Annotated in this window: 60 protein-coding genes, 1 tRNA gene and 4 pseudogenes (2 of these 65 only partly in view); 28 read left to right on the top strand and 37 right to left on the bottom strand. The window is 67.9% G+C overall.

What is annotated here, in order from left to right; translation table 11 throughout:
• A pseudogene (locus tag ACP99_RS05505) lies at window positions 1-1,408 on the top strand (excinuclease ABC subunit C); it begins 324 nt to the left of the window's first position.
• A gap of 215 nt (window positions 1,409-1,623) precedes the next feature.
• A complete protein-coding gene (locus ACP99_RS05500; protein ID WP_049985625.1) occupies window positions 1,624-2,022 on the top strand; it encodes a CBS domain-containing protein in 399 nt (132 codons plus the stop codon).
• A 32-nt stretch (window positions 2,023-2,054) separates the two neighbouring features.
• Here the strand turns inward: ACP99_RS05500 and mdh are convergent, their stop codons facing one another.
• Complete coding sequence (gene mdh / locus ACP99_RS05495) at window positions 2,055-2,969, bottom strand: malate dehydrogenase (protein WP_049985624.1); 915 nt, start codon at window positions 2,967-2,969, stop codon at window positions 2,055-2,057.
• Between the two features lie 141 nt (window positions 2,970-3,110).
• On the opposite strand from mdh, the gene ACP99_RS05490 reads away from it, so the two are divergent.
• On the top strand, window positions 3,111-3,425 hold the full coding sequence (locus ACP99_RS05490) for a hypothetical protein (RefSeq protein ID WP_049985623.1): 315 nt from the start codon (window positions 3,111-3,113) through the stop codon (window positions 3,423-3,425).
• A 3-nt stretch (window positions 3,426-3,428) separates the two neighbouring features.
• Here the strand turns inward: ACP99_RS05490 and ACP99_RS05485 are convergent, their stop codons facing one another.
• The 3 genes from ACP99_RS05485 to ACP99_RS05475 all read right to left on the bottom strand — a co-directional run bounded on the left by ACP99_RS05485 (window position 3,429) and on the right by ACP99_RS05475 (window position 5,350).
• Complete coding sequence (locus tag ACP99_RS05485) at window positions 3,429-4,559, bottom strand: amidohydrolase family protein (protein ID WP_081927151.1); 1,131 nt, start codon at window positions 4,557-4,559, stop codon at window positions 3,429-3,431.
• 98 nt (window positions 4,560-4,657) lie between these two features.
• Window positions 4,658-5,023 carry a Rieske (2Fe-2S) protein gene (locus ACP99_RS05480; RefSeq protein ID WP_049985621.1) on the bottom strand — a complete coding sequence of 122 codons (366 nt, stop codon included), beginning with the start codon at window positions 5,021-5,023 and terminating at the stop codon, window positions 4,658-4,660.
• A 253-nt stretch (window positions 5,024-5,276) separates the two neighbouring features.
• A tRNA-Arg gene (locus ACP99_RS05475) sits at window positions 5,277-5,350 on the bottom strand.
• A 146-nt stretch (window positions 5,351-5,496) separates the two neighbouring features.
• Here ACP99_RS05475 and ACP99_RS05470 point away from each other — a divergent pair.
• Window positions 5,497-6,153, top strand: coding sequence for an AAA family ATPase (locus tag ACP99_RS05470; protein WP_156105601.1), 657 nt, complete (start codon window positions 5,497-5,499; stop codon window positions 6,151-6,153).
• Window positions 6,150-6,569 carry an RNA-binding domain-containing protein gene (locus tag ACP99_RS05465; protein WP_049985619.1) on the top strand — a complete coding sequence of 140 codons (420 nt, stop codon included), beginning with the start codon at window positions 6,150-6,152 and terminating at the stop codon, window positions 6,567-6,569. Before ACP99_RS05470 ends, ACP99_RS05465 begins: the two co-directional genes overlap by 4 nt.
• Before the next feature lie 18 nt (window positions 6,570-6,587).
• Here ACP99_RS05465 and ACP99_RS05460 read toward each other — a convergent pair whose 3' ends face one another.
• The 4 genes from ACP99_RS05460 to ACP99_RS05445 form a co-directional block, all read right to left on the bottom strand.
• The gene (locus ACP99_RS05460; RefSeq protein ID WP_049985618.1) at window positions 6,588-7,661 is read right to left on the bottom strand and encodes a nucleoside recognition protein; all 1,074 of its coding nucleotides are present in this window, start codon (window positions 7,659-7,661) and stop codon (window positions 6,588-6,590) included.
• Window positions 7,662-7,760: 99 nt separating this feature from the next.
• A complete protein-coding gene (locus tag ACP99_RS05455; protein ID WP_049985617.1) occupies window positions 7,761-8,318 on the bottom strand; it encodes a magnesium transporter in 558 nt (185 codons plus the stop codon).
• Window positions 8,319-8,900 carry a magnesium transporter gene (locus ACP99_RS05450; RefSeq protein ID WP_049985616.1) on the bottom strand — a complete coding sequence of 194 codons (582 nt, stop codon included), beginning with the start codon at window positions 8,898-8,900 and terminating at the stop codon, window positions 8,319-8,321.
• A 65-nt stretch (window positions 8,901-8,965) separates the two neighbouring features.
• Complete coding sequence (locus ACP99_RS05445) at window positions 8,966-10,372, bottom strand: signal recognition particle protein Srp54 (protein ID WP_049985615.1); 1,407 nt, start codon at window positions 10,370-10,372, stop codon at window positions 8,966-8,968.
• Between the two features lie 61 nt (window positions 10,373-10,433).
• On the opposite strand from ACP99_RS05445, the gene ACP99_RS05440 reads away from it, so the two are divergent.
• Window positions 10,434-11,081: a LysE family translocator gene (locus tag ACP99_RS05440; protein WP_049985614.1), complete on the top strand. Its 648-nt coding sequence runs from the start codon at window positions 10,434-10,436 to the stop codon at window positions 11,079-11,081.
• 25 nt (window positions 11,082-11,106) lie between these two features.
• On the opposite strand, the pseudogene ftsY reads toward ACP99_RS05440, so the two are convergent.
• The 6 genes and pseudogenes from ftsY to ACP99_RS05410 all read right to left on the bottom strand — a co-directional run bounded on the left by ftsY (window position 11,107) and on the right by ACP99_RS05410 (window position 14,309).
• Window positions 11,107-12,374: pseudogene (gene ftsY, locus ACP99_RS05435) on the bottom strand (signal recognition particle-docking protein FtsY).
• Window positions 12,375-12,410: 36 nt separating this feature from the next.
• Window positions 12,411-12,878: a prefoldin subunit alpha gene (gene pfdA / locus ACP99_RS05430; protein WP_197052364.1), complete on the bottom strand. Its 468-nt coding sequence runs from the start codon at window positions 12,876-12,878 to the stop codon at window positions 12,411-12,413.
• Complete coding sequence (gene rpl18a, locus ACP99_RS05425; protein ID WP_049985612.1) at window positions 12,878-13,063, bottom strand: 50S ribosomal protein L18Ae; 186 nt, start codon at window positions 13,061-13,063, stop codon at window positions 12,878-12,880. The genes pfdA and rpl18a overlap by 1 nt, the downstream gene beginning before the upstream one ends.
• Before the next feature lie 145 nt (window positions 13,064-13,208).
• Window positions 13,209-13,874, bottom strand: coding sequence for a translation initiation factor IF-6 (locus ACP99_RS05420; RefSeq protein WP_049985611.1), 666 nt, complete (start codon window positions 13,872-13,874; stop codon window positions 13,209-13,211).
• A 1-nt stretch (window position 13,875) separates the two neighbouring features.
• Window positions 13,876-14,154, bottom strand: coding sequence for a 50S ribosomal protein L31e (locus ACP99_RS05415; RefSeq protein WP_049985610.1), 279 nt, complete (start codon window positions 14,152-14,154; stop codon window positions 13,876-13,878).
• Between the two features lie 2 nt (window positions 14,155-14,156).
• Complete coding sequence (locus ACP99_RS05410; RefSeq protein WP_049985609.1) at window positions 14,157-14,309, bottom strand: 50S ribosomal protein L39e; 153 nt, start codon at window positions 14,307-14,309, stop codon at window positions 14,157-14,159.
• A 150-nt stretch (window positions 14,310-14,459) separates the two neighbouring features.
• Here ACP99_RS05410 and ACP99_RS05405 point away from each other — a divergent pair, with 150 nt between their 5' ends.
• The gene (locus ACP99_RS05405) at window positions 14,460-15,398 is read left to right on the top strand and encodes a DMT family transporter (RefSeq protein ID WP_049985608.1); all 939 of its coding nucleotides are present in this window, start codon (window positions 14,460-14,462) and stop codon (window positions 15,396-15,398) included.
• Window positions 15,399-15,426: 28 nt separating this feature from the next.
• Here the strand turns inward: ACP99_RS05405 and thpR are convergent, their stop codons facing one another.
• Window positions 15,427-15,987 (bottom strand): RNA 2',3'-cyclic phosphodiesterase, encoded by a 561-nt coding sequence (thpR, locus tag ACP99_RS05400; protein WP_049985607.1) that lies wholly within the window; start codon window positions 15,985-15,987, stop codon window positions 15,427-15,429.
• Between the two features lie 143 nt (window positions 15,988-16,130).
• Here thpR and ACP99_RS05395 point away from each other — a divergent pair, with 143 nt between their 5' ends.
• Both ACP99_RS05395 and ACP99_RS05390 read left to right on the top strand, forming a co-directional pair.
• Window positions 16,131-16,901, top strand: a complete 771-nt coding sequence (locus tag ACP99_RS05395; RefSeq protein ID WP_049985606.1) for a tetratricopeptide repeat protein — start codon at window positions 16,131-16,133, stop codon at window positions 16,899-16,901.
• A 5-nt stretch (window positions 16,902-16,906) separates the two neighbouring features.
• Entirely contained in the window at window positions 16,907-17,206 is a 300-nt protein-coding gene (locus tag ACP99_RS05390; protein ID WP_049985660.1) for a DUF424 domain-containing protein, read from the top strand.
• Window positions 17,207-17,488: 282 nt separating this feature from the next.
• Here ACP99_RS05390 and ACP99_RS19850 read toward each other — a convergent pair whose 3' ends face one another.
• Window positions 17,489-17,842: a hypothetical protein gene (locus ACP99_RS19850; protein WP_156105600.1), complete on the bottom strand. Its 354-nt coding sequence runs from the start codon at window positions 17,840-17,842 to the stop codon at window positions 17,489-17,491.
• A gap of 229 nt (window positions 17,843-18,071) precedes the next feature.
• On the opposite strand from ACP99_RS19850, the gene sufS reads away from it, so the two are divergent.
• The gene (gene sufS, locus ACP99_RS05385) at window positions 18,072-19,349 is read left to right on the top strand and encodes a bifunctional cysteine desulfurase/selenocysteine lyase SufS (protein WP_049985605.1); all 1,278 of its coding nucleotides are present in this window, start codon (window positions 18,072-18,074) and stop codon (window positions 19,347-19,349) included.
• 94 nt (window positions 19,350-19,443) lie between these two features.
• Complete coding sequence (locus ACP99_RS05380; RefSeq protein WP_049985604.1) at window positions 19,444-20,013, top strand: mechanosensitive ion channel family protein; 570 nt, start codon at window positions 19,444-19,446, stop codon at window positions 20,011-20,013.
• On the opposite strand, the gene ACP99_RS05375 is transcribed toward ACP99_RS05380, so the two are convergent.
• From ACP99_RS05375 to ACP99_RS05365, 3 genes and pseudogenes are all read right to left on the bottom strand, one after another.
• The gene (locus ACP99_RS05375) at window positions 19,997-20,302 is read right to left on the bottom strand and encodes an AzlD family protein (RefSeq protein WP_049985603.1); all 306 of its coding nucleotides are present in this window, start codon (window positions 20,300-20,302) and stop codon (window positions 19,997-19,999) included. The genes ACP99_RS05380 and ACP99_RS05375 overlap by 17 nt on opposite strands.
• A pseudogene (locus tag ACP99_RS05370) lies at window positions 20,295-21,028 on the bottom strand (AzlC family ABC transporter permease). Before ACP99_RS05370 ends, ACP99_RS05375 begins: the two are co-directional and overlap by 8 nt.
• A gap of 96 nt (window positions 21,029-21,124) precedes the next feature.
• Window positions 21,125-21,454, bottom strand: coding sequence for a winged helix-turn-helix transcriptional regulator (locus ACP99_RS05365; RefSeq protein ID WP_049985602.1), 330 nt, complete (start codon window positions 21,452-21,454; stop codon window positions 21,125-21,127).
• A gap of 106 nt (window positions 21,455-21,560) precedes the next feature.
• Between ACP99_RS05365 and sufU the strand changes: the two genes are divergently transcribed.
• Complete coding sequence (gene sufU / locus ACP99_RS05360) at window positions 21,561-21,980, top strand: Fe-S cluster assembly sulfur transfer protein SufU (RefSeq protein ID WP_049985601.1); 420 nt, start codon at window positions 21,561-21,563, stop codon at window positions 21,978-21,980.
• Window positions 21,981-21,992: 12 nt separating this feature from the next.
• Here the strand turns inward: sufU and ACP99_RS05355 are convergent, their stop codons facing one another.
• The 8 genes from ACP99_RS05355 to htpX form a co-directional block, all read right to left on the bottom strand.
• On the bottom strand, window positions 21,993-22,658 hold the full coding sequence (locus ACP99_RS05355) for a helix-turn-helix domain-containing protein (RefSeq protein WP_049985600.1): 666 nt from the start codon (window positions 22,656-22,658) through the stop codon (window positions 21,993-21,995).
• 171 nt (window positions 22,659-22,829) lie between these two features.
• Window positions 22,830-24,194: a glycine cleavage T C-terminal barrel domain-containing protein gene (locus ACP99_RS05350; RefSeq protein WP_197052358.1), complete on the bottom strand. Its 1,365-nt coding sequence runs from the start codon at window positions 24,192-24,194 to the stop codon at window positions 22,830-22,832.
• Window positions 24,195-24,201: 7 nt separating this feature from the next.
• The gene (locus ACP99_RS19845) at window positions 24,202-24,351 is read right to left on the bottom strand and encodes a hypothetical protein (RefSeq protein ID WP_156105599.1); all 150 of its coding nucleotides are present in this window, start codon (window positions 24,349-24,351) and stop codon (window positions 24,202-24,204) included.
• A gap of 249 nt (window positions 24,352-24,600) precedes the next feature.
• Window positions 24,601-25,632: a DNA repair and recombination protein RadA gene (gene radA / locus ACP99_RS05345; protein WP_049985658.1), complete on the bottom strand. Its 1,032-nt coding sequence runs from the start codon at window positions 25,630-25,632 to the stop codon at window positions 24,601-24,603.
• Between the two features lie 124 nt (window positions 25,633-25,756).
• On the bottom strand, window positions 25,757-27,115 hold the full coding sequence (locus ACP99_RS05340) for a hypothetical protein (RefSeq protein ID WP_049985599.1): 1,359 nt from the start codon (window positions 27,113-27,115) through the stop codon (window positions 25,757-25,759).
• Window positions 27,112-27,780, bottom strand: coding sequence for a hypothetical protein (locus ACP99_RS05335; protein ID WP_049985598.1), 669 nt, complete (start codon window positions 27,778-27,780; stop codon window positions 27,112-27,114). The genes ACP99_RS05340 and ACP99_RS05335 overlap by 4 nt, the downstream gene beginning before the upstream one ends.
• A 208-nt stretch (window positions 27,781-27,988) precedes the next feature.
• Window positions 27,989-28,618 (bottom strand): PspA-associated protein PspAB, encoded by a 630-nt coding sequence (gene pspAB, locus ACP99_RS05330; RefSeq protein WP_049985597.1) that lies wholly within the window; start codon window positions 28,616-28,618, stop codon window positions 27,989-27,991.
• Between the two features lie 2 nt (window positions 28,619-28,620).
• Window positions 28,621-29,490: a zinc metalloprotease HtpX gene (gene htpX / locus ACP99_RS05325; RefSeq protein WP_049985596.1), complete on the bottom strand. Its 870-nt coding sequence runs from the start codon at window positions 29,488-29,490 to the stop codon at window positions 28,621-28,623.
• Between the two features lie 109 nt (window positions 29,491-29,599).
• Between htpX and ACP99_RS05320 the strand changes: the two genes are divergently transcribed.
• On the top strand, window positions 29,600-30,727 hold the full coding sequence (locus ACP99_RS05320) for a 60S ribosomal export protein NMD3 (RefSeq protein ID WP_049985595.1): 1,128 nt from the start codon (window positions 29,600-29,602) through the stop codon (window positions 30,725-30,727).
• Window positions 30,728-30,806: 79 nt separating this feature from the next.
• Here ACP99_RS05320 and ACP99_RS05315 read toward each other — a convergent pair whose 3' ends face one another.
• Complete coding sequence (locus ACP99_RS05315) at window positions 30,807-30,995, bottom strand: DUF7317 family protein (RefSeq protein ID WP_049985594.1); 189 nt, start codon at window positions 30,993-30,995, stop codon at window positions 30,807-30,809.
• A gap of 364 nt (window positions 30,996-31,359) precedes the next feature.
• Window positions 31,360-33,215, bottom strand: a pseudogene (locus tag ACP99_RS05310) (helicase C-terminal domain-containing protein).
• Between the two features lie 257 nt (window positions 33,216-33,472).
• On the opposite strand from ACP99_RS05310, the gene ACP99_RS05305 reads away from it, so the two are divergent.
• Entirely contained in the window at window positions 33,473-34,504 is a 1,032-nt protein-coding gene (locus tag ACP99_RS05305; RefSeq protein WP_049985593.1) for an A24 family peptidase, read from the top strand.
• Between the two features lie 29 nt (window positions 34,505-34,533).
• Here ACP99_RS05305 and ACP99_RS05300 read toward each other — a convergent pair whose 3' ends face one another.
• Window positions 34,534-35,532, bottom strand: coding sequence for an arsenic resistance protein (locus ACP99_RS05300; RefSeq protein WP_049985592.1), 999 nt, complete (start codon window positions 35,530-35,532; stop codon window positions 34,534-34,536).
• Window positions 35,533-35,650: 118 nt separating this feature from the next.
• Between ACP99_RS05300 and hisI the strand changes: the two genes are divergently transcribed.
• From hisI to ACP99_RS05285, 3 genes are read left to right on the top strand one after another with little or no spacing between them, the layout of a single operon-like run.
• Window positions 35,651-36,016 (top strand): phosphoribosyl-AMP cyclohydrolase, encoded by a 366-nt coding sequence (gene hisI, locus ACP99_RS05295; protein WP_049985591.1) that lies wholly within the window; start codon window positions 35,651-35,653, stop codon window positions 36,014-36,016.
• A 2-nt stretch (window positions 36,017-36,018) separates the two neighbouring features.
• Window positions 36,019-37,239, top strand: coding sequence for a DUF7118 family protein (locus ACP99_RS05290; protein ID WP_049985590.1), 1,221 nt, complete (start codon window positions 36,019-36,021; stop codon window positions 37,237-37,239).
• Window positions 37,240-37,245: 6 nt separating this feature from the next.
• A complete protein-coding gene (locus ACP99_RS05285) occupies window positions 37,246-37,536 on the top strand; it encodes a hypothetical protein (RefSeq protein ID WP_049985589.1) in 291 nt (96 codons plus the stop codon).
• A gap of 19 nt (window positions 37,537-37,555) precedes the next feature.
• On the opposite strand, the gene glmM is transcribed toward ACP99_RS05285, so the two are convergent.
• Both glmM and ACP99_RS05275 read right to left on the bottom strand, forming a co-directional pair.
• Window positions 37,556-38,923, bottom strand: a complete 1,368-nt coding sequence (glmM, locus tag ACP99_RS05280) for a phosphoglucosamine mutase (protein ID WP_049985588.1) — start codon at window positions 38,921-38,923, stop codon at window positions 37,556-37,558.
• 78 nt (window positions 38,924-39,001) lie between these two features.
• The gene (locus ACP99_RS05275; RefSeq protein ID WP_049985587.1) at window positions 39,002-39,262 is read right to left on the bottom strand and encodes a hypothetical protein; all 261 of its coding nucleotides are present in this window, start codon (window positions 39,260-39,262) and stop codon (window positions 39,002-39,004) included.
• Window positions 39,263-39,420: 158 nt separating this feature from the next.
• Here ACP99_RS05275 and ACP99_RS05270 point away from each other — a divergent pair, with 158 nt between their 5' ends.
• Window positions 39,421-39,651 (top strand): DUF7860 family protein, encoded by a 231-nt coding sequence (locus tag ACP99_RS05270; RefSeq protein ID WP_049985586.1) that lies wholly within the window; start codon window positions 39,421-39,423, stop codon window positions 39,649-39,651.
• 77 nt (window positions 39,652-39,728) lie between these two features.
• Window positions 39,729-40,454, top strand: a complete 726-nt coding sequence (hisA, locus tag ACP99_RS05265; protein WP_049985585.1) for a 1-(5-phosphoribosyl)-5-[(5-phosphoribosylamino)methylideneamino]imidazole-4-carboxamide isomerase — start codon at window positions 39,729-39,731, stop codon at window positions 40,452-40,454.
• A 225-nt stretch (window positions 40,455-40,679) separates the two neighbouring features.
• On the opposite strand, the gene ACP99_RS05260 is transcribed toward hisA, so the two are convergent.
• The gene (locus ACP99_RS05260) at window positions 40,680-41,678 is read right to left on the bottom strand and encodes a tyrosine--tRNA ligase (RefSeq protein ID WP_049985584.1); all 999 of its coding nucleotides are present in this window, start codon (window positions 41,676-41,678) and stop codon (window positions 40,680-40,682) included.
• Window positions 41,679-41,901: 223 nt separating this feature from the next.
• On the opposite strand from ACP99_RS05260, the gene ACP99_RS05255 reads away from it, so the two are divergent.
• Both ACP99_RS05255 and ACP99_RS05250 read left to right on the top strand, forming a co-directional pair.
• Window positions 41,902-42,642: a hypothetical protein gene (locus ACP99_RS05255; protein ID WP_049985583.1), complete on the top strand. Its 741-nt coding sequence runs from the start codon at window positions 41,902-41,904 to the stop codon at window positions 42,640-42,642.
• A 158-nt stretch (window positions 42,643-42,800) separates the two neighbouring features.
• A complete protein-coding gene (locus tag ACP99_RS05250) occupies window positions 42,801-43,118 on the top strand; it encodes a PLDc N-terminal domain-containing protein (RefSeq protein ID WP_049985582.1) in 318 nt (105 codons plus the stop codon).
• 15 nt (window positions 43,119-43,133) lie between these two features.
• Here ACP99_RS05250 and ACP99_RS05245 read toward each other — a convergent pair whose 3' ends face one another.
• Window positions 43,134-45,116, bottom strand: a complete 1,983-nt coding sequence (locus ACP99_RS05245) for a DUF460 domain-containing protein (RefSeq protein ID WP_049985581.1) — start codon at window positions 45,114-45,116, stop codon at window positions 43,134-43,136.
• 191 nt (window positions 45,117-45,307) lie between these two features.
• On the opposite strand from ACP99_RS05245, the gene ACP99_RS05240 reads away from it, so the two are divergent.
• Window positions 45,308-46,360 (top strand): ATP-binding protein, encoded by a 1,053-nt coding sequence (locus tag ACP99_RS05240; protein ID WP_049985580.1) that lies wholly within the window; start codon window positions 45,308-45,310, stop codon window positions 46,358-46,360.
• Window positions 46,361-46,387: 27 nt separating this feature from the next.
• Here the strand turns inward: ACP99_RS05240 and rnz are convergent, their stop codons facing one another.
• On the bottom strand, window positions 46,388-47,323 hold the full coding sequence (gene rnz / locus ACP99_RS05235) for a ribonuclease Z (RefSeq protein WP_049985579.1): 936 nt from the start codon (window positions 47,321-47,323) through the stop codon (window positions 46,388-46,390).
• Window positions 47,324-47,417: 94 nt separating this feature from the next.
• Between rnz and ACP99_RS05230 the strand changes: the two genes are divergently transcribed.
• The 4 genes from ACP99_RS05230 to ACP99_RS05215 all read left to right on the top strand — a co-directional run bounded on the left by ACP99_RS05230 (window position 47,418) and on the right by ACP99_RS05215 (window position 50,204).
• A complete protein-coding gene (locus tag ACP99_RS05230) occupies window positions 47,418-47,951 on the top strand; it encodes an SHOCT domain-containing protein (RefSeq protein WP_049985578.1) in 534 nt (177 codons plus the stop codon).
• A gap of 50 nt (window positions 47,952-48,001) precedes the next feature.
• Window positions 48,002-49,096 (top strand): AAA family ATPase, encoded by a 1,095-nt coding sequence (locus ACP99_RS05225; RefSeq protein WP_049985577.1) that lies wholly within the window; start codon window positions 48,002-48,004, stop codon window positions 49,094-49,096.
• A 1-nt stretch (window position 49,097) separates the two neighbouring features.
• Window positions 49,098-49,703 carry a protein sorting system archaetidylserine decarboxylase gene (locus tag ACP99_RS05220; RefSeq protein ID WP_049985576.1) on the top strand — a complete coding sequence of 202 codons (606 nt, stop codon included), beginning with the start codon at window positions 49,098-49,100 and terminating at the stop codon, window positions 49,701-49,703.
• Window positions 49,704-49,778: 75 nt separating this feature from the next.
• Entirely contained in the window at window positions 49,779-50,204 is a 426-nt protein-coding gene (locus ACP99_RS05215; RefSeq protein ID WP_049985575.1) for a hypothetical protein, read from the top strand.
• 55 nt (window positions 50,205-50,259) lie between these two features.
• Here the strand turns inward: ACP99_RS05215 and ACP99_RS05210 are convergent, their stop codons facing one another.
• Window positions 50,260-51,249 carry a methyltransferase domain-containing protein gene (locus ACP99_RS05210; RefSeq protein WP_049985574.1) on the bottom strand — a complete coding sequence of 330 codons (990 nt, stop codon included), beginning with the start codon at window positions 51,247-51,249 and terminating at the stop codon, window positions 50,260-50,262.
• Window positions 51,250-51,398: 149 nt separating this feature from the next.
• On the opposite strand from ACP99_RS05210, the gene ACP99_RS05205 reads away from it, so the two are divergent.
• Window positions 51,399-51,962 (top strand): TATA-box-binding protein, encoded by a 564-nt coding sequence (locus tag ACP99_RS05205; protein ID WP_049985573.1) that lies wholly within the window; start codon window positions 51,399-51,401, stop codon window positions 51,960-51,962.
• 22 nt (window positions 51,963-51,984) lie between these two features.
• Complete coding sequence (locus tag ACP99_RS05200) at window positions 51,985-52,365, top strand: DUF7473 family protein (protein ID WP_049985572.1); 381 nt, start codon at window positions 51,985-51,987, stop codon at window positions 52,363-52,365.
• A gap of 22 nt (window positions 52,366-52,387) precedes the next feature.
• On the opposite strand, the gene hisG is transcribed toward ACP99_RS05200, so the two are convergent.
• Window positions 52,388-52,719 carry the end of an ATP phosphoribosyltransferase gene (gene hisG / locus ACP99_RS05195; protein ID WP_049985571.1) on the bottom strand. It continues 514 nt past the right edge of the window, so only the last 332 of its 846 coding nucleotides appear in the window; its start codon lies beyond the right edge, outside the window; the stop codon is at window positions 52,388-52,390.

Below are 52,719 nucleotides of genomic sequence, written 5' to 3'. Positions count from 1 at the left end.
CCCCGGATCGAGGTCACCCGAGATCCCGACCCCGGTGCGACGGTCTTCGGTCCCTTCACCGACAAGGGGCGCGTCGATACCGTGGTCAAGGCGCTGCGGGAGACCTACGGGCTCCGGGGCTGTTCGGACCACAAGTACGCGAACCGCGAGCGTCCCTGTCTCGATTACGAGATGGGGCTGTGCACCGCTCCCTGTACCGGTGAGATCGGCGCCGAGGCGTACCGGGAGGACGTCGAATCGGTCGTCCGGTTCTTCGAGGGCGAGACCGGCGCGCTCGCCGATCCCCTCCGACGGGCGATGGACGAGGCGGCCGAGGCCGAGCAGTTCGAGCGCGCGGCGAACCTCCGGGACCGACTCGACCCGTCGAATCGTTCCACGGCGAGGGCGAGGAGGCCGTCTCGACGCGGACTGACGAGCGCGCGGTCGACGTCCTCGGCGTCGCCGTCGAGGGAGACGGTGCGACGGTGGCGCGACTGCACAGCGAGCGCGGGCAGTTGGTCGACCGATCGCGACACCGCCTCGACGCCCCCGAGGGCGGCGAGCGCTCGGCGGCGGTGCTCACGGCGTTCCTGACGCAGTACTACGCCGAGCGCGACTTCCCGGACGCGATCCTCTGCTCGGAGCGCCGGACGACGCCGACGCCGTCGCGTGGCTGAACGCCGAAGGCGTCGACGTCCGCGTTCCCGGTGCCGGCCGGGAATCGAAGCTCGTGGAGCTGGCGCTCAAGAACGCCCGGAGCGGCCCGGAACGGGGAGATGGCCTCGCGAGGCTCGCCGACGCGCTCGGACTGGAGAGCGTCTCCAGAATCGAGGGGTTCGACGTGAGCCACGCGGGGGGGACGGCCGTCGTCGGCAGCGACGTCTGCTTCGTCGACGGCTCCGCGGAGAAGGCGGATTACCGCCGGAAACGACTCGAGGAGGGCAACGACGACTACGCGAGAATGCGCGATCTCGTCCGCTGGCGCGCCGATCGCGCCATCGAGGGGCGGGACGACCGTCCCGATCCGGACCTGCTGCTCATCGACGGCGGCGAGGGACAGCTCGGCGCGGCCCGGGACGCGCTCGCGGAGACCGGCTGGGACGTGCCGGTCGCCGCGCTCGCGAAGGAGCGAGAGCTCGTCATAACACCCGACGGCGTGCACGACTGGGACAGCGACGACCCCGCGCTGCACGTCCTCCAGCGCGTCCGCGACGAGGCGCACCGCTTCGCGGTCCAGTACCACCAGACGCTGCGGGACGAGGTCCGGACGGTCCTCGACGACGTCCCCGGCGTCGGCGAGAAGACGCGAACCGCCCTCCTGCGGCGGTTCGGGAGCGTCGAGAACGTCCGGAACGCGTCGACGGCGGACCTGACCGACGTCCCCGGCGTCGGCGAGCGGACCGCGCGGACGATCCGCGATCGGTTGTAGGGGCGGACAGTCGGCACCCGTGTCGGTGGCGGCGCGACCTCGCGTTCGCGACGCCCACCAATTCCCCGCGTCGTCGTGCCGAGCAACCGCGGCCCGACGCGGGGTAGTATTCAGCTCACGGGGTCGCTGGCCGCGCCATCGTATATAAACAATCGCCCGACAGTCGACCGCCGAGAGCCAAATCATTAATAGTCGTTAACGCCCGTCTCTGAGATATGGACGATATTTTCGTCGCACGAGTGATGTCCTCACCCGTACACACCGTCTCGCCCGACACGCTGGTCGAGGAGGCCGCACAGAAGATGCTGGACGGGGAGATCGGATCCGTCGTCGTCGTCGACGACGGTCAGCTCGTTGGAATCTTGACGAACACGGATTTCGTGAAGATCGTCGCTGAGCGGAAGCCGAAAGATCGGACGCCCGTCTCGACGTATATGTCCGACACGACGGTGACGACGACCGCGCAGGTCCCGATCGCGCAGGTCGCCGAGTCGATGATCGAGCACAGCATCCACCACGTCCCGGTGGTCGACGACGAGGGTGCCGTCATCGGTATCGTGACGACAACTGATCTCGCAGCGTACGTCTCACAGTTCCAGACAGCGAGCGTCTGAGAGGCTACATATCGGGTGAATAGCTCGCGTAGTTACGCGATCTTCTCGTACTGCTCGGACAGCTTCTCCGCGGCGTCGTCTAAGAGTTCGCGCTCGTAGTCGTCGAGGTCCCACTCGACGACGTCCTCGACGCCGTCGGAGCCGAGTTTGACGGGGACGCCCAGCGCGGTGTCCTCGTACCCGAACTCGCCGTCGAGGACGACAGAGCCGGGGAGCACCTCGCCGGTGTCCCGGAGGATCGCCTCGACCGTATGGGCGACGCCCGTCGCGGGACCCCACTGCGTCGCGCCCTTGCGCTCGATGACGTCCATCGCGGACTCCTGGAGGTCGCCGAGGATCTCCTCGCGCTCGTCGGCCGTGAATTCGGGATCCGCGCCGTCGACGCGGACCTTCGAGAAGACGGGCACCTGCGCGTCGCCGTGCTCCCCCAGAATCGTCGCCTCCACGTTCTTCACGGGCGCGTCGAAGCGCTGGCTGAGGACGTAGCGGAACCGCGCGGAGTCGAGGCGGCCGCCGAAGCCGATCACCTTGTGACGGTCGCGCCCGCCCGACTCGTAGAGGTGGCGGTTCAACAGGTCGACGGGGTTCGAGGTCGTCACGGAGACGAAGTCGTCGTTGTACTCCGCCAGCGAGGAGCCGATGTCCTCCATGATCGGCGCGTTGTCGCCCGCGAGGTCGATCCGCGTCTGTCCGGGCTGACGCGGGATGCCCGCCGTGATGACGACGACGTCCGAGCCCGCGGTGTCCTCGTAGGTCCCCTGCACGACTTCGGTGTTGGAGTCGTAGGCGACGCCGTGGTTCGCGTCGGCCGCCTGCCCGACGGTCTCGTCTTCCTTGTCCGGAATGTCGACGAAGACGAGTTCGTCGACGACGTCGCGAAGCGCGAGGTTGTACCCCGCCGCGGCGCCGACGGTTCCGGCCGCGCCGACCACGCTTACTTTCGTCATATCGGGTGAGAGTTGCCTCCGTGGTCGATTAAACGCTTTGGCGCGGGCCGAACGCGCGTCGGGAACGCGTCTCGGCGGGACGTCACTCCGCTCGTCGCACCGCGACCAACATACAAACACCACGCCGCCGTACGGCCAGCTATGGACGACGGCGCGAAGCCCGACTGGTGGGTCAGAAACGAGCGCGAACGGGAGCGGATGGAACTCCCGTCGTACGAGCCGGCGCGGTTCGAGAACGGCACGTACGTCCACGAGGTCGTGTCACGACTGGAGTCGAAGCACGGGTGTACGATCACCGTGCTCGGGATCAATACGGAGTACCCCGACGACTGGGAGGTCAGAGTCGACGGCGAACGCGCCTTCACCGTCGATCGCTCCCGCGACGAGAACGGGAACACGCGGTACCACCTCGACGCCGAAACCTTTCGCGAACGGGTCGAGCGGGCGCTGGAGTAGTCCTCAGACGGGCAGGTCGAAGACCTCGATAGCGTTCTCGCCGAAGACCGCCCGCTGCTCCTCCTCGGGGAGATGGCTGAAGAACCCCCGGATCGACTCGGGATTGTCGAAGTCGTAGTGGGGGTGGTCCGTCGAGAACATGATGCTTTCGGGTCCGAGAACGTCGATCATATCGGCCATATGCGACCGCTTGTTGAACTCGCCGAGCGGTTGCGTGCTGAAGTAGAACTGATCGCGGATGTACTCCTCCGGCATCTTCTCCAACAGCGGGACCTGGCTCCGCCACGTGCTGTACTCCCGGTTGAGCCGCGACATCAGGTACGGGACCCACCCGATCCCCGATTCGAGGATCACGAACTCCAGGTCGGGGAACTTCGCGGGCGTCCCGTTCGCGATCAGGCTCGTGACGACCCACATCATCGCGAAGGGGTGACTGAGCGTGTGGATCTCCGGCATGACCGACATCGTCCGGTAGATTCCCGCCATATCCCACATATGTCCGGTGGCGGTCGTGTGGAAGACGACCGGGAGGCCGTGGTCCTCCGCGGCGGCCCAGATCGGATCGTACCGCGACTCGCCGAGGCCGCGCTCCTGGCCGCCGGGGTGGATGAACACGCCGACGAGTTGGTCGTGGTCGCCGAGGCGGCGGATCTCGGCGGCCGCGGCCTCCGGGTCGCGGGTCTGGACGGCGATCAGCCCGAAGTAGTCGTCGCTGGCGTCCATGAACTCCTCGACGAGGACGTCGTTCGCGGCCGGCATCTGCTGGACGATCTGCTCGGTGTCGGGGTAGACGTCCCACATCGGCTGCATGTTGATGATCGGGTAGTCGACGCCGAACCCCTCCCGGAGCGGTTCGTCGATGTACGCCTCGGTGTCGGTGACGTCGCTCGACACGTCGTCGCGGCCGCCGAAGACGCTGAGCGTGTCGGGGACTTCGCTGTGGCTGCCGGACGACGGGAACCCGTAGCCGCCGGTCCCCTTGTTCGGGTCGAGAAGGTGGCTGTACGGCATCTCCATCTTCGCGGCCACCTTCTCGGCGATGTCGGGGTGGTGCTCGGGGACGTGGACGTCGGTGTCGACGACGAGGAGGTCCTCCATCGGTTCTTCCTCGGATGGCGTGGATGCCGTTCCCATACCACACACTCCGAGGGTTGCACAATAAGTGTTCAGCCAACTGCAACGAAGGATCACGGCGAGCCGGGGACGATCAGACGGCGGTGGCCGACGCCTCCCTACACGGTCACGTGGATCTCGCCGTCTTCGACGTCGACGTCGTGTGAGATCAGTTTCACGCCCGGTTTCGAGTGACACTCGCCGGTGACGAGGTCGAACTCCCAGCCGTGCCACGGGCAGGCCACGATCTCGCCCTCCCGGACGTACTCGGTCGTCGTCTCCATCTGATCGCGATCGAACTCGGCCTCCAACAGTCCGGAGGTGGGGCCTTCACAGATGGGACCGCTCTGGTGTGCACACCAGTTCGTGTACGCGTAGTACGCTCCGTCGATGTTGTAGACGCCGATCTCCTTTCCCTCCAGTTCCACGACGAGGTGGTCGCCGGGATCCAGTTCGTCCGCGTCGATGACGGAGTGTGTCGCCATATCCGTACTCTCGGTGACGCCGACATAATAGTTTGGTAGCCTGTCACAATCGCGGTGCGGGGAGCAGTAAGGGAGCTCGGCCAACTTCGCAGCGTGACGGGGCTCCCGAGAGCGTCAGCGATCGGGAGTACGTCGCGCGAGTGAAATCACCGATTTCACGAGCGTGAGGGGATTCGAACCACGGTCGGAGCAAAACTCCTCCCTGATTCGAATCCCGCGTGCCGGTTCGCTCGTCGCTGCGCTCCTCGCTGTACGGGCGCGACGGGATTCGAACCCGCGACCATCGGATTAGAAGTCCGACGCTCTGTCCGACTGAGCTACGCGCCCTCGTGGGACTCAATTCGGTCGCGGGTAAAAAGGAATGCGGGTTCGGCGTCGGAGCGAGCGTCTCCGGCGCGGATCCCGGCGACGACCGATCGGTCGGAGACCGCCGAGCGCAACGCGTAAGGCTCGGTGCCGAGAAGTCACGCGTAATGAAGGTCATCGGCACCGTCGGACTGCCGGGCAGCGGCAAGGGCGAGGCCGCCGCCGTCGCCCGCGAGCGCGGCGTTCCGGTCGTCACGATGGGCGACGTAATCCGGCAGGCGTGTCGCGATCGCGGCCTCGATCCCGCGGAGCACCACGGCGAGATGGCGCGAACGCTCCGCGAGGAGGGCGGCCCGGCCGCCATCGCCGAGCGGTCGCTCCCGCTGATCGAATCGGAGGGCGAAGAGAGCGACGTCGTCCTCGTCGACGGGCTCCGTTCGGACGTCGAACTCGAGCGGTTCCGCGAGGCGTTCGGGGAGGACTTCCTGCTCGTCAGCATCGAAGCGCCGTTCGAGACCCGCGCGGAGCGGCTGCTCGAACGCGACCGCGACGGCTCCGACGTCGACCGGGAGGCGCTGCGAGCGCGCGAGGAGCGCGAACTCGGGTTCGGGATGGGCGAGGTGATGGACGACGCCGACGTCGTCGTCGAAAACACCGACACGCTCGAGGCGTTCCGCGAGCGCGTCCGAGCGATCTTGGCGGGCGAACTCGCGAGTCTCGCGGACGACGAACACGTGCGCGTCGGCGACGAACCGCTCGAAGATCCCGAGGGCGATCGAACCCGAGGGTCGACGCCAGCGGCAGACGCCGGTGAGTCGCGATGATCTACCGCGTGGAGGCCCGGATCGTCGCGCCGGTTCGCGACACCGAGGTGACCGACCGCGTCGAAGACGCCGTCCGGAACCTCTTTCCGAACGTCGAGTTCGAGCACGAGCCCGGCGAACTCGTCGGCGAGACGCACTCGCTGGAGCGGTTCTCCGAGCGGCTACACGAGCAGGCGATCCTCGAAACGGCCCGGACGGAGTTCTTCAAGCGCGCCGACGACGAGGGCTTCTCGTTCGCGCTGAAGAAGCAGGCGGCGTTCAAGGGGGTCGTCAACTTCGCGGTCGGGAACCCCGACGAACTGGGCGACATCCACGTGCACGTCACCGTCACCGAACCCGACGTCGAGACGTACATCGACCACGTCGCGCCGCCGACGGAGGACGGACGGCCGGTCGACCCCGACGAGCGAGAGTAGCCCGGCCGACACCGATCGTCAGATCGGCGCGAGCAGGACGACCAGCGCGGCGGCGATGAAGACGATCTTCAGCGCGGTGTTGACCGCGATCACCTTCGAGCCGAACGCCGGGCCCCAGATGCCGTACTGAAACGGGATCGAGCGCTTGAACGTCGAGACGGCGAAGGAGATGATCCCGCCGAGCAGCATCGTCGCGACGGCGGTCCGGGGCGTGAAGGTCGACCCGATCATCGGCGCGATCGTCGCCGCGCCGGCGGTCGTGTCGAAGGCGAACACCGCGACGACCGGCAGCGACGCCCCCGGGAGGCCGAGCAGCGCCGTCAGCGGTTCGGCGGCCCCCGTGGCCGATTCGAGATCCTGCGTCCGGACGAGGAGTGTCACCAGCACGTAGACGACCGCCAGCCGCGGAACGATCCGCTTCAGCTTCGGCCACGTCTTCTCCGCGGCGGTTTCGAGCACCGCACGCGGCGGGTCGGCGTCGTCCTGCACGGCGTCTGCCGGCGTCGTCGAAGCGTCCGCGACACCCCCGTCCGGCGTGGTCGCGGCCGCCCGTCCGTCCACGCTCGGCGCCCCCTGATCTCCCGCGTCGGCGTCCGTGCCGGCGAGGAGGACGGCCCCGGCGGCGACGCCGGCGATCGTGATTCCCAGCGCGATGAGGGCGCGCGCCCCGACGTAGAGTAGTCCCACCTCGAGTCCGAGAATCGGGATCAACACCGGCGCGTAGAACGTGAAGATGTGCTGGACGAACCCGAAGAACGTGTTCATCGTGACGGCGACGAGCGTCTCGGCGTCGTTCAACCGGCCGGACTCCCGGAAGTCAGCGAGCATCCCGTAGCCCGCCGTCGTCGACGCCGCGGTCGTGACGATGGCCGTACCCACCTCGTCCGGGAGGTTCGCCGGGCGGGTGAGGTACTTCGAGAACGTCGCGATCTTCTCGACGAGGCCGAAGCCGACGGCGACGTTCGCGAGGAAGACGCCGACAGCGATGAAGGCGGCGATGCGGACGACCCGCGGGGCGACCTCCACGAGGACGGGCCAGACGACTTCGGCGAGGACGGGCCAGACCGCTCCCACGAGTGCCCCCGGTTCCATACTCCCCACTCCGGACGGAAGCGACTAATCGGCGTCGGTTCGGCGGCCCGCGGCCGCGGCTACGCAGTGCTCCGTTCCGCGCCCGGCGACGCCGGGGGTTCACAGCAGTAGTTGAACGGCCGCGAACAGGACCACCACGCCGAGTACGTCGCAGGTGTTGGTGACGACCGGGATCACGACGTCGTCGGGGTCGAGGCTGAACCGGTAGGCGACGTACGTCGCGGCGAACGTCACGGCGATGACGAGGACGGCGAGCGCGACCCCGGCGACGACAGCGATAGCGAACACCGTCCGCAGCGGCAACTGAGCGCCGCTGATCAGCGCGGTGAGTCCCCACGCGCCGACGCCGACGACGGGGAACATCGACAGCGCGAGCGCGAACGTGGCGACCGCGTTGCCGACGAGGTGTTCGTCCTCGGGAGAGAACGAGAGCGTCCCGAGGTGAAACGACGTCGAGAGCCGCGCCGCGAGGATGCTCCCGAGGTTACCCGCCGTCCCGATCGTCACCGGAACCAGCGCTAAGAGCGCCGGATACTGCAGCAACTGGGCCTCGAATCGACCGAGTACCAGTCCGCTCCCGAGTTCGACGAGCGTGAGGACGAGCAGGATGGGAAGCATCGCGCGGGTGATCGCCCGGACGGTCCACTCGGTCGGCACTCAGATCACCCCCGAGGCGAACAGCACGAGCCTGACCGCGACGAGCAGAAAGAGCATCCCGAAGAGGTCGCCGGTGGTCGTCACTAACGGCCCGACGAGCGTGTCGGGGTCGCGCCCGCGGCGATAGCCGGCGAACACCACCGTGACGACGACACCGACGAGCGCGATGCCCGAGAGGAGCCCGGAAACGAGCGCGGTCGCGATGAGGACGGACAGCGGCGCGACGGTGTCGCCGAGAACGGTGAGTATCGAAAAGGCGGCGACAGCCGCGAACGCCGAGACGAGCAGGCCGTTCGCGAGCGCGGCCGCGACTGCGGACTGCAGTCGCTCGTCGCCGCCGCGGATCCGCGGTTCGACGAGCCCCTGGTGCAGTGCCGTCGAGATCCGGGCCCCGAGCGAGCCGTAGACGTTGCCGCGCGTCGCGAGCAGCGCCGGGACGAGCACTAACAAGCCGGGAACCGCGCGCAGTTCCGCGCGCATCCCGCTGAGGATGACGCCGGCGACGAGCCCCCCGACGAGGCTCGCCCCGAGCGCTGGGAGCGCCTCGCGGTACGCATCGCGGGCGACGTCCCGGACGGTCATACGACGACCGACGATCGGAGGGGTGAAAAATCGGACGTGTCGACGCCGCAGTGAAAGTTAGGTCGCTATCCGAACGGCCCGAGGCCGCCACCGCCGCCGAGGCCGCCCATCCCGCCGCCACCGCCGCCTTGGTTCTGGAGCTTCTTCATCATCCGCTGCATATCGCCGTCGCCCATCCCCTGGAACTGCTGGATGGTCTGCTCCATCATCTTGTGCTGTTCGAGCAGTTCGCGAACGGTCTCCTCGTCTTTCCCGGCCCCGCGGGCGATCCGCCGGGTGCGGGAGGCTCCGATCGAGCGGGGGTTCTCCAGTTCGTCCTCCGTCATCGAGTCCATGATGACGTCGAAGGCGCGCATCCGGTCCTGCGTGACGTCCATCGCGTCGTCCGGTAGCTGGTCCTTGAATCCGCCGCCGAGCCCGGGGATCATATCGAGGACCTGGTCGAGGGGCCCCATCCGGTTCATCGCCTCCATCTGCTTTTGCATGTCCTTGAGGGTGAACGAGCCCTCCATGATGTCCTCGGGGTCCCAGTCGTCGTCTTCCTCCTGGGTCTCGGCCATCGCGCGCTCGACGCGCTCGGAGAGCTGTTTGAGGTCGCCCATCCCGAGGAGCCGGGAGATGAAGCCGTTCGGCTCGAAGCGCTCGATGTCCTGAACGGTCTCGCCCGTCCCGAGGAAGGCGATCGAGGAGCCGGTCTCGTTGACGGCGGTCAGCGCGCCGCCGCCCTTCGCCGTCCCGTCGAGTTTGGTGACGACGACGCCGCCGATGCCGATCGCGTCGTCGAACTCGCGGGCCTGCTCTTTCGCGCCCTGTCCGATCGCGGCGTCGAGGACGAGCAGCGAGCGGTCGGGTTCGACGACCGACTCGATCTCCTCGATCTCGGCGATGAGGTCGGCTTCGAGCGCGTGCCGACCGGCGGTGTCGACGATGTGGACGTCGGCGTCCTCGGTCGCTTCGAGGCCCTCGCGGGCGATCTTGACGGGGTCGGACTCGTCGGGATCGCCGTAGAACTCCACCTCGGCGCGCTCGCACATCTGCTTTGCCTGGTCGTACGCGCCGGGGCGGAACGTGTCGGTCTGGATGACCGCCGGGCGAAGCCCCTTCGTCGAGAACCACCACGCCATCTTCGCGGCGCTCGTCGTCTTCCCCGAGCCCTGCAGCCCGGCGAGGAGGATCGTCTGGGACTCCAAGGGGAGGTCCGTCGACTCGCCGACGAGGTCGACGAGCTCCTCGTAGACGATCTTGAGGACGTGATCTCGCGCGGACGTCCCCGCGGGCGGTTCTTCCTCGGTCGCGCGCTCTTTGATCGACGAGGAGAGGTCCATCACGAGCGAGACCTCGACGTCGGCCGAGAGCAGCGACCGCTGGATCTCCTTGACGATCTCCTCGACGTCTTCCTCGTCGAGGCGGGACTTCCCCTGCAGCTTATCGAGACTGCTGCGGAGGGAACTCCCGAGATTGTCGAGTACCATTACCGCTCTCTACGCTACCACGCGGGTAAAGGCTTTTTCTGCGGCGGCGAGAGGTCAGCGCGTGTCCGTCGTCCCCGACCTCGCCACCTATCTGGCCTTCTGCGCCGCCGCGATCGCGCTCGTTCTGACTCCCGGGCCGGACACGATGTACGTCCTCGCCCGCGGGGTTCAGGGCCGCGAGGCCGGAGTGCGGTCCGCGTTCGGCATCGCCACCGGCATCCTCTTCCACACCGCGGCCGCGACGCTGGGGCTCGCTGCCGTCCTCCGCGCCGCGCCAGCGGCCTATCAGGTCGTCAAGTACGCGGGCGCGGTCTACCTCGTCTACCTGGGCGTGCAGGCGATCAGGAACGACGAGTTCGGTGGCGCTGCCGACCGGGACGGCGGGTCCGACGGGGCAACCGCCGGCGGGGCTTCCGACGCGACGGGGAGTTTCCGACGCGGCGTCCTCGTCAACGCCCTGAATCCCAAGGTGGCGCTGTTCTTCCTCGCGTTCCTGCCCGGGTTCGCCGGGTCCGGCCCCGACGCCGAGGCCCGGATGCTGCTGCTGGGCGCGACCTACGCCGTCCTGACGGCGACGTATCTGGGCGGCGTCGCCGTCGCGTCCGAGCGCGTGGGGCGTTCGCTCACCGCGTCGACGACGACCTCGCGGCTGAGTTGGGTCGGCGGCGGCGCGATGATCGCGCTGGGGCTGGCGCTGGCGACCGAGTGAGACGCGCGTGAGAAGGCCGCCGCGGCTACTCCTCGCCGCCGACGAGCCGCTCGACCATCCGCTCGGGGTCGAAGCGTTCGAGGTCGTCGTAGCCTTGGCCGACCCCGAGAAAGAGAATCGGCTTGCCCGTGACGTAGGCGATCGAGATTGCCGCGCCGCCGTTGGAGTCGGCGTCGGCCTTCGTGAGCACCGCGCCGTCGATCTCGGCGGCGTCGTTGAACGTCTTCGCGCGCTCGACGGCGTCCTGGCCCGCGACCGCCTCGTCGACGAACAGCGTCATATCGGGGTCGACGACGCGGTCGATCTTCTCGAGTTGGGCCATCAGGTCGTTGGAGGTGTGGAGCCGGCCCGCGGTGTCGCCGAGGACGACGTCGACGTCGTGGGCCTCGGCGTACTCGACGGCGTCATACAGCACAGCCGCCGGGTCGCCGCCCTGCTCGTGGGTGATGAGCTTCGTGTCGAGGTTCTCCGCGTGCTTGCGGATCTGCTCGTTCGCGCCGGCGCGGTAGGTGTCGCCGTTCGCCATCACGACCGAGAGGCCCTGCCGCTGGAAGTACCGGGCCATCTTCGCGATGCTCGTCGTCTTCCCGACGCCGTTGACGCCGGTGAAGACGATCGTCACCGGCTTGTCGGCCGCGGCGACGCGCCCGTCGAAGTCGAACTGGCCGACGCTGATGACGTCGTAAAGGGCGTCGTGCAGCGCCGTCTCGACGAGTTCGGCTGTCGTCTCGACCTGCGCGCGCGTCTCGCCGATCATCTTCTCGCGGACGGTCTCGAGGATCTCCTCGGCGACGTTCATCTCCACGTCGCTCTCTAAGAGCGCCATCTCCAGCTCCCAGAGCGGGTCTTCGAGGTCCTCCTCCTCGATGATGACCTTCCCCGTGGCGAACGCCGCCGCGCGCTTGAGCCTGCCGGGGCCCGAATCCTCTCCCTCGTCCTCGCGGAGCGCGGCCTCGGCCTCCGCCGAGGCGAGGGCGACCGCGTCGGCGTCGTCGGCCGTGGTATCCTCACCGGCCGACGTGGATTCGTCCGGAGCCGTGGGAGCCGCGGCCGCCTCGTCGCCGACAGTTTCCGGTTCCGTACCCGTCGCGTCCGCAGCGGGCCGTTCGTCCGCCTCGGCGGCGGACGCCTCTGCGGTCTCGGAGGCGTCGGTGTCGGAACGTTCGGCGTCGGCCGCGGCGTCGTCGCGGTCTGAGTCTGTCGGCTCCTCGCTTCCGCCGGTTCCTTCTCCGCCGCCGTCTCCTCGACGTCTTCTCGGAAACTGTCGAGTTTCTTTTTCAGTCCGTCAAACATTGGTGTCGGTCCGCGAATCGAGTGCTGCGTGCGACGTTACTCGTCGTCGCCTTCGTCCTGTATCTGCTGCATCTGCTGCATCTGCTGTTGCTGCATCTGCTGTTGCATCTGCTGGGCCTGCTGTTCGAGATCGGAGCTCTCGTCTTCGAGCTCGTCGATCTCCTCGCGGACCTCCGCGATGCGATCGTCGAGCGCGTCCTGTTTCGCCTCCAGGGCGTCGATCGCGTCGTCGGCCGACTGCTCGGCCGCGTAGTCGGCTCCGAGGCCGACGATGATCTCGTCGATGTCCTGCACCTCGGCGCGGACGTACGCGCCGCCGCCGAGCGGAACTTGGACGGTCGACCCGCTGTCGAGCGTCTCGATCGCCTCGATCGCCTCGTCGATCTCGGTCTGCTCCTCTTCGAGGTCGTCGACGTCCGCTTCGAGCGCCTCGATCTCCTCGTCGATCGCCTGCAGTTCCTGGGAGAGTTGCTGAAGCTGCTGTTGTCCGCCGCCGCCGCCCATCATGCCGCAGACACCTCGTTGACCTCGTCGAGTTCGATCTGCGTGCGCTTCAGGCCGTGCTGGCTGCCGATGTTCGCGTACACCCGGTCGCGGGCGACGTTCCCGTTCGGGGCCTCGACGGTAGTGGTAAAGTCACTGAACCCATCGCGGCTCTGGAATCGGCCGCTAACCGTAAACTCACTCATGGCCGTAGGTTCCCGAGCGAGCGGGAAGTATCTTCCTACTCGGGATCCCGAGAACGGGCGATTCGGGGCGTGAGAGCGATTCTCGGAGATCGGAGAACGAGGGGTCGAACGGGCGTACCCGGCCCGTCGCGAGAGTCGAAAACGGCTAGTCGAGGTAGCCGAGGGCGTCCTCGATCCGGCTCAGTTCGGGGCCGGTGGTGTCCTCGCCGGCGACGTAGCCGGTCTCGTTGGCGACGAGGCCGGACCCGACGAGCGGCGCGCCGTAGTTGACCGTGCCGATGTCCGCGCGGACGTCGAGGTGCGCTTCGAGCGCCTCGAGTTCGGGTTCGCGGGACTTCGGGTGGCAGAGCGCCCCCTCGTTGCTCGCGACGGCGGCGGTGCCGACCGTCTGGACGTCCGCGAGTTCGCCGCGTTCGACGGGGACGCCGAGCGCGGACTCGACGGCGTCGACGGCCTCCTCGGAGAGTTCGGGGTGGACGTACGCGCCGTAGTCGTTCGCGAGGACGACGTTCCCCGCGGCGTTGATCCGACCCGGAAGCTCGGCGACCGGGCGGTCGGCGGCCTCCTCGATGGCCTCCTTCTCGCGCTCTGTCGCGCGGCTGGTGACGAGGATGCCGTTCTCGTTGCCGGTCGCGAGTGCGCCGACGGTGCCGGAGCCGCCGACGGTGGTCGAGACCGCTGGGACCGACAGCTCTTCGGTCATCGCCTCGACGACGTCGGCTTCGGCGTCCGGGCGGACGATCAGCACGTCATCCGTCGCGCGGGCGAACACGCCGACGTACGGCGACCCGGCGAAGGATGCGCGGAGCACGTTACTCGGCCGGCTCCGCCTCGACGATGGACTCGCCGTCCTCGTCGAACCGGGCGGCGCGGACGCGGAGCTTGCTCGGCGGCTTCTGCTTGCCGCGGGCCCACACGGTCTCGTTCAGCGAGGTGTCCAGTCGCACGGCGTCCTCGTCGACCGAGAACTGCTTTGCGAGGTGCGTGCGGATCAGAGACATCGCGCGGCCGGCGCGCTCGTGGCCGGGGACGGCCTTGACGTCTCGAAGCGGTACGGTGACGACTCGCTCTTCGAAGTCGCTGGCGCTCATCGTTACTCGTCCGTGTCACTCCGCCGCCAGTTGCGGCGCTTGGGGTTTCGCGTGACTTCCATGTCCGTCTTCATCATCACCCAAGCCGGAACGCGCGTGTTCTGGCGCTCCAGTTTGGCCAGGCGCTTCTTTTTGGCCTTCGACTTCTTGCTCATAGTGTCCGTTCCTACCTCGGGCCCGCATAAAATCTTGTTCCTTCGACCTCGCCGTCTCGTGCGTGCGATTCTCACGCAATTCCGTGTCTGACACGCCTCTACGGACCGAATTCGAGATATTCAACACCACCCGTCGCTTCCGTTCGGTCGATGCGTCATCTCACCGCCCTCGTCTTTCTCCTCGCGGCCGCCATCTGGGGCACCGCGTTCATGGTGACGAAAGTCGGACTCGAATGGCTCCCGCCCGCGCTGTTCGCTGCGCTCCGGTTCGATCTCGCCGCAGTCCTGCTCTTCGCGCTCGCCACGTGGCACGGCGACCGGCTTCGACCCGCCGGCCGCCGCGAGTGGCGGCCGATCCTCGCCGGCGGCGTCCTCCTCATCGGCGTCCACCACGCGCTCCTGTTCGCCGGGCAGCAGTTCGTCACGAGCGCCGTCGCCGCCGTGCTGCTCGGCCTGATTCCGGTCATCACGCCCGCGCTGACGCGCCTCACTGCCGCGCGGAAACGACTCGATCGGACCGGCGCGCTGGGAGTCGGCCTCGGCTTCGTCGGCGTCGTCACGATCGCGAACCCGGACCCCTCGAACCTCGCCGGCTCGACCCTCCTCGGAATCGCCCTCGTGCTCGGATCTGCGCTCGTCTTCGCCCTCGGTGCGATCCTGACCCACGACTCGGAGGCCACGCTCCCGCTGCTGGCCGAGCAGGCGTGGATGATGCTAGTCGGCGCGGTCGTCCTGCACGCGACGAGCGCGCTCCTGCCCGGCGAGTCGCTGGCGGCCGTGGTGTGGACGACGGAGGGGATACTCGCGCTCGTCTACCTCGCGGTCGTCGCCGGCGTCGGCGGGTTCGGCCTGTACTTCTGGCTCCTGCGCCGGGTGGGACCGGTCGAAGTGAGCCTGTTGGAGTACGTCATTCCGATCTTCGCGGCGGTGTCGGGCTGGGCCGTCCTCGACGAGACGCTCGCGCCGACGACCGTGGTGGGGTTCGCCGTCATCTTCGGCGGGTTCGTCCTCGTCAAGCGGCGGACGATCCGCGCGGAACTCCGGCGGTGGCAGGAGGAACCGGTCGCGCAGACGCAGCACGCGGACTGACGAGGAGGGGGGACCGCGACGCGAACGCTCACAGCGGGAACGACGTCACCGTCTCGTACTCCGGCCCGTCGGCGGTCAGCGTGCTCTCTTTGAGCCGGATCTCTCCGACCTCGAACGAGCCGAGGTCCGGGTCGGTCTCGCGGACGATCCGCTGGACGAGGTCCTTCCCGCGTGCGTCGTCCATCCGGGCGATGGTGACGTGCGGCGTGAACTCGTGGTCGTCGGCCGCGAACCCGAGCGCGGTCAGTTCGCGCTCGACGGCCTCGTGCAGGCGCGTCGTCTCCGCCGCACCGCCGCCGTCGCGGACGCCGGCCCAGAGCACGCTGATGTAGTCGAGCGCGGGGAAGACGCCGAAGCCGCCGACGCGGAACTCGAAGGGGTCGACCTCGGCGTTCTCGACGGCGCGGGCCAGCGCGGATTCGACGTCGTCGAGGCGGTCCGGGTCGGTGTCGCCGAGGAAAAACAGCGTCAGGTGCGCCTGTTCGGGGTCGACGAAGCGGAGCCCCTCGGCGTCGGCGAAGCGGCCCTGCGCGTCGGCGACGGCGTCGGCGAGGCGGTCCGGGAGGTCGATGCTGACGAAGAGTCGCATAGTGGTCGTAGGCGCGCCCGGACCAAGAAATCCGTCCCCGCGGGCGGTGTGGCGCGTGCTCGCGGCGCGGTGTGTGGCTCCGACACAGCCGCGGTCGTCCCGGTGACGCAGTGCTTAACCGTCCTCACGCCCAATCCGGCGGTATGACAGACGGCGAGCGAGACGACCACGAGTTCTCCTCGGGGCAGGGCTTCTCCGAGGACTACGAGGAGTTCACACTCGACCCGCCGGAGCTGAAGGTCGACCCGACGAAGGTCGATCCCGTCGACACGCGCGTCCTCACGGACGAACTCGACAAGCGGAACGTCGCCTCCGACCAGGTCGACGTCGAACAGCTCGTCGACGTCGGGCTCTCGTACATGCAGATCAACCGCTTCGAGGAGGCCACCGAGACGTTCGAGCGAGCGGCGCGCTTCGCCGAGGAGGACTCCATCGAGGCCCAGGAGGCGTGGGTGAACAAGGGCGCTGCTCACGCCGAACTGGAGGAGTGGGACGAGGCGATCGGGGCCTACCGGGAGGCGCTCCGCATCGACGACGACTCCGAGCACGCCGCGTCGGCGGAGACGAACCTCGCGTACGCGCTCTGGAACGCCGGCGAGATCGAATCGGCGCTGCACCACGCCGAGCGCGCCGTCGAGATCGACCCGCGCTTCCCGCAGGCGTGGTACAACCGCGGGTTCTTCCTGAGCGAGCGCGGCCTCAACGAGGAGGCCGTCAACGCCTTCGACAACGCGATCCGACTGGGGATGCGCACCGCCGACGTCCTCGAAGAGAAGGCCCGCGCGCTCGAAGAACTCGGCGAGGACGAGCAGGCCGAGGAGGTCCAGCAGCAGGCCGAGGAACTGCGGCAGGAGCGCGAACAGGAGCTGCTGAACCAGCAGGGACAGCCCGGACAACAACAGCAGCGCCGGTGACGTCGATGCTACTCCGCGAACGACAGACGTCGGACGGCCTGCTCGTCTCCGTCTGCGACCCCGACTGCCTCGGCGAGACCTACGTCGAGGGCGAGATCGAACTCGACGTGACCGAGGCGTTCTACGGCGGCGAGGAGGCCGAGGAGGTCGACGCCGACGCCGTCGTCGACAGCCTCACCCGCGCCAGCGTCGCCAACCTCGTCGGCGAGCGCGCCGTGTCCGTCGCCGTCGAGGCCGGCATCGTCGACGAGGAGCGCGTGCTCTCGGTCGACGGGACGCTGCACGCGCAGCTTCTTTGGATGTGAATCCAGCTTTTTGCTGACTCGGGTGCGCCTCCGGCGCACCACTCGTTGCAAAAAGCTGGACCAAAAAGACGCCGCTCGCTCGGCCTTCGGCCTCGCTCGCGGTAGAATATCCTAGGAACAGACGGTGAGGCGGCTACGCTGCGGTAGTAATTTCACCAATAGGACGACGATTGTTGAAAATAGTCGATGCTTACGGAATAGGTGTCGTAGGCTTCTGTTGAAATCTATTGGTCACACACTATCTACGGTGACACAGCCGATAAGTGGGGTTTCTTAAATACCTCATTCATCAGTTCCCTCCTCAGTAAACGAGATTCGGTCTATACTATCAAATGAAACAAATATCTTATTGTGATATTCTCCAGATAATGATCGTCCCTCCACCGGTGTCCCGTATTGGTTTGTCTCAAATGTTTCTGTGTTATAAAATTCTTCAGCTTCTCGGAGAATGAATCCGGGAGGTAACGACTGTACCTCATCAACGGTTCCGGTAATTCCGTATTTAACTCGTCCTTCCATTTCAGAAAACTCGACAGATTGGATGACTATTTCTTCTCCGCGATAATTCTTCCAATAATTGTAGGATTTCCTGACGTCTTTAGCTAACGAAGTGAGTGTTCGTATTGTGCTCATCATTAACACAATTGAATCTTACTTGTTTGATAGCATTAGGTCTTCACAAAAATAATATCTGTACTTACCGATTATTCTCAAATATATCACGGAGAGGATTTCAACAGAACCGTATCGTAGCGTTTGCAAGTCTTCACTCACTTTCTGAGGAAACCATCTCGTAACCACTACCCGTTGCGTAATCCCGCCCAGACCGAAGCCGTGTTAGTGCTGCGGCCACTAACGGATCCCAATGAGCACGCAGGAATCGTACCCGATCGACGTCGACGCCATCCGCGCGGACTTCCCGATCCTCGACCGCAAGGTCGGCGGCGACATCGAGACGCCGGGCGAGGGTCCCGACGACACGCGCCCGCTGATCTACCTCGACAACGCGGCGACGACGCAGACGCCGAAGCAGGTCGTCGACTCGATCGTCGACTACTACTACGGCTACAACTCCAACGTCCACCGCGGCATCCACCACCTGAGCCAGGAGGCCTCCGTCGCCTACGAGGCGGCTCACGACCGCGTCGCGGAGTTCATCGGCGCGGAGGGGCGCGAGGAGATCGTCTTCACGAAGAACACGACGGAGTCGCTGAACCTCGTCGCCTACGCCTGGGGGCTCGCGGAGCTGGGCCCGGGCGACACGGTCGTCCTGACCGAGATGGAGCACCACGCCTCCCTGGTCACGTGGCAGCAGATCGCCAAGAAGACGGGCGCGAGCGTCGAGTACATCCGCGTCGACGACGACGGACGGCTGGACATAGACCACGCCGCGGAACTGATCGACGACGACACCGAGATGGTGTCGACCGTCCACGTCTCGAACACGCTCGGGACGGTCGCCCCGGTCGCGGAACTCGCGGATCTGGCACACGAGCACGACGCCTACATCTTCGTCGACGGCGCGCAGTCGGTGCCGACGCGGCCGGTCGACGTCGGCGAGATCGACGCCGACTTCCTCGCCTTCTCGGGACACAAGATGCTCGGGCCGACCGGCATCGGCGTCCTCTACGGGAAAGAGCACATCCTCGACTCGATGCAGCCGTACCTCTACGGCGGCGAGATGATCAGAAGCGTCACCTACGAGGACTCGACGTGGGAGGACCTGCCGTGGAAGTTCGAGGCCGGCACGCCCGTCATCGAGCAGGGGATCGCGCTGCACGCCGCGATCGACTACCTCGACGAGATCGGGATGCAGAACGTGCAGGCCCACGAGGAACTGCTCGCGGAGTACGCCTACGACCGACTGACGGAGTTCGACGACGTCGAGGTCTACGGACCCCCGGGCGACGAGCGCGGCGGGCTGGTCGCGTTCAACCTCGACGGCGTCCACGCGCACGACCTCTCCAGCATCCTGAACGACCACGGCGTCGCGATCCGCGCGGGCGACCACTGTACGCAGCCGCTGCACGACAAGCTCGGCGTGCCCGCCTCGACGCGGGCGTCCTTCTACGTCTACAACGAGAAATCCGAGATCGACGCGCTCGTCGACGCCGTCGACGACGCCCGCCAGTTGTTCGCTTGAGGGCGCGGGCGTCCCGTTCTCGGCGACCGACTGGACGAATGCAGGTCGCAGCGACCAAAACGCTTAGTGACGGCCGCGTGATTCCCCGCCAGCAATGTCCACAGCCGTCGGGTTCGTCCTCGAAACGGTCCAGCGAACGGTCAACGAGTTCGCGGCGGGGATACAGCAGGCCGCGCCGAAGCTCCTCACGGGCGTCGTCTTCCTGCTCCTCGCGTACGTCGCGATCCGACTGGTGACGAGTGCGATTCGCCGCACGCTCGCGGCGGTCTACCCCGACGAACAGGGACTCATCGTCGACCTCGGGGCGACGGTCGCCGGGATCTTCCTGTGGTTCGGGGCCGCGTTGACCCTCCTCGAAATCCTCGGGATGGGCGAGATCGCCGCGAGTCTCGGCACCGCCGCCGGGTTCGTCGCGCTCGGCGTCTCCTACGCGCTCTCGAATATGATCGCAGACACCGTCGCGGGCGTCTACCTGCTTCGCGACCCCGATTTCAACCCCGGCGACGAGGTGAAGTCCGATCCGGTGACCGGCGTCGTCGAGGCGATCGAGCTGCGGAAGACCCGGTTCAGAAACGAGGCGGGCGAGACCGTCGTCGTGGCGAACCGCGACGTCGAGAAGAAGTGGACGAAGACCGTCGATGAGAACGCTACAGCAGATGCCTGAGCGAGACGACCGCGACCATCCCGAGCCCCAACGCCGGCAGGACGCCGTCAGTCCGTCGGGCGACGACGAGGACCGCGGCGGCCGAGATCAGCCCGGGAGCTCCCAAGTCTGAGAGGGCGGGGACGAGAAGCGAGATCACGACCGCTCCGGGGAGTACGTCGAGGGCCGCCTCGGTCCGTTCGGAGAGTTCGATCCGAGCGAGCAGCCAGAGACCGCCCGCCTTCGTCGCGTAGGTCGCGACGCTCATCGCGGCGATGACGGCGACGACCGTCGGATCGAGGTCAGCCATCGTACCACCACGCCTGCAGGAGACTTCCGGCCAGACCGCCGCACAGCACGTACCAGTAGCCGGGGAGCCAGTGGGCAGCCGCCACCGCCGTCACGGCGGCGACGGTCCACGCGGGGAGAGAAGACCGGCCCTCCCAGAGTTCGGTCGCGAGGACGAGAAACACCGCGGTGAGGACGAAGTCCAGACCGAACCGCGCGGGCCGCTCGACGACGCCCCCGACGGTGACGCCGACGAGCGTGGCGAGGACCCAGAACAGCCAGATGGCGAGGCCGCTCCCGAGCAGGAACGCGCCCCGTCGCTCCCGGAGCGCAGTTCGCCGATCGTGAGCGCCCAGTTCTCGTCGGCGGTGAAGAACGCGCTCCCGTACGCCTGTAGCGGGGTGAGGTCCTCGAACCACGGCCGGAGCGCCGCCCCCATCAGCAGATACCGGAGGTTCACGACGAGCGTCGTCCCGACGACCGCGAGGACGGGAATCGGTTCCGCCCAGACCTCCACCGCGACGAGTTGGGCGGCACCGGCCAAGACTGTCGCGCTCATCAGCGTCGCCTCAGCGGCGCTGAGACCCGCGCGGTCGGCGAGGATACCGAACACGACACCGTAGCCCGCGACGCCGAGGGCGATCGGCGTGCATCGAAGGAACCCGGTCCGGAGCCCTGCGAGCGAGAACGACACCGGCTCGATCCGATCGGACGAACCCGTCGGACGGTCATCCGGCTTCTGACTCATCGACGAGGATCGGTTGACGGCACCGGGACGTAAATTCTCGGAGAAATCGCGTTCTCCCCGGGCGGTTGTCACGCTTTCGTCGCGGCGCGTCGACGCTTACTTGGAGTCTCGGGCGTCGGCTGCGGCAACCGCCTCGACGAGTTCCTCCCCGCGCTCGGTGAGCGCGTAGCGGCCCTCCTCACGGGTGACGATCCCGTCGAGTTGACGGAGGTGGTAGTTCAGCCGCCCTTTGTCGTCGATCGAGAGTTCCTCGCGGAGAGCGGAGTAGCGGATCGGATCGGATCGGCGGTGCAGCACCGCGAGGATTTCGAGTCGAGGCGGACTCGCGAGGACGTCGAGCGTCTCCGAGACGCCGTCGACCTCGGCGGCCGAAATCGACCGCGGGCCGAACGCGTCTGGATCGCTCAGCCAAGTGGGAATCGCCATCGGCCTCCGCTTCGGGCGGAACGCTCCTAGAAGTACCGATCGGCCGTCGTTCGCCGGATCGTGCGGCGGAACCCTTTTGCGCGAGACTGCCGTACCTCCGCCAACAATGGGACTGGGCTCGGATATGTATCGGCAGCAGATTCTGGACCACTACAAGAACCCCCGGAACAAGGGCGAGATGTCCGATCCGGACTTCTCGCACACGGGGGAGAATCCGTCCTGCGGCGATACGATCACCGTGAACGTCAGGCTCGAAGACGACGGCGAGACCATCGAGTACGTGACGTTCACCGGCGACGGCTGTGCGATCAGTCAGGCCTCCGCGAGTATGCTCTCTGAGAAACTCCGCGGGCTGACGCTGTCGGAACTGGAAGCGATGGACACCGACGACGTGACTGAGATGCTCGGCGTCGACATCTCGCCGATGCGGATCAAGTGCGCCGTGCTCGCTCGGCAGGTCGCTCAAGACGGCGCGAAGATCCACGAGGGCGACGTCGAGATCGACGAGACGACGACCGAAGACTGACCGAAGTGACGGTCAGTCTGTCTTTTCGCTGTCGTCCACCAGAGACGAGATGACGAGTCGCTTGGTCCCGCGTCGGAGGAGACCACTGGCCGCAGGTTGAGAGATGTCCAGATCGGCCGCGACCTCGCTGAGCGTCGCGTTCCGCGGCTCCTCGAAGTATCCCTTTTCGAGCGCGACGAGGAGTGCTTCCCGTTGGCTGTCGGTCAACCCGGCGTCCGTGTTCCCTAAGCTGTCGTATTCGTTCACGCGCAGTAGGTCGATATCGATCTCGTGCTGTTGCGCGTAGTCCCAGAGATGAACCAAGTCCGTTCGATCGGGTATCCACACCGTCAGGATCCAGGCGCTTCCGTCGTTCTCCATATCGAGGATGACGCCGTTCGCGGCCGATATCACCGGAGAGAGGATCTTCGCTTCGTCGGTGTACTCGAAGCTATAGATGGCCTTCTCGTCTCTGGTCTCGATGACTCGTTCGAACTCGCCGATGGTACTGTCGTTTCGTAACCCGTCTTCGAACCGACCGAAGTCGGACGATTCGATGTGGTAGAAGAACTTCCCCGAGGTCGGGTCGGTTCCCGCCTCCGACACCGACTTGACGTTCGAGCTTCGGTCGTGGGTGACTGCCCCCGTGAGCACGATGTCGGGATGCTCGGCTCGGACGACCGCTTTAATGTCGGTCATTGGCCCGTACGATAGTAGTGTCAGTGAACAAGACCATACAATTGCGTGTTGTTTGAGACGCTTGGTGGAGATCTGTACTGCAGCACTCGCTACCGAGGAGGTGGCCGTGTGGCGGCTTAACTGAGTCGGTCGACCGTGAGTTCCGGGTTCCTCACAACTCGCCTCCGGCGATCAGTCCTGCATATCGTCTCTGGCGTGAATCTTGGCCTGTTCGCGAGCGCTGGGGTTGACTGACTCTTTGAACGGGACCTTCGCCACCGTCGCGTATACGGGTTCGCCGGGCTCCTCGGCGTACTCGTCCGGGAGGTGGACCTCGAACTCCAAGTCGAGGTCCGCGTCGTAGATCGAATCGTCGAGCGGGACGTCGGTCGCGGCCTGCAGTTTCTCCGCTGGCACGAATCCGAGGCCGAGATTGGCCTCGAGATCCGGGTTCCACCCCGCCGACGTCAGGTAGCCGCATTCCTCGCCCGTCTCCGGGTCCGAGATGAGCCAGTAGTCCGAAGCCCATTCCATGATCGGTTCGCCCGCCATCTTCAGACCGACCAGCTTGTGCGTGAACGGGAACTCGCCGCTCTCGATCGCTTCCTTCTGGCGTTCCAGTTCGTCCTTGCCGACGTAGTCCGCGTCCTTGTCGTCGGGGACCTGATAGCCGAGGTTGACCTGGAAGGGCGACGTCTCGTGGTCCATGTCCTGCCCCAACGACAGGATTCCGGCGGCGATCCGTCGCCGACCGTTCACCGGCGCCGCGGCACCGCCGTGGTCTTTGACCGTTTCGAGTACCGGATTCCACACTGCCTCGGCGTTCGTCGTCGCTTCACGGACGTATATCTCGAATCCCGCCTCTCCGGAGAAGCCCGTCTGGCTCACCAACACCGGGACGTCGTTGATCGTCGCTTCCAACAGTCCGTAGTACGGAACGTCTTCGACCGCGTCATCGATGAGCGACTCGATCACGTCGGGCGATTTCGGGCCCTGAATCTGCATCGGCGAGACGTCGATCTCGTCGATGTCGACCTCGAAGTCGTTGCCGACGGTGACCCCTTGCAACCACTGCAGCAGGTCGGCGTCGGCGATAGAGAACCAGAACTCGTCCTCGTCGGGTCGCAGCAGGACGAAGTCGTTGAGAATGCCGCCGTCGTAGTTACAGCAGATGGCGTACTTGCCACGCATCGGCTCGATGTCGGTCGCGTCCCGGGTGATGACGTAGTTGACGAACGCCTCGGCGTCGGGGCCCTCGACGCGGATCTGGCGCTCGACCGCGACGTCCCACAGCGCTACGTCGTTGACCAGCAGGTCGTACTCGGCTTTCGAGCCTCCGTCTTCGGGGTCGATGAACGCCCGCGGGTGGTACATATGGTTGTACACCGTCGCCTCGTGGCAGCCTTCCTCGACGGAGAGGTGCCAGAACGGAGACTTGCGGACCCGGTTGGAGATCACGAGGTCGACGTCCGCGTCGCCCGTTTGACGGAGGTTTCTGGGTACGGTACGATCAGACTGGTCGATGCGGGGGTGGTTCGGGTGGCGTTTTTCGGACATTGGAAGTCTAGTTCCGTGGTCCAACGTGGTGATTGAACAGCGTCCCCCAGACGCGCTCGAACCGGCTGGCGATGAACGACACGCCGGCCCCGGCGGGGAGGTAGAGTTCTGATTCGGTCGCTCGGTCGTGCTCGTCGAGATAGTTCCGCTGTGCCATACAGACGGATAGAAGGCACAGAGCAGTATTGCTCTGTAGCTTAAGCGTATAACCCACTTATACCGGACGCGGAAGCGGTCCGGAATCGCGTGCTCGAACCAAAGCCAACGTACCGAAGGCACACGCTGTACGTGGGCGCGCGATTCACCGCCGAGCTCGCGGCCTTCGACCGCTCGTCAGCGTCATTTTTCCCTCCACGTTTTTGCGCGGAGGGGTCCACAGGACCCCTCCGTGGAAAAAGGTGGGTGGCTACTCGGGCTTCAGACCGCCGTCCTGCACGCGCATCACGCCCTCGCCGTCGGCGAGGTTGGGCGCGTCGACCAGACGGACGATCCGCTTGTCTCCCTTCGATTTCCGGAGGTAGATCCGGAACGTCGAGGTGTGGCCGAGGATGTTGCCGCCGATCGGCTGCGTCGGGTCACCGAAGTACGAGTCGGGGTTAGAGGCGACCTGGTTCGTCACGAGCACGGCGGTGTTGTAGAGGTCGCCGACGCGCATCAGGTCGTGGAGGTGCTTGTTGAGCTTCTGCTGGCGCTCGGCGAGTTGCCCCCGTCCGACGTACTCCGCGCGGAAGTGCGCCGTGAGCGAGTCGACGCAGAGGAGCCGGACGGGGAACTCCGCGTCCTCGTTGTCGCGGGCGAGTTCCTTGGCCTTCTCCGCCAGCAGGATCTGGTGGTTGGAGTTGAACGCCTTCGCGACGTGGATCTTGTCGAGGAAGCTGTCGAGGAGGTCCTCCATCGCGCTCTCGTCACCGGGCGCGCCCTCGATCTCGCGGCGTTCGAGGAGGTCCGCGAGCACCTCGTCGTCGAGGCCGCGCATCATATCGTCGATCCGCTCGGGGCGGAAGGTGTCCTCGGAGTCGATGAAGATACAGGAACCGCCGAGGCCGCCGTGCTCGGGCGGGAGTTGGACGTTGACGGCCATCTGGTGGGTGACCTGCGACTTCCCGGCCCCGAACTCGCCGTACACCTCGGTGATCGACTGCGTCTCGATCCCGCCGCCGAGGAGCTCGTCGACCTCGGGGATGCGCCACGACAGCTTGCCGATCTGTTCGCGCCGTTCGAGGACCGCCGCACCGGTCTCGAAGCCGCCGATGTCGGCGGCCTCGCGCGCGGCGTTGATGATGTCGGCGGCGGTCGACTCGCCGACGTCGGCGGTGTTGGACATCTCGCCGGGGCTCGCGACGGCGATCGCCTGATAGCTCTCGAATCCCGAGTCGACGAGTTTGTCTGCGGTCGCGGGGCCGACTCCGGGGAGACTCTCGAGATCGTCTTCTGGCATCGTATCCCTCTCTGGGCCCCACTTGCACATAAACCCTCGTTAACAGCAGAGTGAAAGTGAAAACGCTCGACGGGGAAGGCTATCGAGAGTGGGATCGACGAGGGTTCAAACCGGAAGCCGCAGGCTAGGAGCCGCTGTCGCCGCGGAGCGTCGCCGCCACGTCGGCGCTCACGGGCGGCACCGCGCGACACGTCTCGGCGACGACGACGTACTCGGCGGCCTCCCGTTCGACGAAGTCGACGCGCGTGTCGCCCTCGTAGCCGGAGAGCCGGTCGTCGATCCAGCGGAGTTCCCGGGCGAACCGCGGGAGGATCGCGTCGACGACGAAGCGGTTGCGATCCGCTTCGCGCGCGGAAGTGATCGCGTCGACGGCGTCACCGCGGAGTGCAGCGACGTCGTCCGCCTCATCGACGGCGACGTCGTCTCCCTCCTCGATCCGCTCGCGGAGCGCCTCGAACGCGCGGAGGTACACGAGCGTTTCCGCCGCGAGGAGTGCATCACTCGCGAGCGACGGCGGGTCCCGCTCCCCGCTTCGGTCTTCGACACGCCACCGCGCGTTCCGGAGGACGTCCGAGAGTGCGATCACGCCCGCGGTCTGGGTGATCTCGCGGTCGACGAGCGTCGTCGGATCGTCGGTCTCTTCCGGGAGCGACTCGCCGCGCGTCCGGACGCGTTCGTCGAGCGAGTCCCGCGCGGTCGCGAACCGCTCGCGCAGGGGTTCTTCCCGCGCGAGGTCGCCACGGAACCGCTCGAAGTAGTACGACGCGACCGCTTCCGACGTCCGCGCGCGTTCGATGTCGACCGCGACGTCCGCGAATTCGAGCGGCTGCTCGGCCGCGTATTCGAGTTCGCGTTCCCCGAACGACAGCCAGTTTCGCGCCGCGCGGACCTCGCGCTCGATCTCCGCGTGGACGACCGCCGCCCGCACCGGGTCGTCGCCGACGTACTCCCATCGCGAGGCGAGCGCGTCGACGGCGTCGTCGGCGGCCGACCGGGACTCGCGGAGGTCCTCGACGGTCGCCTCCCCTTCGATCGCACGCCAAGCGAGCACCACCTCCTGTGCGCTCTCTCGGGACCGAGTCGCGCGCCCGAGACGTTCGTAGGCCGTCCCGTCGTCAGCGGACTCACGGATCGCCTCGCGCGCGGCCCGGTACTCGCCGTTCACCTGTTCGCGGATCACGCCGTTCGGGATCTCGCTCTCGTCGAACGGCGCGGGGACCGAGTCGAGTTTCTCCCGAGCGACCTCGCGCTGTTCGGCGACGAAGGAGGTCGCGATGTCGACCGGGAGCGTCTCGGAGATTTCGGGAGCCTCGTCGGTGACGGCGACCGCGACCGCGTCGCCGTCGAGCGTGTCCGGCCCCGAACCGGGTAGCTGATCGAGACACCCCGTGAGGGATGTGAGCCCGAGGGCGCCGGAGAGCGCCAGCAGTTCTCGGCGGCCGAAACGACGGTCCCGTCCGGCGTCTGCAGGCGTTCGGGTCACGCCTGTTCCCCCTCTCCGGCCGCCATCGATTCACCAGTCGGCGTCCGACACCGGCCGCTGCCGCTGCTGGGCCCGTAGCTCCGGACGTCGTCGGGGTCCAGCGGGGCCGGGATCCGAATCAGGTTCGTCACGAAGTCCTCGTCGTCGGCCCCGCAGGCGACGTCTGCGTCGCGGAGGATCCGGGCGTAATCGGTCTCGATATCGGAGTCGGTCCAGCGGACCCAGCAGAGCCGCCGCTCGTAACATTCGGGGACGACGTGCCCCTCGACGTACACCGACTCCGACTCGAAGTCGGTCCCGTCGAGGAGCGCGCGGGCCTCGTCGGCACCGTCGACGTCGGCGAACTCCAGCGCTTCGGCTCGCTCGGCGTCGGCGACGAGGTCGTGCTGCCAATCGTCGAACTGCGGAGTGACGTCGGAGTCGCTCTCCGGCGTCTCTGTCTCGGATGCCGGATCGACGACGATCGGAGCCAGTTCGGGGTTCCGGAGACTGACGTGCGTCGGGTCGGTGACAGCGTCCTCGGGCGGGTCGACGTCGGGTCCGGCGCGGGCGGTTCCCGTGGACGACGAACTGCCACCGCAACCGGCGAGCGCGGAGACCCCGAGGACCGCCGCCGTCGACTGGAGGAGGCGTCGCCTACTCGGCGTGGGCGTAGTGGAGGGCATCAGGCGAACCTATTCGAGACGGGGATAAATAGGCACGGGAACGGCCACCGGTGTGACGGCGATCGTTTATGTACCAGCGGGCGGCCAGACGCCGCGTGAGCTGACGATTGCCCCGCGTCGAGCCGCGGTTGCTCGGCACACCGACGCGGGAACGGAGCCGACGCCGCTCAGTGCCGTCGGTGCGGGTGCCGACTGTTCGCCAAGATGCTCACTCCCACGGGTGGCCGCCGTCTCGGTCGGGCCACATCGGATACCAGTAGGACTCGTCGTCTTCGAGCCCCAACTCGCCGTCGAGTACCGACTCCAGCTTGAACTCCACCTGCTGGTTCCGCTCCTTGCCGCGCTGCGGGGCGAACGGGTAGTACGCGCCGCGCCGGAACGAGTAGATCCAGTACGCGCGGTCGGCGTCGCCCTCGCTCCCGCCGCCGTCAGCGCGCTCGAAGCCAAACACGGCCGCGAGGAGTCGCGAGCCGTAGCCGCGCTCGATGAACTCGTCGGCCGCGAAGTGGACGCTCGTCACCAAGTCTTCGGGGTCGTCGTCGCGGAGGACCACCCACTCCCAGCCGTGGCTGTCCTCCCGGAGCTCGAACTCCGTGCCGGTCTCCTCCTCGCCGGCGCGGAGGATCGTCTCGACGTCGTCGACGACGTCCGAGAAGTCGGTGCTGTCGACCCCCGAGAAACAGAGGGCCGCGGCACCGACAGAGCGGAATCCGAGGTCGGCCTCCATCGTGACGTAGGCGGTGCTCATCCCGAAGAGGTCCTCGGGGTCGGCGTCGCGCGTCGCGTCCGCCTCGGCGTTCGTCCCGAGGACGGTCCGGATCGTGTCGAACAGCCCCATCGTCAGGCGGACTCCATCTCGCGTTCGAGTTCGCGCAGGCGGTCGACGCGCTTCTCGGTGGCGGGGTGCGTGCTGAACAGCCGGCCGATGACGTCGCTCTTCAGCGGGACGATGAAGAACGCGTTCATCTCCGACTGCTCGCGGAGGTCCTCTTTGGGGACGTTGTCCATCCGGCCGTCGATCTTCAGGAGCGCCGACGCGAGCGCCGACGGCCGGCCGGTGATGAGCGCGCCGCCGCGGTCGGCCGCGAACTCGCGGTACCGCGAGAGCGCGCGGATCAGGAAGAACGAGACGATCCAGACGAGGAGCGAAGCGACCACGGCTACGAGGAACCCGCCGCCGCCCTGTCGGTTGCGCCCGCCGCCGAACCAAAAGCCCATCCGGACGATCATGAACGCGACCGTCGAGAGGAACGAGGCGATGGTCATCACCATCACGTCGCGGTTCTTGACGTGCGCGAGTTCGTGGGCGATCACGCCCTCCAATTCGTCGCGATCGAGCGTCTGCAGCAGCCCACTCGTCACGCAGACGGTCGAACTCTTCTGCGATCGGCCGGCCGCGAAGGCGTTCGGCACGCGCGAGTCGGCGACGGCGACCGTCGGTTTCGGGAGGTCCGCCTGCTGGCTGAGTCGCGAGACCATCGCGTGGAGCTCCGGGTACTCGCTCTCGGAGACCTCCTTCGCTCCCATACTGTAGAGCGCCAGTTTGTCGCTGAAGAAGAACTGCGCGAGGACGAAAAGCCCCATCAGCGGCAGGAAGAAGAACGAATCCGTCTGTATCAGCGCCCCCACGAAGACGAGATAGAGGGCGAAGAGCAGGAACATCGTGAGGACCATCCGGCCGCGGAGTCCCCAGTCGGGTTTCCAGTCCATAGCCGGACTAGGGGCTCGGGGTTATAAACGGTGTTGCAGGCCGAGAGCCGGACCGCGAGACGCGGGCAACTTCGTCGCGCTTAACCGCCTCGGTCGTCTATCTCGCCCGATGAGTTCGGGAGAGTTCTGTCCTCGCTGCGGCGACCCGGTTCCAGAGCGCGCCGACCCGCTCCCCGGCGAGCCCCGCGAGCGCGACGCCGTCCTCTGTGACGACTGTTACTTCGAGGACTTCGACCTCGTCGACGCTCCCGAGCGGATCGAGGTCCGCGTCTGTTCGCAGTGCGGCGCGGTCCACAAGGGCAACCGCTGGGTCGACGTCGACGCCGACGACTACACCGACGTCGCGATCGACCAGGTCACCGAGGCGCTCGGCGTCCACGTGAACGCCGAGGACATCCGCTGGGGGATCGAGCCCGAACAGCTCGACGAGAACACCATCCGGATGCACTGCACGTTCGGGGGCGTCGTCCGCGACACCTACCGCGAGGAGCGGGTCACAGTGCCGGTGTTCATCGCCCGGCAGACGTGCGACCGCTGCGGTCGGATCGCCGGCGGCTACTACGCCAGCATCGTCCAAGTCCGCGCCGACGGGCGGACGCCGACGAACGAGGAGGAGGCCCGCGCCGTCGAGATCGCCGAATCGTACGTCACCGAGCGCGAGGAGACCGGCGACCGCGAGGCGTTCATCTCCGAGATCAAGGAGACCGACGACGGCACGAACATCAAGATCTCGACGAACCAGATGGGCGGCGGGGTCGCAAAGCGCATCGTCCGCGAACTGGGCGGCCACGTCAAGGAGTACCCGACGCTCGTCACCGAGGACAGCGACGGCAACGAGGTGTACCGCGTGACCTACGCCGTGCGGCTCCCGAAGTTCACCCCCGGCGACGTCGTCGCTCCCGCGGACGACGACGGCCCCGTGCTGGTCAGAAGCGTCCGCGGGAACCTGAAAGGCGTGCGGCTCACCTCCGGCGAGGCCTACGAAGCGAGCTTCGAGGAGGGGGAAACGCCCGACGCCAGAAAGATCGGGACCACCGAGGACGCCGACGAGACGACGGTCGTCACCGTCGAGGACGAGCGCGCGATCCAAGTGCTCGATCCCGAGACGTACGAGTCGAAGACGATTGCGCGCCCCTCTTACGTCGACGACGACGCCGAGACGGTTCGGGTGCTGAAGAGCCGCGAGGGACTACACATTCTCCCCGACGGTGCCGAAACCGACGAAACGGGCGAGTAGGCACCAAAGGACGATGAAGAGAGCGGGCTGAGAAGATTCCGAACGGGCAGCACTCGTCGAGAGCGACAGCCTCGGGCAGTCAGTCGGCTCCGACCGAGTTCTCGATGGCCGAGGCGCGCCCCTGCCGTTCGCGGACCGGGATTCCGTGCCGCACGAGCGCCGTCGCGAACGCGTCCGTCGAGCGGCCCGCACGGGACGCCGCCTGCGACAGCGTCAGTGTTCCGTTCCGGTACAGGGTCATCGCCGTGTTCAGCCCGTGTGTGTACATTGGCGGACACGCGGATAGACGCAACTCGGAGTGTTAAGTATTCCGTGAGATATCATCTCAAAGAGACACTGTTTTTCTAATGAGGTGAAAGAACAGAACCTAATCTAACTTTTTGATTCCGAAAACACTAACCAAATTAACGTTCATTATGTATCCGTTTCGGAATCGCCCGGATTACGTATCACACTCACAGACGACGAGTCGGCGAGCGAAAGAACTGAATCGAAGGCGAGACAACGCTCAGGTATGGATCGACAGCAGGTGCTGGCGCTCGTCCTCGTGTTACTGATGGTCGGGTCGTCGTTCGCGTACGGCGCGGCGCTGTTGCTGTGAGCGCGCTGCACGTTTCGCGGCAGCCCGCGTATCAGCCGTCGCCCCAGACGTCGGACAGCGGGTGCGAAGACCGGTCGTCGTCCGTCGAGCGATCGCTCGACGAACTCGTCCCGTCCGACCGCGTCGCGCGCGAAGCCCGCGACGTCGACTCCGCGGAGTTACGCCCCGTCGCCGTCGAGGAGCGACCTCCGCTGCGATCGGTTCGGCTCCCGGCGGCGTTCGATCCGGAGCCGCCGCGACCGCCGGCCGCGACCTGATCGAACTCGGGGAGCGCCGGCGTCGAGAGCCGGTCGACCTGCTCGCGGAACCACGACGGCATATCGCCGCGCGTCCGCTCGAAGAGATCGAGCAGCGAGGAGTCCGCGAGGTACGTCGCCCCGTGGTCGTCGGGCGCGCGGACGACCCGGCCGCACGCCTGGATGACCGTCCGGAGCGCCGCGCGTCGGTACCACGACCACTGCCCCTCTTCGAGGCGGCGGGCGACGCGGGAGTCGTTCGTGTTGAGATACGGGGCTTTGCAGACGACCTGCCAGCGACAGAGGTCCCCCGAGAGGTCCAGCGCCTCCTCCATCTTCACCGAGAGGAAGACGTCGGGGTCGTCGGTCGCCTTCCACGACTCCAGCTCGGCGTCGCGGTTCTCGCGGTCGTGCCCGCGGACGCGACCCCCGAGGCCGAGCTGTGCGAGTCGCCGGCGCAGCTCGGACTGGATCGCGTAGGAGTGACAGTGGACGAGCCCCTTCTCGTCGGGGTGTTCCGCCATAATCCGGACCAGCGTTCGCGCCACTTTCGGAAGCGTCTCGTCTCGCTCCTCGTACGTCATCTTCCCCTGCGTCACGTCGTACAGCGGCCGGTTTTCGACCGGAAACGTGTGTTCGACGTCGACGAGGGCGACGTTCGAGGGGTCGAGGCCGACGCCCCGGCAGAACGCCGTCTTGTTGAGGATCGTCGCCGACAACAGCGCGAACTTGTTGCCGCGGTCCCAGACGGTGTGGTGGAGATAGCGCGCGGGGTCGAGCGGCTTGATCGAGATGGCCCCGCCCTCGCCGTCGGGCTGGTCGACGACCCACGTGGTCGGGCTCTCGGGGTCGCGGTAGTCGGAGACGAACCACTGGAGTTCCGAGCGGAGCTCTTGGAGGCGGTCCCGACGGGCCGCCTCTTGCGGCGTCAACTCCGGCTTTCGGAGCAGTTCGTCCTTGGCGCGCTCGGCGACGCCGGCGAGCGTCTCGGCGAAGCGAACGGTCCGTTCGAGGGGGTCGCCCTCGGCCGCGACGTCGGGGACGCCCACGTCGTCCCAGACCGGAACCGTCCGCGGGTTCAGATCGACCGTCGCGTACATCTCGGCCCACTCGGCGAGGCCGTGGGCCTCGTCGATCACGACGACGTCGCGCTTGCGGAAGACGTCGGATCCGGCGGTCTGCATGAAGTACGCGAGCGTCATCGCCGCGATGCGTCGGTTCGAGGCGATGGCCCGATCGGAGAAGTACGGACAGCGGTGCCGGACCGAGCAGTCGAACCCGGACTGTCGGACGCACGGGGCGCGGTCGACCGGCGTGTCGGTCTCGCCGTTCAGGATGCAGGTGTAGTTCGACTTCCCGCGGATGACGTTGAGATCGTCGAGAAGTGGGTCCTCGGCGACGTCGTCGAGTTGGGAGACCTGCGGCGTCGTGTAGTAGGCGTCGGTCGCCGCGGCGGGCGAGACCTCGTCGGTCGTCGCCGCCGCGCCCGCGATGGCCCGCGCGAGCAGCGACTTCCCGCTCCCCGTCGGCGCGCGGACGAGCACGACGTCGTTCCGGCGGCGAACGCGTCGCGAACGTCCGAGAGCGCCTGCTCCTGCGCGCCGCGGTAGCTCGGGGCCGGAAACGACGAGGGAATCCGATCGGGGTCCACACTCGCCCTGTGCCGCTCTCGGATAAAAAGGTTCAGACGACGGCGGTTCGGTTAGGTGTGCGAAAGAGCGTCGTCCTCGGGCCGGACGATCGCCGACAGAGAAACCGCCGCAGCGTTGCGACTGAGAGACGACGAGCGGGAATGGAAGAGAGCGCGGGGCATCCGAAGCCGACAGCGTCGCAACCGAACCGAAACGAGGTACGACAAAACGAGCGCGTAGGCGCAAACTACAACACGCCCGCGGTCGCTTTCCCGGTATGTTCGCCAGCGCTCCGGATCTGCTGCGGTTGGTCGCGCTCCCGGTCCTCGGGTGGGCCGCGTGGCGCGACGTCGAGACCAGACGGGTGCCGAGTCGGACGTGGCTCCCGCTGGTCGTACTCGGCGTCCTGCTGCTCGCGGTCGAGGCCGTCGGCCACCTCTCGCTGTCGACGTCGGCTGACGCGCTCTTCTTCGTGCAGGTCGCGATCAGCCTCTTCTTCGTCGCGCCGGTCGCCTACGGCCTCTGGTGGATCGGCGGCTTCGGCGGCGCGGACGCGAAGGCGCTCATCACGCTCGCGATCCTCCTGCCCACGTACCCGACGTACTACTTCGCGGGCTTCACCCTCCCGGAGGTCGTCACGACGCTCGGCGTCTTCTCGATGACGATCCTCACGAACACGGTCGTCTTCGCCGCCGCGTACCCGGTCGCGCTCGGCGCGCGGAACCTCCTCGCAGGCGACGTCCGGTTTCCGATCTCCTTTCTCGGCCAGCGAATCGCCGTCGAGGACCTCCGCGAGGCGCACGGCCAACTCTACGAGACGCCCGAGGGGTTCTCGCGGAACGGCCTCGACATCGACGCGCTCCGGATGTACCTCCGCTGGCGCGGGCTGACGCTCGAGGAACTCCGGGCGTCGCCCGAGCGGTTCCGCGATCCGGAAAGCGTCGGCGAGACGCACGATCCGACCGACGGCGCGGTCGGCCTCGGGCGCGACGGTCCTTCCCGCGGTGACGACGCCACGGGCGTGGAAACCGACGGCGGGGAGACGGGCGCGGACACCGAGAGCCTCACCGCCGGCGGCGACGTCGACGACGAGTGGGCCGCCGAGGCCTTCCTCGACGACATCGAGGGGACCGCTTACGGCACGACGCCCGAGAAGCTGCGGGGCGGGCTGAAAGTCGTCACCGAGCGCGAGGAGGTCTGGATCTCGCCCGGAATCCCGTTTCTCGTCCCGATGTTCGTCGGGACGCTCGTGGCGTTCACCTACGGCGATCTGGTCTTCGGTGCGATCGGCACGCTCGGGATCGTCTGAGTCGCCGCCGACGGTCGCCTCGTCACGGTTCATTCGGACCGGAACTGCCCGGGAATCGCCGTCTCCGGTGCCGTCGGGACGAGCCACGCCGGGACGGCTCGCGTGAGGACGACCATCCCCGTCAGCTCGATCAGCGTCTGCGTGACGACCACCGCGGGGACCAGTTCGTAGCCCGCGGGCAGCGCCAGCGCCAGCGGGAGCACCACGAGCGAGTTCCGCGTCACCGACGTGAACACGAGCGCCCGGGCCTCTCCCGCGTCCATCCCGAACAGCCCGGCGGCGATCCGTCCGAGAACCGGCATCACGGCCAAGAACGCGACGTAGACGGGGACGACAGCGAGGAGTTGCCCGGCGGAATCCGCGACGCGGGGGAGCTGTGAGGCGACGACGACCAGCAGCGTCGCACCCATCGCCGGCACCGGCAGCCAGCCCATCGCTGCCTGCCATCGCCGGGCCGCGGTCGCGCGGTCCGCCAGCGCCTCAGTGAGCCACGCGAGCGTCAGCGGGATCGCGATCAGAGACAGGAACGCCTCGACGAACGGCCCCGCGCTGATGACGGGCGCGACGCTGTCGCCGAGAAACAGCCACAGATACCCCGGAAGCAGGGCGAACTGAACCAGGAGGAGCGCGGGAGTCACCGCGGTCACCTGCTCTGCGTCGCCGTCGGCGAGGTCGGTGAAGGCGATGACGTAGTCGACACACGGCGTGAGAAGCACCAGCAGGGCACCGAGCAGAATCGCCGGTTCGGCGGGTAGCACGCGCGTCAAGGCGAAGGCGACCGCCGGCACGACGAGGAAGTTCATCCCGAGCGCCGCCCCGAGGAAGCGAACGTTGGTGAAGGCCTCGCGGAATCTGACGAAAGGGATCTCCAGGAACGTCACGTAAAGGAGCACCGCCAGCACGGGCGTGATCGACGCCTCGAAAAGCGGCGCGGCCGACGGCAGGCCGACGCCGAACGCCGCCGCGAGCGCGACGCTGACGGCGTAGACGACGACCTGGTTCCGCTGGAGCCACGCCTTCGAGCGCATACGTGGACGTCTCGACGCGCGGCAATAGCGCTGGTGCTCCGTTCGGAACCGCACCCGATCGAGTCCCCGCCCGACGGGGGCAAAAGACCTATCGGCGGCACCGGCGTCCGATGAGACAATGACCGACGACGTCGAGATCGACTTCGGCGAGGACGGCCTCGTCCCCGCCGTCGCACAGGACGCCGACACCGGCGAGGTGCTGATGCTGGCGTACGTCTCCCCGGAGGCGCTCGAACGCACGCGGGAGACGGGCCGGGCGCACTACTACTCGCGCAGCCGCGACGAGCTCTGGGAGAAGGGCGCGACGAGCGGGCACACCCAGTCGGTCGAGGAGGTCCGCGTCGACTGCGACGCCGACACGCTCCTGTACCTCGTCGAGCAGTCCGGCGGCGCGTGCCACACCGGTCACCGCTCCTGTTTCTACCGAACGATCGACGGCGAGCACGTCGGCGAGCGCGTGTTCGACCCCGACGACGTCTACTGACGATGGCCGATACAGACGCGATCGACGGCGAGGCCCGCGGTTCCGACGGCGTCGAGAGCGCGGTCGCGACCGCCGAATCGCGGATCGAGGACCTCCGCGCGGCGAGAGCGCGGTACGAGCGCGTCGAGAGTGAGATCGACGAGGTGGGCGAGGAGGTCGTCGTCGACGTCGCCGACACGTACCGGAAGGCGATGGGCCTGCTCGATCGCTACGAGGGCTCGGCGACCGGAACGGGCGACTTCCAGGCGTACGTGGAGTTCCAGGGGAAGTTCCTCGACCTCGTCGACGACCTCGAGGAGGGCGTCCCAGCGGCGGACGCCTTCGACGCCGCCGGCGAGCGGATGGACCGCCGCCGGCTGAGCGAGGACGACTTCGACGCCGCCCGCGCGGACCTCGAACCCGCGGCGGACTACGTCGACCTCCTCGACCGCCGCGAGGAGGCGAAAGAGGCGGTCTCGGCGGCGAAGCGGGACGCGAAGCTGTACCTGCGCGACCTCGAGGAGGAGATCGAGCGGCGCGAGGAGATGCTCGCGTTCGCCGACGCCGACCTCGACGCCCCCGTCGAGCAGCTCCGCGAGCCGATCGAGGCGTACAACGACGCCGTCACCGAGGAGTTTCGGTCCTTCTACGACTCCGCCCCCGCCGCGGACGTGATCGGCCTCCTCGAACGCGCCGAGTCGTTCCCGCTCGTCGCGTTCGACGCCCCGCCGCGTGACCTGCGGGAGTTCGTCCGCGAGAGCCCCGACGCCGACGAGCCGATCCCGACGCTGTTGGAGTACGCCGACTACACCGGCTCGAAGCTCGATCACTACGCTGAGGACCCCGCGCTGTTGCAGACGACCGTCGCGGTCCACCGCACGTTCCTCGAGCGGCTCTCCGCGGAGCCGCTGACGGTGTCGCTGCCGCCGCCGGACGCGGAGACGCTCCGCCTCTGGGCCCGCGAGGCGACGTCGCTGCTGGGTCGGTTCGCGAGCGGGGAGACGGTCGCGCGGCTCAGAGCCGTTCGGGACCTGACGCGCCGCGACGACTACGCGGACCTCCGGTTCGTCGCTCGCGCGCACGAGGAACTCGACGCCGAGGCGCGCGAGCGGGTGCGGTCGGGCGCGGCCGCAGCCGAACTCGAGCGCCTTCGAGACGTCCGCGATCGCCTCTCTGCCGTCCTAGAAGGCGGGTCAGCCGCCGGGGGCGACGCCGATGGGGGCACTTCCGGAACGAGCTTGTAACCGCCGATGGTCGTCGTCTCCGCCGCCGCGTTCCTCGCGGGCGCGTTCTGTCTGTTCTACGGCGCACGCGCCCTGCGGACGAAGCGAGCGGTCCGCCGACTGGAGCGGTCCGAGGCGCCCGCCGAAACGGTCGGGTGGCCGGAGGAACCGACCGATGCAGCCGAGTGGCGGGACGAACCGGGCGATGGCGACGGTGGGGGAGCCGCGGACCGCGGCGACGACGTCGACTTCGAGCGCGGGGTCGTCCTCATCGCGTTGGGCCTGCTCTGCCTCCTGTTCGGCGTGCTCTCTCTGTGAAACGGGTTCGGAGAGGCCGTCAGTCCAGTCTGTCGAGCGCGGCACGGAGCGCGTCGGCGGCGCCGTCGGCCAGTTCCCGCGCGCGGTCCCCGTCTCTCGCCTCGGCGTAGACGCGCACCTTCGGCTCGGTCCCCGACGGGCGGACGAGCACCCACGCGTCGCCGTAGTCGAGGCGGTAACCGTCGGTCGTGTTCGGCTCGGCGTCCGCGGCGTCGGCGAAGTCGGCGGCGGCGGCGAGCATCGCGTCGAGTTCGCGCTCGGTGTCGTACGAGAGGTTGACGCGGACGTTCTCGTAGTCGGTGTACGGCTCGACGAGTTCGGAGACCGGGTGCTCGGCGACGAGTTCGAGGAACTTCGCGCCGACGTACGCGCCGTCGCGGACGAGCCGGTACTCGGGGAAGAAGACCCCGCCGTTTCCCTCGCCGGCGACCGGGACGCGCTCGCCGGCGGCGACGAGTTCGCGGATGCGCGTGATGATGTTCGTCGCGCCGATCGGCGTGAGTTCGAGGTCCGCGCCGACGCCCTCGCAGACGTCGACGAGCCGCTGGGAGACGTTCACGGCCGCGACGGTGGTGTCTCCCGGTTCGAGCGCGGCCGCCGCCAGCGCCGCCAGCGACGCCTCGCCGGCGACGAACTCGCCGCGCTCGTCGACGAAGACCGCCCGGTCGGCGTCGCCGTCGTGTGCGATCCCGACGTCGGCGTCGGCCGCCCGCACGAGTGACTTCAGGTCCCCGAGGTTCTCCTCGACCGGCTCCGAGTCGCGGCCGGGAAAGTGCCCGTCGGGGGTGGCGTTGACGGTGACGACGTCGCAGCCGAGCCGCCGGAAGAACTCGGGGCTCGTCAGCGCGCCCGCGCCGTGGCCCGGATCGAGCGCGACCGTGAGGTCGGCGGCGGCGATTGACTCGCGGTCGATCGCCGAGAGCAGGTCGGAGACGTACTCGCGGTTCGCCGCGTCGACTCGCCGGGACTCGCCGACCCCGTCCCACGCGGCGGTGGCGAAGTCCTCGGCGAGCACGTGCGACTCGATCGTCTCGAGGTCCTCGACGGACAGTTCGACGCCGTCGGCGCCGACGAGTTTGACGCCGTTGTACTCCGGCGGGTTGTGCGAGGCCGTGATGACGATCGCCGGCCGCTCGTTCTCGCCGGCGTAGCGGACGGCGCTCGGGGTCGGGGTCGGGCCGAGCCTGTCGACGTCGAGACCGACGCTCTCGAGGCCGCTCGTCGCCGCGTTCGTCAGCATCTCCCCCGTCGTTCGCGTGTCGCGGGCGACGACCGCGCGGTCGGTCTCCCACACCGTCCCGGCCGCCTTCGCGATGCGGAGCACGAACTCGGGCGTCAGGCCGTCGCCGACGACGCCGCGCGCCCCGCTCGAACCGAAGAGCTTCATTGGGTGTCACTCCTCGGGCGTGAGTGAAAGCGGTTGCGACACGGGGAGCCGGCAGGAGTGGGCGAATTCCGCCCGCGCTCACTCCGCCGACGTCGCCGCCCGCCCGGTGAGATCGGCGAGCGCCGGAACCACGCGGTCTGTCGTGAGCGAGTACGCGAAGTACAGCGCGACTGCGCCCATCAGGGCCGCCCAGAGCGCGAGCATCGGCTGTCCGTGCTGGGCGGTCACGATCGCGAACCGTTCGACGTACGCGCCGACGAGCGAGAGTCCGAGCGCGCCGATGCCGAACGCGGAGAGTTCGAGCAGCACAGGAACCAGTTCGAGTAGCGCCGTCGTCATAGCCCTCCGTACCGCAACGGGCGTTGTGGCCCTTTCGGTCCGGCGGTACCGATCGGCGGCAGCCGTCTCGGGAGTTGTCGAAATCGCAGATTCGCCCCGGTTTCGTCGTCGATTCCCCAAGCGAAATCCTGTAGTACGACGCCGGCGCGTCGACGCGTATGGCAGGACGGTACGGCGACGTCGACTACCCGACCCTGACGAAACGGAGCTTCCTCTTCGGAATCGGACTGTTCGCGCTCGGCGCGCTCGGCGAGTTCGCGATCGCGGCGACCGGGGCGGCAGTCCCCGCGTGGGAACACGCGCTGCTCGTCGACGCCGAGTGGATCGGCGTGGCGATCGCGCTGCTCTCGCCGTTCGTGTTCGGCGTGCTGTTGCCGCTGACGGAGTGAGAGCCAGTCGGTCTGGGGACCGGGAGTCGCCACGGCGCTCCGGAGACTTTAGGCCGCATCGTCGCGGAGGAGTCGGTATGAGCGATCTCTTCCCCGACTTCGAGGTCATCCCCGCCGTCGACATGCAGGACGGCGAGGTCGTCCAGCTCGTGCAGGGCGAACGCGGCACCGAGAAGCGCTACGGCGATCCCGTCGAGGCGGCCCGCCGCTGGGTCGACGCCGGCGCGGAGACGCTGCACCTCGTCGACCTCGACGGCGCGTTCGAGGGCGAGCGCGCGAACGCCGCCGCCGTCGAGGCCGTCGTCGATGCGGTCGGCGTCCCGGTGCAACTCGGCGGCGGGATCAGGACCGCAGCCGACGCCACCGACCTCCTCGACCGAGGCGTCGCGCGCGTGATCCTCGGGACCGCCGCCGTCGAGAACCCCGAGTTGGTCGCAGACGTTTCGGCGGAGTACCCGGGCCGCGTGATGGTGAGTCTCGACTCGAAAGACGGCGAGGTCCTCGTGTCGGGGTGGACCGAGGGAACCGGCCTCGACCCCGCCGAGGCCGCCGCGCGCTACGAGGAACTCGGCGCGGGATCGATCCTCTTCACCGACGTCGACGTCGAGGGAAAGCAGGCGGGCGTCCAGACCGAGGTGACGAAGCGGGTCGTCGACGCCGTCGACATCCCGGTCGTCGCCTCCGGCGGCGTCGCCTCGCTCGACGACGTCCGGGCGCTCAGAGACGCCGGCGCGGCGGCCGTCGTCGTCGGCACCGCGCTCTACGAGGGGTCGTTCACCCTCGCGGACGCGATGGGCGTCTGAAGTGGAGCCGCGAGACGATCGCGGCGCAGGCGATCGTTATCACCGCGAGGCCGAGCCCGGTCACGACAGCGGACTTGGAGAACAGTAACAGGCCTCCGAAACAGAGCGCGAACGCACACAGCGCGACCCCCTTGAGTCTCATCCTCTCCGGTACTCGTCGACGAGAGAGCATCAATCTCAGCAAGACGGGCGTCAGACGGGCGAACGGACGGACGCAGCGGCCCGTCAGTCGGAACGCTGTTCGCGGATCTTCTCGCGGCCGGGTTCGATGAGCCGGTTCAGGTACGTCGCGAGCGCGCCCTTCGCGTCCGCGGGGTGGAGTTCGCCGGACTCGAGGTCGGCCTCCAGATCCGCGTACGACTCGTAGTGGAGGTCGCCGCCGTACTGCTCGGGGCGGTCGACGACGACCTCGCCGAAGCGCGGGAAGACGTGGTACTCGAAGATCTGCAGCACGGGGTTCTCTCGGTCCTCGCCCTCGTCGGTCGGTTCGGGATCGGCCGTCGGGGGGCAGTAGGCCTTGTTGACCTTCTCCTCGATGTCGCTCTCCGTGTCCTCCATCGAGATCGACAGGCCCTCGCTGCTGGACATCTTGCCGACGCCGCTCGTCAGGTCCGCGATCAGCGGCGTGTGCAGGCAGGTCGGCGAGTCGGCGTCGATGCTCGGCAGCGTGTCGCGGGCGAGCATGTGAACCTTCCGCTGTTCCATCCCGCCGATCGCGAGGTCGACATCGAGGTAGACGATATCGAGCGCCTGCATCAGCGGGTAGACTGCCTGCGCGACCGTCGCGGTGTCGCCGCCGGCGATCTCCGCCATCGCCCGGGAGGCCCGCGAGAGCGACGTCTCCAGTTCGAGAGCGTGCAGGTCCAGCACGTACTCCTCGTCGAGTTGGAACTCCGAGCCCAGCACGAACTCCGTCTGGGACTCCTCGAGGCCGTAGGCGACGAACTGCTCCTGCATCCGCGTCGCCGTCTCTCGGATCTCCTCGAAGGTTCCCTTGCCGTTGAGGTAGGCGTGGACGTCCGCGAGGAGAACCACGACCTCGAAGCCGGCCTCCTGCAGTTCGATCAGCTTGTTCGCCGTCAGCATGTGACCGATGTGGAGGACGCCCGAGGGCTCGTAGCCGACGTACGCCCGCTTTCCGTCGGGATCTTCGGCTAGCGCGCGCACTTCGTCCTCTGTGACCACCTCGGAGACGTTCCGGGTGATCAGCTCGTAGGCGTCCATACTGAGAGCAAATCGCGACTCCGGCATATGACTTCTGGGATGACGTCGCCACGCCGCCCGGAGGCGGGGTCAACACGCAGTCGCAAAACCCCGCGCTATCGCCGAGATCGACGCATAGTGGAGAATCGAAAACGCAGTTACGAGGCGTTTAGGAGGTCTCTAAGCCGTTTATTCCGGGTGAATGGTTGTGGGTGGTTAAGTGACCGCAACGACACACGCGCCTATGGGCAAGAAGATGGATCAGACGCGACGGAGAGCCCTCCAAACAGTCGGTAGCGTCCTCGTCGCCGGGGTCGCTGGTTGTAGCTCGTCGGACTCGATGGAGGAGACGACCGACGCCGCGACCGAGACGCCGACGACGGAATCGACCGCGACGTCGACGGCGAACGCGACCGAGGAACCGACGTCGACCGACGGATCCGATGCCGACCAGTTCGTCAGGAACCCCGAGGAGGTCCACGCGACGCTGGTCGAGGAGACGTCGGTATCCTCGGAGGAAGTGCTGATCGGCTTCCGCCTCGAGGACTCCTCGCTGCCGTTCACGACCGAGGTGTATCACGCGCCCGAGGACGCCGAGGTTCAGGCGACGGAGACCTACGACACCCAAGACCTCGGTGCGGTCGACCTCCTCCCCGATCCACCGGAGGCGCTCGACACCGTCGACACCGACCGGGAGGACGTCCACTACGGGACGACCTCCATCGGCGAACCGCTGATGGTGACGCTCCTCGCTCGCCAGGACGACGAGGAGACCTTCGAGTGGAGTTCGTGGGACCGGTCCGGCTATCCTCACGACGGACACGAAGAGGAGGACACCGCGCTGGAGGTCGACTGTTACTGCGGCGGTGACGTCTACACCGCCCCCGAGGGCGGCACGTGGGCGCGGGTGATTCAGGTGACGCCGACGGAGCACGTCGAGCCCGGTACCACTATCGCCCTCAACTGGACGTCGAGCCGGGCGTAAACGGTCCTGTCCAGTACGACCACGGCTTCAGCGTTCGCTCCGTCGAGGGTGGTTTTTCGTGCGACCCCCAGTTCTGACCGCGACCGAACGGATCGATCGCCGGTCGCCGGAAGCGTTCACTGGAAAGGGTCATACGCGCGCGGTTCCAACCCCCGCTGATGGCTACGACCCGCTCGCCGTTCGTCGTCCTCGCTGGGTTGGTCGCGGTGGCGTTCCTCCCGCTGCTCGTGATGTGGATCGCCGTCACGGACCTCGGGACGTTCGCGTACTTCGCGGGCTTCGGGCTCTACTTCGTCGTCGCGCACCTCGCGCTCCCCGGTTGGGTCTACATCGACGCGACCGGCCGCGGCAGCGACTCCGCGACCGGGTGGACGGTGTTGGCGTTCCTCGTCCCGTTCGTCGGCTTCGTCGCATACTACTTCCTCGGACGGCCGGACGGGCCGTATCGGGCCGGTGCAGACGCGGGGCTGCGCTGACGAGCCAACACGCCGCTATCGGCTCTCGCTGCGCGTCTCCGCGCGGTGCTCGGAGATGATCTGATCGACCATCGACGCCTTCCGCTCCTTCTGTCGGTCCTCGGCGCGGCGCTCCCAGTCGTCGATCGCCGCCTCGACCTCCGACTCGCGGGCGACCGCGAGTTCGTCGATCTCTTGGATCGTGACGTCCGCGGCGGGCGCGACCGGGACGTCGTGCTCGAAGAGGATGTCGTCGGCAACCTCCGAGAGGTTCCCGCCCGAGCGCAGGACCACGCGCGGGTCGACGTCCGCCAGCAGCTCCGCGGTCGAGCGTCCCGCCCCGGAGGCGTCTCGCAGGTAGACGACGTCGCCGGCGGCCAGTCCGTACCGCTTCTCAGCGGTCTCGATGGCGTCGCGGGTGAACTGATCGACGACCTTGACGGGGACGAGGTCGCCGTCGGTGTCGACGTCCGCGAAGTTCGAGTGGTCGAGCTTCCAGAGGCGCTTGAGGCGTTCGAGCTTCTCGTCGAGCTCCTCGTTCTCCGTCTCGAGGTCCTCGACGCGGCGTTGGAGCCGCTCCTTGTCCCGTTCGAGCCGCTTGACCTCGCGGCGCTCTCTGGCCTCGCGACGTTCCTCGCGCTTGGCGTCGGAGAGTTCGGTCTCGTACTCCGAGATGGTCTCCTCGCGCTCGTCGATCGTCGCTTCCAAGTCGTCGATGTGCGACTCCAGCCGCTCGACGCGGGTGCGGAGCCGGCGGATCTCCTGCTCTTCCTCGCTCAGCTCTCGCTCCTCGTGCTGGGAGTCCTCGCTCGACTCCTCGGGCTCGTCGTCGTCGAGGTCGCGGAGGACGGCTTCGACGGACTCCTCGCCGGCGACGACGCGGGCGATCACCTCGCCGCGGTCGACATCCGGCGGGACCTTCTGTGAGATCCGCTCGAACTGGTCCTCGTGGTCGTCGAGCGCGAACAGCGCCGCCGCGAGCGCGTCGCGCTGGTGGTCGTTCTCGTAGGACGCCTCGCGCGTCCGGTGGAGCTTCTCGTCGATCGGGAGGTCCGAGTTCGGCGTCCACCCCGCGGCGTCGAAGCTCCGACGGAACTTCTCGACGGTCTCGGGCATCGGCGTCACGTCGGCGGCGACGACGATGGGACGGCCCCGCTCGATCAACCACTCGATCACGTCCGCGGAGTCGGCCGTCCGCGTCGAGTAGACGTCGAGGATCCGCCCGTCGAGCCCGACGACGGCGGCCGCGGTCGTCGTCCCGGGGTCGATGCCGACGACGACGTGATCGCGGCGCTTGACCAGCGGCTCGAACTCGATGCCGTCGTAGCGCTCGCGCTCGATCTCGACGCGGGTGTCGCCGGCGCGGCCCGCCGAGACGGGGATGTCCGTCGGCGGCGCTTCCACGGTGAAGACGGCGTTCGCATAGCCGCCGTACTTCTCGGTCACGTCGACCTCGAACGCCAGGTCGGCCTGTTCGAGTCGCTGTTTCACCTCGCGGGCGCGCCGCTTCACCGAGCCGTGGATCCGCCGCGTGTAGCGGTCCTGGCTCCACCCTCCCTTGCCGGTCGAGCGCCCGCGAGAGACTTTCACCGTCGTGGTGTCGGAGAACGCCGAGACCTCGTGGCCGACGTTCGCCGCCGCGAGGCGGGCCGCCGCTTCGGCCTCCTTCATCGGCTTCTTCCCGTAGGGGACGCCGTGTCTGGAGGCGACCCGCGAGAGCGGTTCGGGGCGCTCCGCGCCGGTCACCTGCACGAGTTTCGTCTCCGCCGGAAGCTCGCGTAGGAAGTGGACGAGGGCGTCCTTGTCGGCCGCCAACTCGTACATGTTGTCGGTCGCGAGCATCGCGGGTTCCTCGCGGTCGAGGAGCCGGCGGAGCTTGCGGTGGGAGACGACGTCGCGGTCGACGTTCTCGCCGTCGAAGGCGACGAGGGCGTAGGAGGGAGCGTCGCCCCGAACGTCCCCGCTCTGGATGTCCACGCCGAAAACGAGGGAGTCGAGGGCACTCGTCCGGTCGGTCACACCCGGGGTAGGTCGGCTGCGGATATATATGCCACGCCGGATCGAGCCGACCGGACAGCGGAGCGTCGCACGCGACCCGGCGAACGCGTGATCGAATCAGCGGGAAATTCCGGCGACTGCGAGCGGGTGCGGCGAGCAGCATTCGGAATTGTTATATATGTGAGACTGAACTTCAGACCAGTTCGATTCCTATGACTGGGTGCCCCGACGAGGGCCGATACCGAGCCTACTTCGACGAGTCGCCGGTCGCGGTGTTCGTCGCCGACGAGCGGGGGCGGTACGTCGACGTGAACCCGGCCGCGTGCGAACTGGTCGGCTACGAGCGGGCGGAACTGCTCTCGATGGCGATCCCGGACCTCGCCGCGGGCGACACCGAACCGGGGCGGGTCGAGTCCTTCGAGGCGCTCAGAGAACGCGGGGCGGTGCGGACCGAAGATACGCTGATCCACGCCGAGGGCCACGAGGTCGACGTCCTGATGGACGCCGTCGCCGTCGAGGGGGACCGGTTCGTCGCCTACTGTCAGGACATCACCGGGCGAAAGCGATACGAGAAGCAGGTGAAAGAGCAGCGCGACGGACTGAAGATGCTGAATCAACTGCTTCGGCACGACGTTCGGAACGACCTCCAGGTGATCAACGGGTACGTGGAACTGGCCCGAGAGCTGTGCGAAGGCTCGTCCCGTGCGTACCTCGACACGGCCCGACAGCACACCGAACACGCGATCGACCTCACGAACGTCGGCCGGGAGCTAGCGGAAGTCGTGCTGGCGGTCGAAGACCGACTCGGCGCGGTGGCGTTGGAGCCGGTCGTCGACAGGGAGATCGAAGACCTCCGCGCCGCACACCCCGATGCGACGGTGCTCCGCGAGTCGGTTCCGACCGCGTCGGTCGTCGCGGACGACCTGCTCGGATCGGTCCTGCGAAACCTCCTGCAGAACGCGATCCAGCACAACGACGGCGACGAACCGGAGGTGAGAGTCGTCGGCGAAGACCGGGATGACACGGTGGTGATTCGGGTCGCGGACGACGGTCCCGGGATCCCCGACGACCGGAAAGAGGCGATCTTTCGAAAGGGCGAACACGGCACCGGAAGCCGCGGGACCGGCCTCGGTCTGTATCTCGTCGAGACGCTGGTGGAGACCTACGGCGGGGACGTCTGGGTGGAAGACCGGGAGGCACGACCCGCGTCAGGCGGCTCCGCTCGCGACGGAGCGGTCTTCGCGGTCGAACTGCAGAAGGCGTGAGCGGGCAGCGTTCGCTCGGACCGACCGTCACTCGTCGTCGGGGTACGGGACCTCGACCGTGCGGCCGTCGTCGGGGACGAACGCCTCCCCGCCCTCGAAGACCTCGCGCGCCTCGCGCTCGATGGGGCTCGCGTCGGCGGCGTACCGCGAGGAGATGTGCGTGAGTGCGAGCCGCTTCGCCCCGGCTCGATTCGCGATTTCGGCGGCCTCACGGCCCGTCGAGTGGCCCGTCTGTCGGGCGCGGTCAGCCCACTCTTCGGCGAACGTGGCGTCGTGAATCAGGAGCTCCGGGTCGTCGGCGACGGCGACGGTCGCGTCGACTGGGCGGGTGTCGCCGGTGTAGACGAACCGCCGGCCGGGGCGGGGGTCGCCCACGACCTGCTCGGGCTCGACGACGGTGCCGTCCTCGAGTTCGACGCGCTCGCCGTCGTGGAGGCGGCCGAACTTCGGGCCGACCGGCACGCCGAGCGACTCGGCCTTCTCGCGGTCGAACCGGCCGCGCCGGTCGTCCTCGACGAGCGCGTACCCGACCGAACTGACGTTCCTGTGGGCCGTCTCGAACGTCCGAACCTCGTAGTCGTCGGCGTCGAGCGCGACGTTTCCCGGGCGGGTCTCGCGGACGGTGATGCGGAAGCCGGGGCGGTAGCCGCCGGCCCCCACGAGCCGTTTGAGGTGTCGCTTCGATCCGGGCGGGCCGTAGACCGCCAGCGGCTCCTCGCGATCGTTGAAGTCCATCGTCTGGACGAGGCCGGGGAGCCCGAGGACGTGGTCGCCGTGGAGGTGCGTGACGAAGAGGTGCGAGATCCCGAAGCCGGTTCCGAAGCGCATCATCTGCCGCTGGGTGCCCTCGCCGCAGTCGAAGAGCAGGCCCTCGCCCTCCCGTTCGAGGAAGAACGCACTCGGTCCTCGCTGGGTCGTCGGGACGGCTCCGCCGGTCCCGAGGAACGTCACGCGCATCGACATACTTCTCCTGAGGAGCGATGCGGTAAACCCGTGTCGGATCGTCGGCCCCCGACGGCCACGGAGGTTTTTGTACGAACGCGGCGCACGGTGGCGTATGGTCCGAGGCGAGCGCGACGGCGACCGGCGCGAGTGGGAGGCGGGGTTCTCCGACTCCGACGACCCCGTCGTCGGCGCGACGGCGCTTCTGGTGCTCGGCGCGGGTCTCGGTTCGCTGTTCGGCGTTCCGGTCCTCGAAGCGGTCGACTTCTGGGTCGTCTTCGTCATCGGATACGCGGTCGTCGTGCCGCTGGTGTCGCTCCTCCGCGGCGAGTCGACGGACGGCTCCGACCCGCGTTCGGATCGACCGGACGCGGCCGGGGAGCGACGGCGGTCGGAATCGGGTTCCGAGGGCGTCGACGTCGCGCTCGAACGCCTCCGAGAGCGCTACGCCCGCGGCGATCTCTCCGAGGAGCAGTTCGAGCGGAAGCTGGAGGCGCTCTTGGCGACCGACACGCCGGAGAACGCGCGCGAACGGGTCGAGCGGAGTCGTCAGCGGGTCGACGACGCTGGCGACGCGGGCGAATCAGACGTCGGTCCCGGCGACCGCGACGCGGGGGTCGAGCGCGCGGGAGGCGAGCGCTCGCGGTAGCCCGCCGCAGAGGGAGAGTTTCTTACCCTCCCGCCGACTAGCCGACGGCAATGGACGCGCCCCTGTGGACCGAGACGCACGCGCCGTCGCTCGCGGAGCTGCCGCAAGCGGAGGTCCGAGAGCGGCTCTCGCGGACCGTCGACGAACCGATGAACCTCGTCGTGCAGGGGCCCGCGGGCGTCGGCAAGACGGCCGCCGTGCGCGCGCTGGCCCGCGAGGCGCACGACGATCCCGACTCGGACCTGATCGAGATCAACGTCGCCGACTTCTTCGATCGGAGCAAGAAGGAGATCCGCGAGGACCCGCGGTTCTCGCGGTTCCTGCAGGGACAGACGGAGTTCTCGAAGCAGTACCGCCGGGGCGGGAAGGGGAACAAGTACAAGCGCGAGTGGTCCAAGCGGGATATGATCTCGCACGTGATGCAGGAGCTGTCGTCGTATCAGCCCGCCTCCGGGGCGTACAAGACCGTCCTGCTCGACAACGCCGAGACGATCCGCGAGGACTTCCAGCAGGCGCTCCGCCGGGTGATGGAGCAGTACCACCGCAACACGCAGTTCGTGATCACGACGCGGCAGCCCTCGAAGCTCATCCCGCCGATCCGCTCGCGGTGTTTCCCCGTTCCGGTGCGCGCGCCGACGACCGACGAGATCGAGGCGGTGCTCGGCGACGTCGCCGACGCCGAGGGCGTCGACGTCGAGCCGATGGCGCTGAACCTCGTCGCCTCGAAGGCCGACGGCGACCTCCGCTACGCCGTCCTCGCGGCCCAACACGCCGCCGTCGAGGGCGACGGCGAGATCACGGTCGAGTCGGCGCAGGCGGCCCTCTCGGAGGCGGGCCACGACGACGACCTGAAGTCCGTGCTCGACGCCGCCGCGGCCGGCGAGATCCGCGACGCCAGAAAGCGGTTGACGACGCTGCTCGACGACGAGGGGTTCGGCGGTCAGGAACTGCTCACGGAACTGCTGCGCGTCGCCGACACGTACCCCGAGGAGTTCGGCGGACCGAACCTGATCCGCCTCCACCGACTCGCCGGGAGCGTCGATCTCGATCTCGCGGAGGGGAGCGACGGCCGACTGCACCTGACGCACCTTCTCGCCGCGTGGGCGGGCGGACAGTCGGAACTCGACGGCGAGGCGTTCGCCTGAGATGCGCTTCGCTCCCGGCGTTCGGCGGTTCGCTGTCCCGGCGTTCGCGGCCGCAGCAGTCCTCTCCGTGCTCGCCCCGCCGCTGGCCGTCCTCGCGCTCGCGGTCGGCGCGTTCGTCGTCTGGTTCTTCCGCGACCCCGAGCGGCGACCGTCCGGGCCGGGAGTCGTCTCCCCCGCGGACGGCCGCGTCTCCGTGGTCCGCGAGGAGGGCGATCAGTTCCGCGTGGGCGTGTTCATGAACGTCACCGACGTCCACGTGAACCGCGCGCCGCTCGACGGGCGCGTCGAGCGCGTCACTCACCGGCCGGGCAAGCACCTCCCGGCGTTCTCGAAGGAGTCCGAGCGCAACGAGCGCGTCGACGTCGACGTCGCCACCGACGACGGCCCGGCGGAGCTCTCCTTCATCGCCGGCGCGTTCGCCAGGCGCATCCACCCCTACGTCGACGCCGGCGACGACCTCGCGCGCGCCCAGCGGACCGGCCACATCGACTTCGGATCGCGGGCGGACGTGCTGCTGCCGCCGGCGTACGACCGCGAGGACCTGCTGGTCGAGGTGGGCGATACGGTCCGCGCCGGCGAGTCGATCATCGCGGCGAAAGCGCGCTAGCGCACCCGTTCCGGTGGCGATCGGGCACCCGGGTTTTTGTTTCGGGCCGGCGTCAGTCCGAACCAGAGTCGCCCGATGGAGTCTACAGCGCTGCAGTCGATCCGCGCGTCGGCGTTCCTGTATCCGCTCGGTGTCTGGGTCGTGATGGCCGTCCTCGCGGTCGCGAACGGGATCTTCCGAGAACTGGTCCTCATCCCGCGGACCGGCGAGTACCCCGGACACGTCGTCAGTACCCTGCTGCTCGTCGCGGCGATCCTCGCCGTCTCGGGGCTGTACTTCGCGAACGCGCCGGTCGACTACGGCCGGGGGGAACTGCTCCTCGTCGGCGTCGGCTGGACGCTTCTCACCGTGGGGTTCGAGTTCCTCGTCGGCCACGTCGAGGGAACACCGGTGAGCGAGACGGTGGGACAGTACGACGTGTTCGCGGGGCAGGTGTGGATTCTGGTCCCGCTGACGCTGCTTCTCGCGCCGCTGTTGTTCGGGTGGCTGCTCCAGAACTGACGTGCGAGCGGGTCGACGCAAGGAGACGAAGGCGCAGAGAAGCGTCGGTCCGCGACTACGCCCGGTCCAACACGTGGACGTGCCGAATCAGCGATCGGTGGACGCGGCGCTCGAAGCGCGCCGAGACCGTCCAGCCCGCGTCTCTGGCCGCCGCCTCCCACGAGCGGTCGGCGACGAGCACGCACGACTGTGCGACCCGCGCGGCCTCCGCGAGCGCGCCGCCGACGAGGTCGGCCAGTTCGTGGCCGGCGATCTTCGACTGGCGGCCGTACGGCGCGTCGAACACCACCGCGTCGACGGCGTCGTCGGCGACGGGCAGGCCGGTCGCGTCGCCGCGGACGACGTCCCAGCGGTCCCGCGGGAGGTAGTGTTCGAGGTTCTCGGCCGCGCCGCGGGCCATCTTCGACTGCGCGTCGGAACCGACGGCGCGCGCGCCGATCAGCCCGGCCTCGATCAGCAGGCCGCCGGTGCCGCACATCGGGTCGAGGACGGTCGCGTCCGGCAGCGACCGGCCGGCCGCGAGGTTGACGTACGCGCGGGCGTCCATCGGGGCCATACTCCCCGGCTGGAAGAACGGGCGGTCCGTCGGCGCGCGGGAACCGAACGCCGCGTCGCGCTCGGCGACGACCCAGCCGAGCAGGCAGGCCTCGTCGGCGAAGCAGACCCGGAGTTCGTGGTCGGGGTCGTCGAGGTCGACGTCGAACCCGCGGTCGACGAGCACGCCGCCGAGTTCGCGCTCCGCTTCCGACGTGCTCACGTCGGCCGTGCCGCGGACGTTGCGGGCGCGGACGGCGACGCTGCCCGCGCGCTCGAACGACGCCGCGGTGAGAACCGCCGCGGCGTCCGCGACCGTCGCCTCGCTGCGACCGACGAGTTCGGAGGCGCGCCGGGTGTACGCCAGCGTCGGGACGCGGTCGACGCGGACGCCGCGGGCGGTCGCGAGCCCCGGGGCGACGCGCTCGACCGCCGAGGCGGCCGCCCGCTCGGCTTCCAGGGCGGCGAACGCCTCGTCGTCGGCCTCGCCCGCGAGTTCGAGGAAGTACACGGCCGAAGGTGGGCGGGACCGCAAATCAGCGTGTCGAATCCTCGGAGACCGTCGGCGTCTCCTCGATCGGCCGGCGACCGGTCCCGCATCAGCGAGCGACCACCCCACCAACCTTTATAAACCTTAAATACATCGTTTAAGTCGTTATTATGAGCGACCCCAAGGACACGATCAACATCGAGAACGTCGTCGCCTCCACCGGGATCGGTCAGGAGCTCGATCTCCAGAGCGTGGCGATGGACCTGGAGGGGGCGGACTACGACCCCGAGCAGTTCCCCGGCCTCGTCTACCGAACGCAGGAGCCGAAGTCCGCCGCGCTGATCTTCCGCTCGGGGAAGATCGTCTGCACCGGCGCGAAGTCGACCGACGACGTCCACGAGAGCCTCCACATCGTCTTCGAGAAGCTCCGCGAACTCGAGATCCCCGTCGACGACGACCCCGAGATCACGGTCCAGAACATCGTCACCTCCGCGGACCTGGGACGCAACCTCAATCTCAACGCCATCGCCATCGGGCTCGGCCTCGAGAACATCGAGTACGAACCCGAGCAGTTCCCCGGCCTCGTCTACCGGCTCGACGAGCCCGCCGTCGTCGCGCTGCTCTTCGGCTCCGGGAAGCTCGTCATCACCGGCGGGAAGGAACCCGACGACGCCCGCGAGGCGGTCGACGTCATCGTGTCCCGACTGAGCGACCTCGGCCTGCTCGACGGCTGAGGGGGTCCTTGCTGATTCACTGATGGTACTCGCACTGCAGTCCGGCGACGTGACGCCGCTGGCGATCGCCGGGACGTTCGCCGTCTTCGCGCTCTTTCTCTCCGTCACCGCGCACATCGCCGCGCGCAACGTCCTCGGGGACGTTCCGGTCCGGAACGGCTTTCTCGTCGGGCCGGTCCCGGCGGCGGTGAGCATCGTCGTCTCCACGTTCGCCGAGCGCGACGCGCTGCTTTTCGGCGGTCTGCTCCTCGCGCTCGTCCTCGACGGCGCGGCGATCGCGTACGTCTACGGCGAGTCGCGGAAGCTCTCGGCGTACATCACGTTCATCCACTTCGTCGTCAGCGTCATCCTCGGGACGATCCTCTTCGGGATCTGGGCGCTGGCGATGAGCGCGCCCGCCTGAGGAATCGATCAGATCCGTTCGGCTACTCGACGAGCCGCTCGATCTCGGTGACCAAGATCCCGGACGCGCCGACGGCTTTCAGGTCGTTGACGACCTCGAAGACGTCGCGCTCGTCGACGACGACGTGGACCGCGACGTGGTCGTCGCCGGCGACGTCCATCACCGTCGGGCCGCCGAGGCCGGGGATGACCTCGCGGATGTCGTCGAGCTTCGCTCGGGGAGCGTTCATCATCACGTAACGCTTGTCCTCGGCCGCGATGACTGACTCGAAGGCGGTCACGACCTGGTCGACCTTCGGGTCGTCGGCGTAGTCGGGGTGGGCGTACAGCCGGACCGACGACTCCAGCACGTCGT

Origin of the sequence: Halobellus rufus, from assembly GCF_000739575.1 — an archaeon.
Lineage (GTDB): Archaea > Halobacteriota > Halobacteria > Halobacteriales > Haloferacaceae > Haloquadratum > Haloquadratum rufum.
The sequence above is the reverse complement of the archived record's forward strand: the minus strand, read 5'-3'. Positions and strand labels throughout refer to the sequence as shown.

Coding starts and splice junctions, on each gene's coding strand:
- ACP99_RS05205 (WP_049985573.1), top strand. CDS start 51,399: ATGAGCGACCCCAAGGACACGATCAACATCGAGAACGTCGTCGCCTCC.
- ACP99_RS05445 (WP_049985615.1), bottom strand. CDS start 10,372: ATGGTACTCGACAATCTCGGGAGTTCCCTCCGCAGCAGTCTCGATAAG.
- ACP99_RS05460 (WP_049985618.1), bottom strand. CDS start 7,661: ATGGAACCGGGGGCACTCGTGGGAGCGGTCTGGCCCGTCCTCGCCGAA.
- sufS (WP_049985605.1), top strand. CDS start 18,072: ATGAGCACGCAGGAATCGTACCCGATCGACGTCGACGCCATCCGCGCG.
- glmM (WP_049985588.1), bottom strand. CDS start 38,923: ATGAAGCTCTTCGGTTCGAGCGGGGCGCGCGGCGTCGTCGGCGACGGC.
- rpl18a (WP_049985612.1), bottom strand. CDS start 13,063: ATGAGTGAGTTTACGGTTAGCGGCCGATTCCAGAGCCGCGATGGGTTC.
- ACP99_RS19850 (WP_156105600.1), bottom strand. CDS start 17,842: ATGATGAGCACAATACGAACACTCACTTCGTTAGCTAAAGACGTCAGG.
- rnz (WP_049985579.1), bottom strand. CDS start 47,323: ATGTCGATGCGCGTGACGTTCCTCGGGACCGGCGGAGCCGTCCCGACG.
- ACP99_RS05240 (WP_049985580.1), top strand. CDS start 45,308: ATGACTGGGTGCCCCGACGAGGGCCGATACCGAGCCTACTTCGACGAG.
- ACP99_RS05415 (WP_049985610.1), bottom strand. CDS start 14,154: ATGAGCGCCAGCGACTTCGAAGAGCGAGTCGTCACCGTACCGCTTCGA.
- ACP99_RS05350 (WP_197052358.1), bottom strand. CDS start 24,194: ATGTCCGAAAAACGCCACCCGAACCACCCCCGCATCGACCAGTCTGAT.
- ACP99_RS05315 (WP_049985594.1), bottom strand. CDS start 30,995: ATGTACACACACGGGCTGAACACGGCGATGACCCTGTACCGGAACGGA.
- ACP99_RS05355 (WP_049985600.1), bottom strand. CDS start 22,658: ATGACCGACATTAAAGCGGTCGTCCGAGCCGAGCATCCCGACATCGTG.
- ACP99_RS05375 (WP_049985603.1), bottom strand. CDS start 20,302: ATGGCTGACCTCGATCCGACGGTCGTCGCCGTCATCGCCGCGATGAGC.
- ACP99_RS05465 (WP_049985619.1), top strand. CDS start 6,150: ATGATCTACCGCGTGGAGGCCCGGATCGTCGCGCCGGTTCGCGACACC.
- ACP99_RS05285 (WP_049985589.1), top strand. CDS start 37,246: ATGGTCGTCGTCTCCGCCGCCGCGTTCCTCGCGGGCGCGTTCTGTCTG.
- ACP99_RS05380 (WP_049985604.1), top strand. CDS start 19,444: ATGTCCACAGCCGTCGGGTTCGTCCTCGAAACGGTCCAGCGAACGGTC.
- pspAB (WP_049985597.1), bottom strand. CDS start 28,618: ATGGGGCTGTTCGACACGATCCGGACCGTCCTCGGGACGAACGCCGAG.
- ACP99_RS05500 (WP_049985625.1), top strand. CDS start 1,624: ATGGACGATATTTTCGTCGCACGAGTGATGTCCTCACCCGTACACACC.
- ACP99_RS05225 (WP_049985577.1), top strand. CDS start 48,002: ATGGACGCGCCCCTGTGGACCGAGACGCACGCGCCGTCGCTCGCGGAG.
- thpR (WP_049985607.1), bottom strand. CDS start 15,987: ATGCGACTCTTCGTCAGCATCGACCTCCCGGACCGCCTCGCCGACGCC.
- ACP99_RS05255 (WP_049985583.1), top strand. CDS start 41,902: ATGGGCAAGAAGATGGATCAGACGCGACGGAGAGCCCTCCAAACAGTC.
- ACP99_RS05220 (WP_049985576.1), top strand. CDS start 49,098: ATGCGCTTCGCTCCCGGCGTTCGGCGGTTCGCTGTCCCGGCGTTCGCG.
- ACP99_RS05405 (WP_049985608.1), top strand. CDS start 14,460: ATGCGTCATCTCACCGCCCTCGTCTTTCTCCTCGCGGCCGCCATCTGG.
- ACP99_RS05335 (WP_049985598.1), bottom strand. CDS start 27,780: ATGCCCTCCACTACGCCCACGCCGAGTAGGCGACGCCTCCTCCAGTCG.
- radA (WP_049985658.1), bottom strand. CDS start 25,632: ATGCCAGAAGACGATCTCGAGAGTCTCCCCGGAGTCGGCCCCGCGACC.
- ACP99_RS05320 (WP_049985595.1), top strand. CDS start 29,600: ATGAGTTCGGGAGAGTTCTGTCCTCGCTGCGGCGACCCGGTTCCAGAG.
- ACP99_RS05270 (WP_049985586.1), top strand. CDS start 39,421: ATGGCAGGACGGTACGGCGACGTCGACTACCCGACCCTGACGAAACGG.
- ACP99_RS05490 (WP_049985623.1), top strand. CDS start 3,111: ATGGACGACGGCGCGAAGCCCGACTGGTGGGTCAGAAACGAGCGCGAA.
- ACP99_RS19845 (WP_156105599.1), bottom strand. CDS start 24,351: ATGGCACAGCGGAACTATCTCGACGAGCACGACCGAGCGACCGAATCA.
- ACP99_RS05450 (WP_049985616.1), bottom strand. CDS start 8,900: ATGACCGTCCGGGACGTCGCCCGCGATGCGTACCGCGAGGCGCTCCCA.
- hisI (WP_049985591.1), top strand. CDS start 35,651: ATGACCGACGACGTCGAGATCGACTTCGGCGAGGACGGCCTCGTCCCC.
- ACP99_RS05300 (WP_049985592.1), bottom strand. CDS start 35,532: ATGCGCTCGAAGGCGTGGCTCCAGCGGAACCAGGTCGTCGTCTACGCC.
- ACP99_RS05410 (WP_049985609.1), bottom strand. CDS start 14,309: ATGAGCAAGAAGTCGAAGGCCAAAAAGAAGCGCCTGGCCAAACTGGAG.
- ACP99_RS05230 (WP_049985578.1), top strand. CDS start 47,418: ATGGTCCGAGGCGAGCGCGACGGCGACCGGCGCGAGTGGGAGGCGGGG.
- ACP99_RS05250 (WP_049985582.1), top strand. CDS start 42,801: ATGGCTACGACCCGCTCGCCGTTCGTCGTCCTCGCTGGGTTGGTCGCG.
- ACP99_RS05260 (WP_049985584.1), bottom strand. CDS start 41,678: ATGGACGCCTACGAGCTGATCACCCGGAACGTCTCCGAGGTGGTCACA.
- ACP99_RS05365 (WP_049985602.1), bottom strand. CDS start 21,454: ATGGCGATTCCCACTTGGCTGAGCGATCCAGACGCGTTCGGCCCGCGG.
- ACP99_RS05390 (WP_049985660.1), top strand. CDS start 16,907: ATGCTACTCCGCGAACGACAGACGTCGGACGGCCTGCTCGTCTCCGTC.
- sufU (WP_049985601.1), top strand. CDS start 21,561: ATGGGACTGGGCTCGGATATGTATCGGCAGCAGATTCTGGACCACTAC.
- ACP99_RS05215 (WP_049985575.1), top strand. CDS start 49,779: ATGGAGTCTACAGCGCTGCAGTCGATCCGCGCGTCGGCGTTCCTGTAT.
- htpX (WP_049985596.1), bottom strand. CDS start 29,490: ATGGACTGGAAACCCGACTGGGGACTCCGCGGCCGGATGGTCCTCACG.
- hisA (WP_049985585.1), top strand. CDS start 39,729: ATGAGCGATCTCTTCCCCGACTTCGAGGTCATCCCCGCCGTCGACATG.
- ACP99_RS05305 (WP_049985593.1), top strand. CDS start 33,473: ATGTTCGCCAGCGCTCCGGATCTGCTGCGGTTGGTCGCGCTCCCGGTC.
- ACP99_RS05395 (WP_049985606.1), top strand. CDS start 16,131: ATGACAGACGGCGAGCGAGACGACCACGAGTTCTCCTCGGGGCAGGGC.
- mdh (WP_049985624.1), bottom strand. CDS start 2,969: ATGACGAAAGTAAGCGTGGTCGGCGCGGCCGGAACCGTCGGCGCCGCG.
- ACP99_RS05200 (WP_049985572.1), top strand. CDS start 51,985: ATGGTACTCGCACTGCAGTCCGGCGACGTGACGCCGCTGGCGATCGCC.
- pfdA (WP_197052364.1), bottom strand. CDS start 12,878: ATGGGCGGCGGCGGCGGACAACAGCAGCTTCAGCAACTCTCCCAGGAA.
- ACP99_RS05275 (WP_049985587.1), bottom strand. CDS start 39,262: ATGACGACGGCGCTACTCGAACTGGTTCCTGTGCTGCTCGAACTCTCC.
- ACP99_RS05485 (WP_081927151.1), bottom strand. CDS start 4,559: ATGGGAACGGCATCCACGCCATCCGAGGAAGAACCGATGGAGGACCTC.
- ACP99_RS05290 (WP_049985590.1), top strand. CDS start 36,019: ATGGCCGATACAGACGCGATCGACGGCGAGGCCCGCGGTTCCGACGGC.
- ACP99_RS05470 (WP_156105601.1), top strand. CDS start 5,497: ATGAAGGTCATCGGCACCGTCGGACTGCCGGGCAGCGGCAAGGGCGAG.
- ACP99_RS05480 (WP_049985621.1), bottom strand. CDS start 5,023: ATGGCGACACACTCCGTCATCGACGCGGACGAACTGGATCCCGGCGAC.